This is a genomic window from Streptomyces sp. NPDC017202, from assembly GCF_044331705.1.
Classification (GTDB): Bacteria; Actinomycetota; Actinomycetes; order Streptomycetales; family Streptomycetaceae; genus Streptomyces.
This window is the reverse complement of the sequence record NZ_JBIRNP010000001.1, coordinates 628,322-685,992: the sequence shown is the minus strand read 5'-3', so window position 1 is coordinate 685,992 and position 57,671 is coordinate 628,322. Positions and strand designations below refer to the sequence as shown.

37 protein-coding genes and 4 pseudogenes (2 of these 41 running past the window's edge) are annotated in these 57,671 nt (G+C 70.9%); 29 read left to right on the top strand and 12 right to left on the bottom strand.

Features of this window, described 5'->3' with window-relative positions; all coding sequences use genetic code 11:
- Nucleotides 1–373: the 5' portion of a hypothetical protein gene (locus tag ACH4N1_RS02835; RefSeq protein ID WP_398094010.1), read on the bottom strand. The gene continues 626 nt to the left of window position 1, outside the view; the window shows 373 of its 999 coding nt (coding positions 1–373); the start codon lies at nt 371–373; its stop codon lies off the left edge, out of view.
- Nucleotides 374–509: 136 nt separating this feature from the next.
- On the opposite strand from ACH4N1_RS02835, the gene ACH4N1_RS02830 reads away from it, so the two are divergent.
- The 18 genes from ACH4N1_RS02830 to ACH4N1_RS02745 all read left to right on the top strand — a co-directional run bounded on the left by ACH4N1_RS02830 (nt 510) and on the right by ACH4N1_RS02745 (nt 28,457).
- Nucleotides 510–3,161, top strand: coding sequence for a valine--tRNA ligase (locus ACH4N1_RS02830; RefSeq protein ID WP_398094009.1), 2,652 nt, complete (start codon nt 510–512; stop codon nt 3,159–3,161).
- Nucleotides 3,162–3,265: 104 nt separating this feature from the next.
- Nucleotides 3,266–4,789 (top strand): bifunctional folylpolyglutamate synthase/dihydrofolate synthase, encoded by a 1,524-nt coding sequence (locus tag ACH4N1_RS02825; RefSeq protein ID WP_398094008.1) that lies wholly within the window; start codon nt 3,266–3,268, stop codon nt 4,787–4,789.
- A gap of 11 nt (nt 4,790–4,800) precedes the next feature.
- Nucleotides 4,801–5,166 carry a DUF4233 domain-containing protein gene (locus tag ACH4N1_RS02820; protein ID WP_398094006.1) on the top strand — a complete coding sequence of 122 codons (366 nt, stop codon included), beginning with the start codon at nt 4,801–4,803 and terminating at the stop codon, nt 5,164–5,166.
- 64 nt (nt 5,167–5,230) lie between these two features.
- Complete coding sequence (ndk, locus tag ACH4N1_RS02815; RefSeq protein ID WP_363088256.1) at nt 5,231–5,644, top strand: nucleoside-diphosphate kinase; 414 nt, start codon at nt 5,231–5,233, stop codon at nt 5,642–5,644.
- Between the two features lie 401 nt (nt 5,645–6,045).
- Nucleotides 6,046–7,065 (top strand): rod shape-determining protein, encoded by a 1,020-nt coding sequence (locus ACH4N1_RS02810; RefSeq protein WP_356559757.1) that lies wholly within the window; start codon nt 6,046–6,048, stop codon nt 7,063–7,065.
- A 178-nt stretch (nt 7,066–7,243) separates the two neighbouring features.
- On the top strand, nt 7,244–8,185 hold the full coding sequence (gene mreC / locus ACH4N1_RS02805) for a rod shape-determining protein MreC (protein ID WP_398094004.1): 942 nt from the start codon (nt 7,244–7,246) through the stop codon (nt 8,183–8,185).
- A 14-nt stretch (nt 8,186–8,199) separates the two neighbouring features.
- Entirely contained in the window at nt 8,200–8,871 is a 672-nt protein-coding gene (gene mreD, locus ACH4N1_RS02800; protein ID WP_366057530.1) for a rod shape-determining protein MreD, read from the top strand.
- Nucleotides 8,872–9,134: 263 nt separating this feature from the next.
- Nucleotides 9,135–11,393, top strand: coding sequence for a penicillin-binding protein 2 (mrdA, locus tag ACH4N1_RS02795; RefSeq protein ID WP_398094002.1), 2,259 nt, complete (start codon nt 9,135–9,137; stop codon nt 11,391–11,393).
- Nucleotides 11,390–12,589, top strand: a complete 1,200-nt coding sequence (rodA, locus tag ACH4N1_RS02790) for a rod shape-determining protein RodA (protein ID WP_398094001.1) — start codon at nt 11,390–11,392, stop codon at nt 12,587–12,589. The genes mrdA and rodA overlap by 4 nt, the downstream gene beginning before the upstream one ends.
- A gap of 109 nt (nt 12,590–12,698) precedes the next feature.
- Complete coding sequence (locus ACH4N1_RS02785; RefSeq protein ID WP_398093999.1) at nt 12,699–14,249, top strand: CHAD domain-containing protein; 1,551 nt, start codon at nt 12,699–12,701, stop codon at nt 14,247–14,249.
- 119 nt (nt 14,250–14,368) lie between these two features.
- Nucleotides 14,369–16,294, top strand: coding sequence for a TIGR03960 family B12-binding radical SAM protein (locus ACH4N1_RS02780; protein WP_398093998.1), 1,926 nt, complete (start codon nt 14,369–14,371; stop codon nt 16,292–16,294).
- A gap of 174 nt (nt 16,295–16,468) precedes the next feature.
- Nucleotides 16,469–17,515, top strand: coding sequence for a hypothetical protein (locus ACH4N1_RS02775; RefSeq protein WP_398093996.1), 1,047 nt, complete (start codon nt 16,469–16,471; stop codon nt 17,513–17,515).
- Nucleotides 17,516–17,563: 48 nt separating this feature from the next.
- Nucleotides 17,564–18,328, top strand: a complete 765-nt coding sequence (locus tag ACH4N1_RS02770; RefSeq protein WP_398093995.1) for a TIGR03936 family radical SAM-associated protein — start codon at nt 17,564–17,566, stop codon at nt 18,326–18,328.
- 277 nt (nt 18,329–18,605) lie between these two features.
- Entirely contained in the window at nt 18,606–22,784 is a 4,179-nt protein-coding gene (locus tag ACH4N1_RS02765; RefSeq protein WP_398093993.1) for an Rne/Rng family ribonuclease, read from the top strand.
- A 458-nt stretch (nt 22,785–23,242) separates the two neighbouring features.
- Nucleotides 23,243–24,358 (top strand): DegT/DnrJ/EryC1/StrS family aminotransferase, encoded by a 1,116-nt coding sequence (locus tag ACH4N1_RS02760; protein ID WP_398093992.1) that lies wholly within the window; start codon nt 23,243–23,245, stop codon nt 24,356–24,358.
- A gap of 38 nt (nt 24,359–24,396) precedes the next feature.
- Nucleotides 24,397–25,374, top strand: a complete 978-nt coding sequence (locus ACH4N1_RS02755; RefSeq protein ID WP_398094394.1) for a Gfo/Idh/MocA family protein — start codon at nt 24,397–24,399, stop codon at nt 25,372–25,374.
- 110 nt (nt 25,375–25,484) lie between these two features.
- Nucleotides 25,485–27,164, top strand: a complete 1,680-nt coding sequence (locus ACH4N1_RS02750) for a glycosyltransferase family 2 protein (protein WP_398093991.1) — start codon at nt 25,485–25,487, stop codon at nt 27,162–27,164.
- 9 nt (nt 27,165–27,173) lie between these two features.
- The gene (locus ACH4N1_RS02745) at nt 27,174–28,457 is read left to right on the top strand and encodes a nucleotide sugar dehydrogenase (RefSeq protein WP_398093989.1); all 1,284 of its coding nucleotides are present in this window, start codon (nt 27,174–27,176) and stop codon (nt 28,455–28,457) included.
- Nucleotides 28,458–28,521: 64 nt separating this feature from the next.
- On the opposite strand, the gene ACH4N1_RS02740 is transcribed toward ACH4N1_RS02745, so the two are convergent.
- The 4 genes from ACH4N1_RS02740 to wecB all read right to left on the bottom strand — a co-directional run bounded on the left by ACH4N1_RS02740 (nt 28,522) and on the right by wecB (nt 33,857).
- The gene (locus tag ACH4N1_RS02740) at nt 28,522–29,652 is read right to left on the bottom strand and encodes an acyltransferase family protein (RefSeq protein WP_398093988.1); all 1,131 of its coding nucleotides are present in this window, start codon (nt 29,650–29,652) and stop codon (nt 28,522–28,524) included.
- 11 nt (nt 29,653–29,663) lie between these two features.
- Nucleotides 29,664–31,310, bottom strand: a complete 1,647-nt coding sequence (locus tag ACH4N1_RS02735) for a hypothetical protein (protein ID WP_398093987.1) — start codon at nt 31,308–31,310, stop codon at nt 29,664–29,666.
- On the bottom strand, nt 31,307–32,632 hold the full coding sequence (locus tag ACH4N1_RS02730) for a glycosyltransferase (protein WP_363088357.1): 1,326 nt from the start codon (nt 32,630–32,632) through the stop codon (nt 31,307–31,309). The genes ACH4N1_RS02735 and ACH4N1_RS02730 overlap by 4 nt, the downstream gene beginning before the upstream one ends.
- Nucleotides 32,633–32,780: 148 nt before the next feature.
- The gene (gene wecB / locus ACH4N1_RS02725) at nt 32,781–33,857 is read right to left on the bottom strand and encodes a non-hydrolyzing UDP-N-acetylglucosamine 2-epimerase (RefSeq protein WP_398093985.1); all 1,077 of its coding nucleotides are present in this window, start codon (nt 33,855–33,857) and stop codon (nt 32,781–32,783) included.
- Between the two features lie 343 nt (nt 33,858–34,200).
- Here wecB and ACH4N1_RS02720 point away from each other — a divergent pair, with 343 nt between their 5' ends.
- Both ACH4N1_RS02720 and ACH4N1_RS02715 read left to right on the top strand, forming a co-directional pair.
- Complete coding sequence (locus ACH4N1_RS02720) at nt 34,201–35,790, top strand: glycosyltransferase family 4 protein (RefSeq protein ID WP_398094393.1); 1,590 nt, start codon at nt 34,201–34,203, stop codon at nt 35,788–35,790.
- 135 nt (nt 35,791–35,925) lie between these two features.
- Nucleotides 35,926–38,067: a glycosyltransferase gene (locus ACH4N1_RS02715; protein WP_398093984.1), complete on the top strand. Its 2,142-nt coding sequence runs from the start codon at nt 35,926–35,928 to the stop codon at nt 38,065–38,067.
- A gap of 67 nt (nt 38,068–38,134) precedes the next feature.
- On the opposite strand, the gene ACH4N1_RS02710 is transcribed toward ACH4N1_RS02715, so the two are convergent.
- Together ACH4N1_RS02710 and ACH4N1_RS02705 are read right to left on the bottom strand one after the other, a co-directional pair.
- A complete protein-coding gene (locus tag ACH4N1_RS02710) occupies nt 38,135–38,737 on the bottom strand; it encodes an acyltransferase (RefSeq protein ID WP_398093983.1) in 603 nt (200 codons plus the stop codon).
- A gap of 117 nt (nt 38,738–38,854) precedes the next feature.
- On the bottom strand, nt 38,855–38,983 hold the full coding sequence (locus ACH4N1_RS02705; protein ID WP_398094409.1) for a hypothetical protein: 129 nt from the start codon (nt 38,981–38,983) through the stop codon (nt 38,855–38,857).
- On the opposite strand from ACH4N1_RS02705, the pseudogene ACH4N1_RS02700 reads away from it, so the two are divergent.
- Nucleotides 38,982–40,187 (top strand): annotated as a pseudogene (locus ACH4N1_RS02700) (polymorphic toxin-type HINT domain-containing protein); the annotation flags it as partial. The gene ACH4N1_RS02705 and the pseudogene ACH4N1_RS02700 sit on opposite strands and share 2 nt — an antisense overlap.
- 365 nt (nt 40,188–40,552) lie before the next feature.
- Nucleotides 40,553–40,813: a hypothetical protein gene (locus tag ACH4N1_RS02695; RefSeq protein ID WP_398093982.1), complete on the top strand. Its 261-nt coding sequence runs from the start codon at nt 40,553–40,555 to the stop codon at nt 40,811–40,813.
- A gap of 137 nt (nt 40,814–40,950) precedes the next feature.
- Here ACH4N1_RS02695 and ACH4N1_RS02690 read toward each other — a convergent pair.
- From ACH4N1_RS02690 to ACH4N1_RS02680, 3 genes and pseudogenes are all read right to left on the bottom strand, one after another.
- A pseudogene (locus ACH4N1_RS02690) lies at nt 40,951–41,493 on the bottom strand (tyrosine-type recombinase/integrase); the annotation flags it as partial.
- A gap of 505 nt (nt 41,494–41,998) precedes the next feature.
- Nucleotides 41,999–42,244: a hypothetical protein gene (locus ACH4N1_RS02685; protein ID WP_398093981.1), complete on the bottom strand. Its 246-nt coding sequence runs from the start codon at nt 42,242–42,244 to the stop codon at nt 41,999–42,001.
- A complete protein-coding gene (locus tag ACH4N1_RS02680; RefSeq protein WP_398093979.1) occupies nt 42,232–42,483 on the bottom strand; it encodes a hypothetical protein in 252 nt (83 codons plus the stop codon). The genes ACH4N1_RS02685 and ACH4N1_RS02680 overlap by 13 nt, the downstream gene beginning before the upstream one ends.
- 273 nt (nt 42,484–42,756) lie before the next feature.
- Here ACH4N1_RS02680 and ACH4N1_RS02675 point away from each other — a divergent pair, with 273 nt between their 5' ends.
- The 3 genes from ACH4N1_RS02675 (at nt 42,757) to ACH4N1_RS02665 (ending at nt 44,981) form a co-directional block, all read left to right on the top strand.
- Nucleotides 42,757–43,476: an XRE family transcriptional regulator gene (locus ACH4N1_RS02675; protein ID WP_398094391.1), complete on the top strand. Its 720-nt coding sequence runs from the start codon at nt 42,757–42,759 to the stop codon at nt 43,474–43,476.
- Nucleotides 43,477–43,478: 2 nt separating this feature from the next.
- On the top strand, nt 43,479–43,949 hold the full coding sequence (locus tag ACH4N1_RS02670) for an NUDIX domain-containing protein (RefSeq protein WP_125620739.1): 471 nt from the start codon (nt 43,479–43,481) through the stop codon (nt 43,947–43,949).
- Nucleotides 43,950–44,471: 522 nt separating this feature from the next.
- Complete coding sequence (locus tag ACH4N1_RS02665; protein WP_398093978.1) at nt 44,472–44,981, top strand: SUKH-3 domain-containing protein; 510 nt, start codon at nt 44,472–44,474, stop codon at nt 44,979–44,981.
- Between the two features lie 93 nt (nt 44,982–45,074).
- Here the strand turns inward: ACH4N1_RS02665 and ACH4N1_RS02660 are convergent.
- A pseudogene (locus ACH4N1_RS02660) lies at nt 45,075–46,316 on the bottom strand (tyrosine-type recombinase/integrase).
- Nucleotides 46,316–46,539: pseudogene (locus ACH4N1_RS02655) on the bottom strand (helix-turn-helix domain-containing protein). Before ACH4N1_RS02655 ends, ACH4N1_RS02660 begins: the two co-directional pseudogenes overlap by 1 nt.
- An 871-nt stretch (nt 46,540–47,410) precedes the next feature.
- Here ACH4N1_RS02655 and ACH4N1_RS02650 point away from each other — a divergent pair.
- The 4 genes from ACH4N1_RS02650 to ACH4N1_RS02635 all read left to right on the top strand — a co-directional run.
- Complete coding sequence (locus ACH4N1_RS02650; protein WP_398093976.1) at nt 47,411–48,913, top strand: integrin alpha; 1,503 nt, start codon at nt 47,411–47,413, stop codon at nt 48,911–48,913.
- Between the two features lie 55 nt (nt 48,914–48,968).
- Nucleotides 48,969–50,561 carry a VCBS repeat-containing protein gene (locus ACH4N1_RS02645; RefSeq protein WP_398093974.1) on the top strand — a complete coding sequence of 531 codons (1,593 nt, stop codon included), beginning with the start codon at nt 48,969–48,971 and terminating at the stop codon, nt 50,559–50,561.
- 74 nt (nt 50,562–50,635) lie between these two features.
- Nucleotides 50,636–54,307, top strand: coding sequence for a LamG domain-containing protein (locus tag ACH4N1_RS02640; protein WP_398093972.1), 3,672 nt, complete (start codon nt 50,636–50,638; stop codon nt 54,305–54,307).
- Between the two features lie 135 nt (nt 54,308–54,442).
- A protein-coding gene (locus ACH4N1_RS02635) for a polymorphic toxin-type HINT domain-containing protein (RefSeq protein ID WP_398093970.1) crosses the window boundary here: on the top strand, nt 54,443–57,671 show its start. It continues 3,695 nt past the right edge of the window; the window shows 3,229 of its 6,924 coding nt (coding positions 1–3,229); the start codon lies at nt 54,443–54,445; the stop codon falls past the right edge of the window.

Genomic DNA, 57,671 nt, shown 5'->3' with positions numbered 1-57,671 from the left:
GGACGAGGGCCGCGCCCACGCCGACGACGGCGACCGCCGCGACCGCGCCGATGATGAGGCCGAGCTTCTTCTTGCCGCCGCCCGGGGCCGGCGGCTGGGGGACGCCGTAGGGGGCCTGGCCGTACGGGGCCTGGCCGTACGGGGGCTGCTGGCCGTAGGGCGGGGTGGGCGGCTGCTGGCCGTACGGGCCGGGCTGCTGGGGCTGCTGGCCGTACGGCGGCGTCTGGGGCGGGGTGGCCTGCGGGGGCTGCTGGGGGTACCCGTAGCCGGGCTGGGGAGCCTGCGGCTGCTGGCCGTACGGGCCCGGCTGGCCGTACGGGCCGGGCTGCTGAGGCTGCTGCCCGCCGTACGGGCCCGGCTGGTTGTAGCTCATGACGGGGTTCCCCTCCAGACGCTTATGCGATTTTCACATCCTGACTCAATCCCGGTGCGGTCACGGCGGCGGGGGCCCCACCGTTACAGAACAAAGGCGTTTCGGGACGGCGCGGTGACACCCCTAAACTGGCCCCGTGACCGACAACGCTCAGCAGCAGCCCCCAGCGCCCACGACCGAACTGCCGACCCAGTACGCGCCGGCCGACGTAGAGGCGCCGCTGTACGAGCGCTGGGTCGAGCGGGGCTACTTCGAGGCCGACGCCAAGAGCGACAAGCCGCCGTTCACCGTCGTCATCCCGCCGCCGAACGTCACGGGCAGCCTGCACCTCGGCCACGCCTTCGAGCACACCCTCATCGACGCCCTGACCCGCCGCAAGCGCATGCAGGGCTTCGAGACGCTGTGGCAGCCCGGCATGGACCACGCCGGCATCGCGACCCAGAACGTCGTCGAGCGCGAGCTGGGCAAGGAGGGCAAGTCGCGGCACGACCTGGGCCGCGAGGCCTTCGTCGAGCGCGTCTGGCAGTGGAAGGGCGAGTCCGGCGGGCAGATCAGCGGCCAGATGCGGCGCCTCGGTGACGGTGTCGCGTGGTCGCGTGAGCGGTTCACCATGGACGAGGGCCTCTCCCAGGCAGTCCAGACCATCTTCAAGCGGCTCTTCGACGACGAGCTGATCTACCGCGCCGAGCGCATCATCAACTGGTGCCCGCGCTGCCTCACCGCCATCTCGGACATCGAGGTCGAGTACCAGGACGACGACGGCGAGCTCGTCTCCATGACGTACGGCGAGGGCGACGACACCATCGTCGTCGCGACCACCCGCGCCGAGACGATGCTCGGTGACACGGCCGTCGCCGTCCACCCCGACGACGAGCGCTACAAGCACCTGGTCGGCAAGGAGATCCGTCTCCCGCTGACCGACCGCTCCATCCCCGTCGTCGCCGACGAGCACGTCGACCCCGAGTTCGGCACCGGCGCCGTCAAGGTCACCCCGGCCCACGACCCGAACGACTTCGAGATCGGCCGACGCCACGGCCTGCCGTCCCTCACGATCATGGACGAGCACGCCGTCATCACGGCCCACGGCCCCTTCCAGGGCCTGGACCGCCTGGAGGCCCGCTCCGCCATCGTCGCCGCGCTGCGCGCCGAGGGCCGGATCGTCGCCGAGAAGCGCCCGTACGTCCACAGCGTCGGCCACTGCTCACGCTGCAAGACCACCGTCGAGCCCCGCCTGTCGATGCAGTGGTGGGTCAAGGTCGGACCGCTGGCGAAGGCCGCCGGCGACGCCGTCCGCGACGGCCGCGTCAAGATCCACCCGCAGGAGATGGAGAAGCGGTACTTCGACTGGGTCGACAACCTCCACGACTGGTGCATCTCGCGGCAGTTGTGGTGGGGCCACCGCATCCCCGTCTGGTACGGCCCGAACGGCGAGGTCGTCTGCGTCGGCCCCGACGACGAGGCCCCCACCGGCGAGGGCTGGCACCAGGACACCGACGTCCTCGACACCTGGTTCTCCTCCGGCCTGTGGCCGTTCTCCACCCTCGGCTGGCCCGAACAGACCGAGTCGCTCGCGAAGTTCTACCCGAACTCCGTCCTGGTCACCGGCTACGACATCCTCTTCTTCTGGGTCGCCCGGATGATGATGTTCGGCCTGTACGCGATGGACGGCACCCCGCCGTTCCACACCATCGCCCTGCACGGCATGGTCCGCGACCAGTTCGGCAAGAAGATGTCCAAGTCCTTCGGCAACGCGGTCAACCCGCTGGACTGGATGGACAAGTACGGCTCCGACGCGCTGCGCTTCACCCTCGCCCGCGGCGCCAACCCGGGCGTCGACGTGCCCATCGGCGAGGACTGGGTCCAGGGCTCCCGCAACTTCGCCAACAAGATCTGGAACGCCACCCGCTTCGCGCTGATGAACGGCGCGACGGTCGAGGGCCCGCTGCCGGACGCCTCCAGGATGTCGGCGGCCGACCGCTGGATCCTGTCCCGCCTCAACTCGGTGGTCGCCGAAGTCGACGCGTTCTACGACGACTTCCAGTTCGCCAAGCTCTCCGACGCCCTCTTCCACTTCGCGTGGGACGAGGTCTTCGACTGGTACGTCGAGCTGTCCAAGACGACGTTCCAGGCGGGCAGCGAACCGGCCGAGGTCAGCAAGCGCGTCCTCGGCGAGGTCCTCGACGTCACCCTGAAGCTGCTGCACCCGGTCGTCCCGTTCGTCACGGAGACCCTCTGGACGACGCTGACCGGCGGCGAGTCCGTCGTCATCGCCGACTGGCCGAAGGCCGTGTCCGTTCCCGGCGCCGACACGCCGGGCGGCTTCCGGGACGCCGACGCCGAGCGTGAGATCGAGACGCTCCAGTCGGTCATCACCGAGGTCCGCCGCTTCCGCGCCGACCAGGGCCTCCAGCCCGGCCAGCGGGTCCCGGCCCGCCTGGAGCTGGGCGGCACCGCGCTCGCCCCGCACGAGGCGGCCATCCGCCAGCTGCTGCGGCTCCAGCCGGAGGGCGAGGACTTCTCGGCGACGGCGACCCTGCCGGTCTCGGGTGCCACGGTCGCCCTCGACCTGTCCGGCACGATCGACGTGGCCGCCGAGCGCAAGCGGCTGGCGAAGGACCTGGCCGCCGCCGAGAAGGAGAAGGCCCAGGCCCAGGGCAAGCTCGGCAACGAGGCGTTCCTCGCCAAGGCGCCCGACAAGGTCGTCGACGGCATCCGCGCCCGGCTGGCGAAGGCGGACGAGGACATCGCCCGCATCCAGGCCCAGCTGGACCGGCTTCCGCAGGCGTAGGCACGCCCGCACCCCGTGTCCCGAATGTCGGCGAAGGCCCCCGGAACGTACAGCTCCGGGGGCCTTCGCCTACGTCTGTCGGCGGCCGTCCGTAGACTGGCCCCGTGAGCGAGCTCCCCCCCAACGGCAACGACGACGACCAGCCCGATGCCCTCGACTCCTTCGAGGAGATCATCGCGGCCGAGACCGACCGCGACCCGGACCTGGCGGTGATCGAGGCCGGCAGCCGCACCCTGCGCACCCTGGGCGGTCCGCCCGAGCCCGACGTGCCCGCCCGGCCCGCGGACCCCGAGGTCGACAAGGCCCTGCGCGAGGTCGAGGCGGAGCTCGCCACCCGCTGGGGCGAGACCAAGCTGGAGCCGTCCGTCGCCAGGATCGCCGCCCTGATGGACGTCCTGGGCGAACCGCAGCGGGCGTACCCCGCCATCCACATCACGGGGACGAACGGCAAGACCTCCACCGCCCGCATGATCGAGGCGCTCCTCGGCGCCTTCGACCTGCGCACCGGGCGGTACACCTCCCCGCACGTGCAGTCGATCACCGAGCGCGTCAGCCTCGACGGCGCCCCCGTCTCCGCCGAGCGGTTCATCGAGACCTACCACGACATCAAGCCGTACGTGGAGATGGTCGACGCGGCCCAGGAGTACCGGCTGTCCTTCTTCGAGGTCCTCACCGGCATGGCGTACGCCGCCTTCGCCGACGCCCCCGTGGACGTGGCCGTCGTGGAAGTGGGCATGGGCGGTTCCTGGGACGCCACCAACGTGATCGACGGGGACGTCGCCGTCGTCACCCCCATCGACCTCGACCACACCGACCGGCTCGGCGGGACGCCCGCCGAGATCGCCGCGGAGAAGGGCGGGATCATCAAGCAGGGCGCGACCGTGATCCTCGCCCAGCAGCCCGTCGACGCCGCCCAGGTCCTGCTGAAGAAGGCCGTCGAGGTGGACGCCACGGTGGCCCGCGAGGGCCTGGAGTTCGGGGTCGTCGCCCGGCAGGTCGCCGTCGGCGGACAGCTGCTCACCCTGCGCGGCGTCGGCGGCGAGTACCCCGACGTGTACCTCCCGCTGCACGGCCCCTACCAGGCGCACAACGCGGCCGTGGCCCTCGCCGCCGTCGAGGCGTTCTTCGGCGTGGGCGCCCAGCGGCCCGAGCCCCTGGAGATCGACACCGTCCGCAAGGCCTTCGCGGCCGTGTCGGCGCCGGGCCGCCTGGAGGTCGTCCGGCGCTCCCCGACCGTCGTGCTCGACGCCGCCCACAACCCGGCCGGCGCCCGCGCCACCGCCGAGGCGGTCGGCGAGGCCTTCGACTTCAGCCGGCTGATCGGCGTGGTCGGGGCCAGCGGCGACAAGAACGTGCGAGGGCTGCTCGAGGCCTTCGAGCCGATCTTCGCCGAGGTCGTCGTCACCCGGAACACCAGCCACCGTGCCATGGACGTGGACGAGCTGGCCGCGATCGCCGTCGAGGTGTTCGGCGAGGAGCGCGTCCAGGTCGAGCCGCGGCTGCCCGACGCCCTGGAGGCGGCGATCACGCTCGCCGAGGAGGAGGGCGAGTTCGCCGGCGGCGGCGTCCTGGTCACCGGTTCCGTCATCACCGTCGGGGAAGCCCGGCTGCTCCTGGGGAAGGGCTGAGGTCCCACACCATGCGTACGCTCTGTTCCTCCACCCTGATCGGCGAGTTCTTCATCATCGGCTTCGCCGGTCTGGTCGCCATGAAGGACGCCGACCTCACCACGTCCACGGTGTGGACGGTGTGCGGCATCGCCATGTTCCTCTGCGTGCTGCTGTGCGGCGTGGTCACCCGGCCCGGGGGAGTCGCCCTCGGCTGGGCCCTCCAGGTCGCCCTCGTCCTCAGCGGCTTCGTCGTGCCGATGATGTTCATCCTCGGCGTGCTCTTCGGGGCCCTGTGGTGGGCGTCGGTGCACTACGGACGCAAGATCGACGAGGCGAAGGCGAGGTTCGCCGCACAGGCCGCCGCCTCCCCCTCGGGCACCGCTGACGCTGTGTGACAGGGGCTCGGACACGCCCTGTAATCTCGTCCCACCGCACACCGGCAGCAGAAGGAGCCACCCCGTGAGCCAGCGCACCCTCGTCCTCCTCAAGCCCGACGCCGTCCGTCGTGGCCTGACCGGCGAGATCATCAGCCGTATCGAGCGCAAGGCCGGCTGGCAGATCACCGCGCTGGAACTGCGCACCCTGGACCAGGACACCCTGGAGCAGCACTACGGCGAGCACAAGGGCAAGCCCTTCTACGAGCCGCTGGTGGAGTTCATGTCCTCCGGACCGGTCGTCGCCCTGATCGTCGAGGGCGAGCGGGTCATCGAGGGCGTGCGCGCCCTGGCCGGCCCGACCGACCCGATCGCCGCCGCGCCGGGCTCCATCCGGGGCGACTTCGGCGTGATCGTCCGCGAGAACCTGATCCACGCCTCCGACTCCGAGGAGTCCGCCGAGCGCGAGGTGAAGATCTTCTTCCCCGGACGCGCCTGACCCAGACGCGCCTGACCCCGACGCGCCTGCCCCGGAGACGCCTGGGCCGGGAGCGGCGGGACGAAACCAGCGAACCGGGCGCTTCCGAGCCGTCCCGTCGCGGAGGTTTCGGAAATTTTTCTGAGGGACCGTCACCTCGCCCCGTCGCCTGACCAGGGACGGCCGTACGATTTCGGCCGTCCCTCGGCATATGCGTGCCGATCGGGGGAACGCGTGCCCCCGATGGCCCGTCTCCACAAGCGAGGCGCCGCGGCATCTGCTGACAATGGCGAAGACCCTCGCGCAGTGTTCGTGCAGGCGCGTCTACGATGTAAGCCTTCACGTCACAGCGCCCACCTCGCCGACCTGAAAAGCCCTCACGAGCTCATGGGAAGGCCAGCCGAATCCTGATGGGGAACTCAATGTCGTTCATCGGCCGTGACATGGCTGTCGACCTCGGGACCGCCAACACGCTGGTGTACGTCAGGGGTCGCGGGATCGTACTCAACGAGCCGTCCGTCGTCGCGATCAACACCAACACCGGTGGCATCCTCGCGGTCGGCTCCGAAGCGAAGAAGATGATCGGACGGACCCCCGGCAACATCGTCGCCGTGCGTCCGCTGAAGGACGGCGTCATCGCCGACTTCGAGATCACCGAGCGGATGCTCCGCTACTTCATCCTGAAGATCCACAAGCGGCGGTATCTGGCCAGGCCGCGGGTCGTCGTCTGCGTGCCCTCGGGCATCACGGGCGTCGAGCGCCGCGCCGTCATCGAGGCGTCGACCCAGGCCGGTGCCCGGCAGGTGCACATCATCGAGGAGCCCATGGCCGCGGCCATCGGCTCGGGCCTGCCGGTCCACGAGGCCACGGGCAACATGGTGGTGGACATCGGCGGCGGCACCACGGAGGTCGCGGTCATCTCGCTCGGCGGCATCGTCACCGCCCAGTCCATCCGCGTCGCGGGCGACGAGCTGGACAACGCGATCATCCAGCACATCAAGAAGGAGTACAGCCTCCTCCTCGGTGAGCGGACGGCCGAGCAGATCAAGATCACGATCGGTTCGGCGTACGACCTCGACTCCGACGAGCACACCGAAATCCGTGGCCGGGACCTCGTCTCCGGGCTGCCCAAGACCGTCGTCATCTCGGCCGCCGAGGTGCGCAAGGCGATCGAGGAACCCGTCAACGCGATCGTCGACGCCGTGAAGACCACCCTCGACAAGTGCCCGCCGGAGCTGTCCGGCGACATCATGGACCGCGGAATCGTCCTGACCGGTGGCGGAGCCCTGTTGCGCGGGCTGGACGAGCGGCTGCGCCGGGAGACCGGCATGCCCATCCACATCGCCGAGGACCCGCTGGACAGCGTGGCGCTCGGATCCGGCAAGTGCGTCGAGGAGTTCGAGGCGCTCCAGCAGGTTCTGGACGCGGCGCCGCGCAGATGACGTAACGCTTCGATTCCGCCGTACGGGGCGACCGCCTCTCGTGCGGCGGATCGTCGATATCGAGGCATAAGATCCTCAAGAACCTCCAAGCACCCCATACCGCACCCCCGGATCATGCCGGGGGCGAGCGACATCCCGCATTCCCGCATTCCTATGAGGAAGGGCATGGCCGCCGCACGTGAGGGACACACGAGAGAGCCGGCTGCTCCTGGTGCTGCTGATCGCCGTCGCGTTCGCGCTGATCACGGTGGACATCCGTGGCGGGGAGGACTCCCCGGTCGACGGCGCCCGGCAGGCCGCGGCCGCGGCCTTCGGCCCGGTCGAGGACGGGGTGGCGTCGGCGGTGGACCCCGTCGGCGACGCCGTCTCCGCCGTACGCGACTCCGGCGAGCGCCACGACCGGCTCGCCGCGCTGGAGAAGGAGAACGCCGCCCTCAAGGCGAAACTCGGCAGCGACGACCGCAACCGCAGCCGGCTGGCGCAGCTCGACAAGATCCTCAAGACCGCCGGCGCCGGCCAGTACGGCATCAAGGGCGCCGAGGTCATCGCGATCGGAGCGGCCCAGGGCTTCTCCTGGACCGTCACCATCGACGTCGGCGCACGCGACGGCATCCGACGCGACATGACGGTCCTGAACGGCGACGGACTGGTCGGGCGGGTCACCACCGTCGGGCCGAACACCGCCACCGTCCTGCTCGCCAGCGACCCCGACTTCACCGTCGGCACGCGCATGGAGGCCTCCGACGAACTGGGCTTCGCCTCCGGGCAGGGCGACCGCCCGCTGCGCGTCGAACTCCTCAACGGCAAGGCCGAGGTGAAGAAGGGCGACCGTCTGGTCACCTTCGGCTCGCAGGCCGACAAGCCGTTCGTACCCGGCGTGCCGGTCGGCGTGGTCTCCCGCGTCGACCCGTCCGGCGGCGACCTCACCCGCACCCTCTACGTCACGCCGTACGTCAGCTTCACCAAGCTCGACATCGTCGGCGTCGTCGTCGAGGCCCCGAAGAAGGACCCGCGCGACACCGTGCTGCCCACCAAGCCCAAGCCGGTCCCCACGCCGACGGTGACCGTCACGGTCACCCCGAACGCGAACGCACCCGTCGAAGGCCGGGAAGAGCAGTAGGAGCTGACTACCCCATGCGCGTCAACCGGATCCTGCTCTCCGTCCCGCTGATCGTCGTCGCCCTGGTGATCCAGGTGAGCGTCCTCGCCCGCCTGCACCTCCCCGGCGCGGTCCCCGACCTGCTCCTCCTCACCGTCCTGGGCCTCGCCCTGGTCTACGGCCATGTCGGCGGCGCCCTCATCGGCTTCGGCGCCGGACTGCTGGCCGACCTCGCCCCGCCCGCCGACCACGCCGCCGGCCGCTACGCCCTCGTGCTGTGCGTCATCGGCTACCTGGCCGGGCTCGTCAAGCCGGAGAACGGCCGCATCAAGTCGGCCACCGGACCGATGCTCGTCGTGGTCGCCGCCGCGATCGGCTCCACCCTGCTCTACGCCGGTGTCGGCGCCCTCGTCGGCGACACCGCCGCCCGCCACGTCGGTCTCACCGGCCTGCTGTTCTCGGCGGCCCTGTACGACCTGCTGCTCGCCCCCTTCGTCGTGCCGGGCGTGATGTTCCTGGCCCGGCGCGCGGACAACGACCCGCTCGCCGAGACCAACGCCGCCGCCAAGACGCCCGACATCTCCTCCGGGTGGCTCTCCTCCGGCACCGGCCTGCGGATCGGCGGCCAGCGCGGCGGCCTGAAGATGAAGGCGGCCCGCTCCCGGACGGCCCGTGCCGGGCGCATCAAGGGGGTCAAGAGGCTGTGATCGCGGGGGAGCCGAGGACGGGTGACGCGGAAGACGGTGCCGGCCGCGTCCCGTGCGCGGAGGACGCCCGCGGGTTCACCCGAACGGGGCCGCCGCGGTGGAACGGGGCCTCACAGGCGGATCGTTCATCATGCGTACGCACACCCACCGGCACACGCACACGCACATCCACCGGCACACCCACATCCACCGGCACACGCACACCCACAGGCACTCGCATCCGGGCACACACGTCCGCGCACTGAGAGGGGGAGACCGCCGCAGTGACCAACATTCCCGAGACCGGGAGGACCCCACGGGTCCAGATCCGGCTCGTCGTGATCCAGATCCTCGTCCTCTCCCTCCTCGGCACCCTCGGCGGCCGGCTGTGGTACCTCCAGATCCGTGAGGGCGCCGAGTACGCCAAGGAGGCCTCCGGCAACCACGTCCAGCAGGTCGTCGAGCCCGCCGTGCGCGGCTCCATCCTGGACGCGCGAGGAGTCCCCCTCGCGGACAACGAGACACGGCTCGTCGTCTCCGCCTCCCGTACCGAACTGCTGAAGCAGAAGGACGACGGCAAGGCCGTCCTGGCCAAGCTCGCCGACGTCCTCGGCATGACCGCCGAGGACGTCACGCTGAAGGTCCGGCTGTGCGACGCGGAGACCCCCCAGCCCTGCTGGAACGGCTCGCCCTACCAGCCCATCCCCATCACCGACGAGGCCACGCCCAAGCAGGCCCTCCAGATCCGCGAGCGCGCCGAGGACTTCCCCGGCATCACCGCCGAACCCGAGGCCGTGCGCCGCTACGCGAGCCCCGGCGCGGCCAACACCGCCCAGGTCCTCGGCTACCTCTCCCCGGTCACCGACGAGGAGATCACCAAGGCCCAGGACACCGACTCGCCCTTCCTGCGCTCCGACCAGGTCGGCCGGTCCGGCCTGGAGCGTCAGTACGACAAGGAACTGCGCGGCAAGGCCGGCGTCACCCGCTACGAGGTCGACAACCTCGGCCGGGTCATCGGCGAGGCCGAGGCCGACCCGGCCCAGCCCGGCTCCAACCTCGTCACCAGCATCGACGCCCGCGTCCAGCGAGTCGCCGAGTACGAGCTGAACGAGGCGATGAAGGAAGCCCGCAAGCAGTTCGACAAGAACACCAGCGAGAACTACAAGGCCGACGCGGGCGCGGTCGTGGTGATGGAGGCCAAGACCGGCCGCGTGGTCGCCATGGCGTCCAACCCGAACTACGACCCGAACGCCTGGGTGGGCGGGATCTCCGCCAAGGACTACAAGAAGCTCACCGGGAAGTCCTCCAACTACCCGCTGCTCAACCGGGCCATACAGGGTCAGGCGGCCCCCGGCTCGATCTTCAAGGTGGTCTCCACGGCCGCCGCGGTCCAGGCGGGCTACGAGTTCGACGGACGGTACAACTGCTCCAGCTCGTACTCGGTCGGCGGCCAGGTCTTCAAGAACTTCGAGTCCCAGAACCACGGCCCGATCACCCTCGGCCGCGCCCTGGAGGTCTCCTGCGACACCGTCTTCTACTCCCTCGCCCACCAGCAGTGGCAGAAGGACGGCGGCATCGACCCCAAGGGCAAGCCGAAGGACTACTTCTACAAGACCGCCCACCAGTTCGGCCTCGGCAAGGAGACCGGCATCGACCTCCCCAACGAGGTCAGCGGCCGCGTCCCCGACCGCGAGTGGAAGCAGTCCTACTGGGACGCCAACAAGGCCGGCTGGTGCAAGACCGGCAAGAAGGACGGCAGTTACGTCGAGAAGATCGCGTACGAGAACTGCCTCGAGGGCAACAAGATGCGCGCCGGTGACGAGATCAACTACTCCATCGGCCAGGGCGACACCCTGGTGACCCCCATTCAGATGGCCACCATCTACGCGGCCATCGCCAACGGCGGCACCCTGTACGACCCGACGGTCGGCAAGGCCGTCGTCAGCCCCGACGGCAAGACGGTCCAGGAGATCGAGCCGCAGGCGCACGGCAAGCTGCCCGTCAGCAAGCAGACCCTGGCCCAGATGGACGAGGCCCTCGCCGGCGTGGCCACCCGCGGTACGGCGGCCTGGCGCTTCGGCGGCTGGCCCCAGGACAAGATCGAGATGCACGCCAAGACCGGTACCGCCGAGGTCTACGGCAAGCAGACGACGTCCTGGTTCGCCACGTACACCAAGGACTACTCGATCGTGATGACGATCTCCCAGGGCGGTACGGGTTCCGGTGCCTCCGGCCCGGCCGTGCGGAACATATACGACGCCCTGTACGGCGTCTCCGACGACGGCGTGATCAACAAGAAGAACGCGCTGCTGCCCACCCCGCAGAAGACCCTGCCGAAGATCAAGACGGACGGCACGATCGCGTCCCCGAAGATCTCCAAGGACCCGGCGAAGGAGCAGCAGACCTACCAGAAGGCCACCGGGACCGGCACCCCCGCCCCGGACGCCACGCAGCAGGGGGCGACCACCGCCTCACCCGAGGCCACCAACCGTGACACGCGGCGGCGAGGACGCCGGCGAGGAAGCCGGAGGAAGTGCACATGACCGGCGCGAACGGCTTCTCCGTCTCCGGGTACGGGCCCGAACGGGCCGGCTGGACGCGGCTCTTCGCCCGCGACTCGCTGGCGCGGCGCCTGGACTGGCCGATACTGCTGGCGGCGATCGCGCTGTCGCTGATCGGCTCCCTCCTGGTGTACTCGGCGACCCGCAACCGCACCGAGATCAACCAGGGCGACCCGTACTTCTTCCTGCTGCGGCACCTGCTGAACACCGGCATCGGGCTCGCCCTGATGATCGCCACGGTCTGGCTCGGCCACCGCACACTGCGCAACGCCGTACCGGTCCTGTACGGCCTGTCGGTCCTGCTGATCCTGCTGGTGCTCACCCCGCTCGGCTCCACCGTCAACGGCGCGCACTCCTGGATCCAGCTCGGCGGCGGCTTCTCGCTCCAGCCCTCGGAGTTCGTGAAGATCACGATCATCCTGGGCATGGCCATGCTGCTGGCGGCCCGGGTCGACGCCGGCGACAAGCTCTACCCCGACCACCGCACGGTGCTCCAGGCCCTCGGCCTGGCCGCCGTACCGATGCTGATCGTCATGCTGATGCCCGACCTCGGGTCGGTCATGGTCATGGTCATCATCGTGCTGGGCGTGCTGCTGGCCTCCGGCGCCTCCAACCGGTGGGTCTTCGGGCTGCTCGGCGCGGGCGTGGCCGGCGCGCTCGCCGTCTGGCAGCTGCACATCCTGGACGAGTACCAGATCGCCCGCTTCGCGGCCTTCGCCAACCCCAGCCTCGACCCCGCGGGTGTCGGCTACAACACCAACCAGGCGCGCATCGCCATCGGTTCGGGCGGCCTGACCGGGTCCGGACTGTTCGAGGGCTCGCAGACGACCGGCCAGTTCGTGCCCGAACAGCAGACGGACTTCGTGTTCACGGTCGCCGGCGAGGAACTGGGCTTCGTCGGCGGCGGCCTCATCATCGTGCTGCTCGGCGTCGTCCTGTGGCGGGCCTGCCGCATCGCCCGCGAGACGACCGAGCTGTACGGCACGATCGTCGCCGCCGGGATAGTCGCCTGGTTCGCCTTCCAGTCCTTCGAGAACATCGGCATGACCCTAGGCATCATGCCGGTCACCGGCCTGCCCCTGCCGTTCGTGTCCTACGGCGGCACGTCGATGTTCGCGGTGTGGGTGGCGGTCGGACTGCTGCAGTCGATCCGGGTCCAGCGACCCATGTCGGCCTGAGCGCCCCGCACACCACGGCACTCACCGCGCCCCGCGTGCGGAGGAAGCGGAGCAAGTCGAGCCCGGTCGGCCCTGCCGTCCCGGGCTCGACCCCCACTAGATTCGGGTCATGACGGAGACGAAACGCGAGGTCGAGCGCAAGTACGAATCCGATGACGACGGGCTGCCCGATCTGACGGGCGTCGCCGGGGTCGCCGCCGTCCTCGACAAGGGCGTCACCGAACTGGACGCCACCTACTACGACACCGCCGACGCGCGGCTCTCCGCCGCCTCCCTCACCCTGCGGCGCCGCACCGGCGGCTCCGACGCGGGCTGGCACCTGAAGTTCCCCGTCGCCCCCGGCGTCCGCGACGAGATCCGGGCACCGCTGTCCGACACCCTCCCGCGCGCCCTCGCCGGCCTGGTCCGCTCCCGCGTGCGGGACGCCGGGCTGGCACCGGTCGTCCGGCTCCGCTCCGCCCGCGACGTCCGCGAGCTGGTCGACGCCGAGGGCCGGCTGCTCGCCGAGGTCAGCGCGGACGCGGTGCGCGCCGACCGGCTGACCGGGGACGGCGGCTCCGCCCGGTGGACCGAGATCGAGGTGGAACTCGCCGACGACGGCGACCCCGACTTCCTCGACGAGGTGGAGGAACGGCTCCGCGCGGCGGGCGTACGGCCCTCCGGGTCGGCGTCGAAGCTGGCACGCGCACTGGCGGAGACGGAACCGCGACGGAAGAAGGACGGGAAACCCAGGCGGAAGCCGCAGGCCGGCGGGAGGCGCGCCCCCCAGAAGACCGCTTCCGGCGCCACGGCGACCGCCGGGGACCACGTCCTGGCGTACCTGCGCACCCAGCGGGACGCGATCGTCGCACTGGATCCGGCCGTCCGCCGGGAACTGCCCGACTCCGTGCACGGCATGCGCGTCGCCACCCGACGGATGCGCAGCGCCTTCCGCTCCTACATCAAGGTCCTCGACCGCACCGTCACCGACCCGGCAGGCGAGGAACTGAAGTGGCTCGCCGGGGAACTGGGCGTGGACCGCGACCAGGAGGTGCTCACCGACCGGCTGACGGCCGCCCTGGACGCACTGCCGCGCCCCCTGGTCGTCGGCCCCGTCCGCAAACGGCTCCGCACCTGGGCGCGGGCCGGCAGCAACGGCTCACGCCGGCGCCTGATCGCCGTACTGGACGGCGCACGGTATCTGACGCTGCTGGACACCCTGGACCGGCTGCTCGACGAGCCGCCCCTGCTGCCCGCCGCCGCGGGCACCCCGGAGAAGGTGCTCGCCAAGGCCGTGCGCAAGGACCTCGCACGGGTCGCCACCCTGGTCCAGGAGGCACTCGCCCAGCCGCCGGGGACCGGCCGGGACCTGGCCCTGCACGAGGCCCGCAAGAAGGCCAAGCGGACCCGCTACTGCGCCGAGACCGCCGCGCCCGCGCTCGGCGGACCCGCCGCCGACCTGGTCCGTCACATGAAGTCCCTCCAGGGCCTGCTCGGCGACCACCAGGACAGCGTGATGGCCCGGGAGGCCCTGCGCGGCCTCGCCGCCCAGGCACACGCGGCGGGGGAGAGCGCCTTCACCTACGGACTGCTCCACGGCCGGGAGGAACGACGCGCGGAACTGGCGGAGGCGGCGCTGCCCCAGGCGTGGGAGACGACCGGCGCGGCGACGGCGGTCTGAGGCACCGGGCCCTTCCGGCGTTCGGCGACACCTCGTGAGCGGGTTAGGCTAGATGGTCACCCTCCCCCAGCCCCTCCGGCCGGGGGTGCCCCCAGCCAGCTCACGAAGGTAACCTCGCGATGTCTGTCGAGTCGGTCTTCCCGCAGCTCGAAGCTCTGCTCCCGCACGTGCAGAAGCCGATCCAGTACGTCGGCGGCGAACTCAACTCCACGGTCAAGCCCTGGGAGTCCTGCGACGTCCGCTGGGCGCTGATGTACCCGGACGCCTACGAGGTCGGGCTCCCCAACCAGGGCGTCATGATCCTCTACGAGGTCCTCAACGAGCAGCAGGGCGTCCTCGCCGAGCGCACGTACAGCGTGTGGCCGGACCTGGAGGCCCTGATGCGCGAGCACCGCGTCCCCCAGTTCACCGTGGACAGCCACCGCCCGGTGAAGGCCTTCGACGTGTTCGGTCTGTCCTTCTCCACCGAGCTGGGCTACACGAACATGCTGACCGCCCTGGACCTGGCGGGCATCCCGCTGGAGGCCCGGGACCGCGGTCTCGACGACCCGATCGTGCTGGCCGGCGGCCACGCGGCCTTCAACCCCGAGCCGATCGCCGACTTCATCGACGCGGCGGTCATCGGCGACGGCGAGCAGGCCGTGCTCGACATGACGAGGATCATCCGGGAGTGGAAGGCCGAGGGCCGGCCGGGCGGCCGCGAGGAGGTGCTCCTGCGCCTGGCGAAGACCGGCGGCGTGTACATCCCGCGCTTCTACGACGTCGAGTACCTGCCGGACGGCCGCATCGCCCGCGTCGTGCCCAACCGGTCCGGTGTTCCGTGGCGGGTGTCGAAGCACACGGTCATGGACCTCGACGAGTGGCCGTACCCGAAGCAGCCCCTCGTCCCGCTCGCCGAGACGGTGCACGAGCGGATGTCGGTGGAGATCTTCCGCGGCTGCACCCGCGGCTGCCGCTTCTGCCAGGCCGGCATGATCACCCGCCCGGTCCGTGAGCGCTCCATCACCGGCATCGGCGAGATGGTGGAGAAGGGCCTGAAGGCGACCGGCTTCGAGGAGGTCGGCCTGCTGTCGCTGTCCTCCGCGGACCACAGCGAGATCGGCGACGTCGCCAAGGGCCTCGCCGACCGCTACGAAGAGGACAAGATCGGCCTCTCCCTGCCCTCGACCCGCGTGGACGCCTTCAACGTCGACCTGGCCAACGAGCTGACGCGCAACGGCCGCCGGTCCGGCCTCACCTTCGCCCCCGAGGGCGGCTCCGAACGCATGCGCAAGGTCATCAACAAGATGGTCTCGGAAGAGGACCTGATCCGCACCGTCGCCACCGCGTACGGCAACGGCTGGCGCCAGGTGAAGCTGTACTTCATGTGCGGTCTGCCGACGGAGACCGACGAGGACGTCCTGCAGATCGCCGACATGGCGACCCGCGTCATCCAGAAGGGCCGCGAGGTCTCCGGCGCCAACGACATCCGCTGCACGGTCTCCATCGGCGGCTTCGTGCCCAAGCCGCACACCCCCTTCCAGTGGGCGCCGCAGCTCTCCGCCGAGGAGACGGACGCCCGCCTGGAGAAGCTCCGCGACAAGATCCGCGGCGACAAGAAGTACGGCCGCTCGATCGGCTTCCGCTACCACGACGGCAAGCCCGGCATCGTCGAGGGCCTGCTGTCCCGCGGCGACCGCCGCATCGGCGCCGTCATCCGCGCCGTCTACGAGGACGGCGGCCGCTTCGACGGCTGGCGCGAACACTTCTCCTACGACCGCTGGATGAGCTGCGCCGACAAGGCCCTGGCCCCCTTCGGCGTGGACGTCGACTGGTACACCACCCGTGAGCGCGGCTACGAGGAGGTCCTGCCCTGGGACCACCTGGACTCCGGCCTCGACAAGGACTGGCTCTGGGAGGACTGGCAGGACGCCCTCGACGAGACCGAGGTCGAGGACTGCCGCTGGACACCGTGCTTCGACTGCGGCGTGTGTCCTGCCATGGACACTTCCATCCAGATCGGTCCCACGGGGAAGAAGCTGCTGCCGCTGACGGTCGTGAAGTAGCGCCGCCGCGCGCGGGAGGGCCCGGCCGCACCGAACGGTGCGGCCGGGCCCTCGTGCGTGGGCGGGGTCCCGGGCGGCCGATGGCGCCGGTCTTCCGGGCGGCGGCGCGAAGCCGGGGACGCGCGAGGCGGGAACCACGGGATCCGTACGGGCCGCCGTGGCGTCCTGGTGGGTATGGACCTCGACAAACCGTCCGGCGAACCGTCCGTCCGCCGGCCCGCGCCGCAGCAGCCCGAGGGGTGTCTCGTCGTCGCGATCCGGCTGCCCGTGCGGATCGTCGCGCTCGTCCTGGTCCTGCCGGTGCGCATGGCGTGGGACGCGCTCGTCGTCGCCGGCCGCTTCCTGAACCGCATCCTGCTGCGCCCGCTCGGCCGGGCCCTGCTGTGGCTGGGCAGGGTCCTCGTGGTCCTGCCCCTGACGGGCCTGTGGCGGTACGTCGTCGTCCCCGTCGGCAAGGCCCTGGCCCGGCTGGCGAAGGTGCTGGTCGTCGCCCCGCTGGTGTGGTGCCACCGCTACCTCCTCACCCCCGTCGGCCACGCCCTGGCCTGGCTGTACGCGCACGTCCTCACCCCCGCGGCCGTCGGCCTGGGAGCCGCCCTGGCCTGGCTGGCGCGGTGCCTGGTCGCCGTACCCGCCCGTTGGCTGTACGGCTGGCTGCTCGTCCCCGCCGGACGGGCGATCGCCTGGTGCGCGCTGGGTCTGTGGCGGCTGCTGGCCCTGCTCGTCGCGGGAATCGGCCGGGTCCTGTACTGGGTCACCCGCATCCTCGTCGTGCTGCCCGCCCTGACCCTGTGGCGCTGGGTCCTCGTGCCGGTCGGCCGGGTCCTCGCCGTCGTCGGACGGGAGGCGGGGGACGCCCTCCGGCACGCCTGGCGGATCGCCGGACACCTCTCGCTCGCCGTCGGGCGGATCCTCGGGACCCTCCTGCGGTGGATCTTCGTGGAGCCGGTGCGCCGGCTGTACCGCAGCGTGCTGACGCCGGTCGGGCACCTCGTCCGCGACGCCGTGCTGCGGCCCGCCGCCGAGGCCGCGCGCGCCGTGGGCCGCACCGGACGGCAGGCCCTGGCCGCCGCCCGCGCGTCCGTGCGGCAGGCGCGCGCCGACGTGCGACGGCTGCTGTTCGGCGAGCCCCGGCGGCCCGAGCCCGTGGCCCGGAGGGAACCTTCCAGGCGCGGGGCACGTACTCTTGATAGCAGTACGACCGCTCTCACGAAGGACTGAACGACACTGGGCAAGCGACAGCCCGAAGGCCCGCCGCCCGCACCCGCGGTGCAGCGCATCCGCCTGCGCTACACCAAGCGCGGCCGCCTCCGGTTCACCAGCCACCGTGACTTCCAGCGTGCCTTCGAGCGCGCGTTGCGCCGTGCCGAGGTGCCGATGGCGTACTCGGCGGGGTTCACGCCGCACCCGAAGGTGTCGTACGCCAATGCCGCACCCACCGGCACGGGCAGCGAGGCGGAGTATCTGGAGATCGCGCTCACCGCGGTGCGGGACCCGCAGAAGCTGCGTGAGCTGCTCGACGAGTCGTTGCCCACCGGGCTCGACATCGTCGACGCGGTCGAGGCCCGTACGTCGGGGCTCGCCGACCGGCTCACGGCCTCCGTGTGGGAGATGCGCCTGCCGGGCGTGGACCCCGCGGAAGCCGACCGCGCGGTGGCCGCGTTCGTCGCGGCCGACACCGTCGAGGTGCAGCGACTGATGAAGAACGGCGTCCGCACCTTCGACGCCCGCTCCGCCGTCGCCCACCTCGAAACACTGGATCCACAGGCCGATAGGCCGACGGACCAGCCCTGTGCGATACTGCGGCTGGTTGTTCGGCACGTGACGCCTGCCGTTCGACCCGACGACGTCCTGTCCGGTCTTCGCGCCGTGGCCGACCTGGCGCCGCCGGTCCCCGCAGGGGTGACCAGGCTGGCGCAGGGGCTGTTCGATGAAGAGACCGGCGCGGTGACCGACCCGCTCGCGCCCGACCGCGAGGCAGCCGAGGCCCTGACAACGGCCGATGCGACTGCCGCCGCGAAGGCGCCGGCGTAAGGAAGGTTCCGCACAGGGACGCACGTCGTAGCGCAGCCCTCGCACTCGGGAGCCACCTGGGTCGGGCAGCGCACCGACCACAAGACTTTCGCCAGGCCGTGCACATTCGGTGTACGGAACCGGCGAGACAGGACACTAGAGAGCTCCCGTGCGGCGCCCGCGCCCCGGACGGCGGCACCGCGCACAGCGCGAGCCGCGGACGTCAACGGCGACCGATCCACCGTGATCGGCACCGGACCAGCGCGGCGCCCGGGAGCCTGACGGGAGATACGCCCGCATGCTCGAACCGACCGAATCCACCGAGTCCGTTCCGGACTCCGCATCGAACACCCCGAGCGACACCCTGCCGCCGCGTCGTCGGCGCCGTGCCGCCTCCCGGCCGGCGGGCCCGCCGGCCGGAGCCGCCGAGGCCTCCGCCGAGACCGTCGAGCCGACCGCAGCGGCCGCCGAGACCGCCGCCGACCTGGCCGCGGAGGACACCGGGGAAGAGACGACGGCCGACACCGCCGTCGAGGCCGCGAAGGCCCCCGAGGAAGCCGCGCCCGCCGCCCGTCCGCGCCGTCGCGCCAGCCGCCGGGCGTCCGCGCCCGCCGGTGCTCCGGCCGGTGCCTCCGCCGCGGCCGAGGCCGCCGAGACCGTGGTGCCCGCGACCGCCGCCGCGCCGGCGGAGCCGGCCGAGGTCGTTGCCGCCGTGGAGCAGGCCCCCGCCGAGGAACCCGCACCGCGCCGTACCCGCCGCCGGGCCACCCGCACCGTGACGGCACCCGCTGCCGTGGAGCAGACCGAGACCCCGGAGACCACCACGGTGGCCCCCGAGAGCGAGACCCCCGAGGCCGCCGTGACGGCGGAGCCCGCCGAGGCCGCGCCCGCCGAGGCCGCGCCCGCCGGGCGGACCCGCCGCAGGGCCACGCGCCGGGCGACGGCACCCACCGGTGCGCCGCAGGCGGCCGAGGCCACCGAGGTCACCGAGACCGCCGACCGGGCAGCCGAGGTGCCCGCCGTGGCCGAGCAGGCCGAGCCCGCCGAGGCGCCCGCCGCCGAGGAGGCGGCGCCCAAGGGCCGTACGCGCCGTCGGGCCGCCCGCGCCGCCGCCGCCCCCGCCGAGGCGCCGGAGCAGCCGGAGCAGGCCGAGGCTCCCGCCGAGCCCGCCGCAGTGGAGGCGAAGGCGCCCGAGGCGCCCGCGCCGCAGGCCGAGGAGGAGGCGGGCCCCCGCCGTGGGCGTCGGCGCGTCACCCGCAAGGCCGCCGTCGGGTTCTCCGCGCCGCCGCCTGCGGCCGCCGAGGAGGACGCCCCGCGTCGTCCCGCCCGTCCCGCGGTCGCCGTGTTCCAGGCGCCCGTGTTCACCGAGCCGCGCTTCCAGACGCCCGAGCGCGCCGCCGCCGAGGCCGCTGCCGCCGGGACCGAGGTGGAGGAGCCCGTCGAGGAGCCCGTGGCGCCGGTCGAGGTCGTCGAGGAGCTTCCGGAGGAGCAGACCGGACCGCGGCGCCGCCGCAGGCGCCGGGCCGCCGCTCCCGCCGAGGAGCCCACCGAGCCGGCCGTGGCCGCCGAGCCCGCCGCCGACGACGAGGCGGAGCCGGAGGAGGCCGAGGAGGCCGCCGACGACACCGCCGACGGTGACGACGACACCGACGAGGGCGCGTCGCGCCGCCGTCGCCGCCGGGGTGGCCGTCGCCGCCGTCGCGGTGACAGCGCCGAGGGCGACTCCGGTGACGTCGACGCCGACGACCTGGCCGCCGAGCAGGCCGCGCAGGACGCCGAGGACACCGCCGAGCAGGACGACGAGGACGCCGAGGAGGGCTCCGCCGACGACGAGGCGGGCTCCACCGCGGGCAGCCGACGCCGCCGCCGGCGTCGTCGCCGTGCCGGGGACTCCTCGACCGACGTCGAGCCGGACGCCGGCGACCCGGAGCGCACCGTCGTCAAGGTCCGCGAGCCGCGCAAGGCCGGCGAGCCGTCCGACGAGGTCCAGTCCATCAAGGGCTCGACCCGTCTGGAGGCGAAGAAGCAGCGCCGCCGCGAGGGCCGTGAGCAGGGCCGCCGCCGCGTCCCGATCATCACCGAGGCCGAGTTCCTGGCCCGCCGCGAGGCCGTCGAGCGCGTGATGGTCGTCCGCCAGCACGGCGACCGCACGCAGATCGGCGTCCTGGAGGACGGCGTGCTCGTCGAGCACTACGTCAACAAGGAGCAGGCCACCTCCTACGTCGGCAACGTCTACCTGGGCAAGGTCCAGAACGTGCTGCCGTCGATGGAGGCCGCCTTCATCGACATCGGCAAGGGCCGCAACGCCGTCCTGTACGCCGGCGAGGTCAACTTCGAGGCGCTGGGCATGGCCAACGGGCCGCGCCGCATCGAGTCCGCCCTGAAGTCCGGCCAGCCGGTCCTCACCCAGGTCACCAAGGACCCGATCGGGCACAAGGGCGCCCGTCTGACCAGCCAGGTCTCCCTGCCGGGCCGCTACCTCGTGTACGTGCCCGAGGGTTCGATGACCGGCATCAGCCGCAAGCTGCCCGACACCGAGCGGGCCCGGCTGAAGAGCATCCTCAAGAAGATCGTCCCCGAGGACGCGGGCGTCATCGTGCGCACCGCCGCCGAGGGCGCGAGCGAGGACGAGCTGCGCCGTGACGTCGAGCGGCTCCAGTCGCAGTGGGAGGACATCCAGAAGAAGGCCAAGAGCGGCAACGCCCCGACGCTGCTGTACGGCGAGCCGGACATGACCGTCCGCGTCGTCCGCGACATCTTCAACGAGGACTTCACCAAGGTCGTCGTCAGCGGCGACGAGGCCTGGTCGACCATCCACGGCTACGTCTCCCACGTCGCCCCGGACCTGGCCGACCGGCTGTCGAAGTGGACCTCCGAGGTCGACGTCTTCGCCACCTACCGGATCGACGAGCAGCTCGCCAAGGCACTGGACCGCAAGGTCTGGCTGCCCAGCGGCGGTTCGCTGGTGATCGACCGGACCGAGGCGATGGTCGTCGTCGACGTCAACACCGGCAAGTTCACCGGTCAGGGCGGCAACCTCGAGGAGACGGTCACCAGGAACAACCTGGAGGCGGCCGAGGAGATCGTGCGCCAGCTCAGGCTGCGCGACCTCGGCGGCATCATCGTCATCGACTTCATCGACATGGTGCTGGAGTCCAACCGGGACCTGGTGCTGCGGCGCCTGCTGGAGTGCCTGGGCCGGGACCGCACCAAGCACCAGGTCGCCGAGGTGACCTCGCTGGGTCTGGTGCAGATGACCCGCAAGCGGGTCGGCCAGGGCCTGCTGGAGTCGTTCTCCGAGACCTGCGTCCACTGCAACGGCCGCGGTGTCATCGTCCACCTCGACCAGCCGACCGCCGTCGGTGGCGGCGGCAAGCGCGGCAAGAAGCGCGGTCGGGGCGGCGACGCCCACGAGCACGAGCACGAGACCGCCGCCGAGACCGTGGTGAGCGCCGGCGAGGAGACCGAGAGCGTGGCCGAGGTCGCCGCCGAGGCGGCCGAGCCGATCGCCCTGGAGGCGCCCGACTTCGAGCCCGACGAGGAGCTGTACAGCAGCGTCGCCGAGGCGGAGGCCGCCGCCGGCCGCGGCCGTGGCCGCCGCCGGTCGAGCCGCCGGGCCTCGGCCCCCGCGGGTGCGCCGAGGGGCGGTGCGCCGAAGCGGGAGGCCGTGTCCGAGCCGGTCGCGGAGGCGCCCACGGCGCAGGACGTGACCGCCGAGGCGGAGGCCGGGCGTCCGGTGCAGCCCGCCGAGGCCGCCGTTGCGCACGCCGCGCCGACGGCCGTCGAGGACCCGGTCGTCGAGGCCGCCGCGGCCGAGGCCCCCGCCGTCGAGGAGGCGGCGCCCAAGGGCCGTACGCGTCGGCGGGCCACGCGCAAGGTGTCCGCGCCGGCCGGTTCGCCCGCCGGAGCGGAAGCCGCCGTGGTGACGGTCGCCGAGTCGGCGCCCGCGCAGGTTCCGGCGGAGCAGCCCGAGGCGCGGGCCGAGTCCGTCGCCGAGCCGGCCGCGGAGCCCGTGGCCGGGCCGGTCGTCGAGAGCGCGGCCCCGGCTCGTCCGCGGCGCCGCGCCGTGCGCAAGGCCACCGCGCCCACCGCACCCGAGGAGACGGCCGTCGTGGTCGTCCCGTCGGTCGCGGCGGAGGCCACGGCGGACGCCTCCACGGAGGTCCCGGCCGAGGTTCCGGCGGATGCTTCGGTCGAGGTCGAGGTCGAGGTCGAGGTCGCGGCGGAGGCCGCGGCCACCGCCGAGGAGCCGGAGGAGGGCGCCCCGGTCAAGAAGACGGCCGCCCGCAAGACGGCGAAGAAGGCCACGGCCAAGAAGGCCGCCACCAAGAAGACCGTCGCGAAGAAGACGGCCGCGAAGAAGACGGTGGCCAAGAAGACGACGGCCAAGAAGGCCGCGAAGTCGACGGCGTCGAAGACGACGACCGCGGCGGCGCAGCAGGCCGTGCCGTCCGTCTCGGCCGGCACGGAGGACTGACCGTCCCGTCGGCCCTGCGGCCGGCCGGACGACGGCGGCGGGTGCCGCCCGGTGGCAACCGGGTGGCCCTCGCCGCCGCTCCTGCCGTGCCGCGCGCCCGGCGTTCATGTGCGGGTTAGCCTGTCTCTCGCTTGTGATGAAGTGGACCTCAAGAACAGGTTTCTCTGTGGTAACCCTGGGGAAAATCGCCGTCTCCGTGCTGGTAACGTGAACCGTGGTCTCGGTGCCGACAGTCATGCCCGCCGGGACCGCAGCCGACCAGCACCTCCGGCCCTCCGGCTCGGATACGGCTGTCTTCCCGCAAGGAACCCTCGGGGGGCGGGGTCCTGTGTACAAGCCGTTCGCCCGCCCACAGGCAGCGGTGAACACCCAGGGATGCGGCCGTGCTGATCTCGACGCGGCCCCTTCCCGACGAAGCACGACGCGCCTTTGAGGTCGCCGTAGAGGAGGGGATGTCGATGACCGACGCCCATGAGTTCATACCGGCCGCCAAGCCTGTGATCGGCGAGGACGAGATCGAGGCCGCGGTCCGCGTGCTGCGCAGCGGCCTGGTCGTCCAGGGGCCCGAGGTGGCCGCCTTCGAGGAGGAGTTCTCGGAGCTGGTCGACGGGCGCCACTGCGTCGCCGTCAACTCCGGCACCTCGGCGCTGCACCTGGCGCTGCTGGCCCTCGGCATCGGTCCGGGCGACGAGGTCGTCGTCCCCTCGTTCTCGTTCGCCGCCTCCGCCAACGCGGTGCGTCTGGTGGGCGCTGACGTGGTCTTCGCCGACATCGAGGCCGACACCTTCTGCCTGGACCCGGCCGCCCTCGAGGCCGCGATCACCCCGCGCACCGCCGCCGTCATGCCCGTCCACCTCTACGGCCACCCGGCCGCGATGGACCGCATCATGGCGATCGCGCAGGCGCACGGGCTCGCCGTCGTCGAGGACGCCTGCCAGGCCCACTCGGCCGCGCTGCACGGCACGCCGGTCGGCGCGTTCGGCTCCGCGGGCACCTTCAGCTTCTACCCGACCAAGAACATGCACAGCCTCGAGGGCGGCATGATCTCCACGGGTGACGCGGAGACCGCGCGGACCCTGCGCCTGCTGCGCAACCAGGGCATGGAGAAGCGGTACGCCAACGAGATCGTCGGCGCCAACGTGCGGATGACGGACGTGTCCGCCGCGATCGGCCGCGTGCAGCGCGCCAAGCTCGGCGGCTGGACCGAGCAGCGCATCGCCAACGCCGCCTACCTCACCGAGCACATCACCGCGCCGAACGTGGTGGCTCCGAAGGTCGCCGAGGGCGCGCGCCACGTGTACCACCAGTACACGGTGCGCATCCAGGGTGACCGCGAGGCCGCCATGGCCAAGCTGACCGAGGCCGGCATCGGCAACGCGGTCTACTACCCGACCCCGATCCACCGGCTCAAGCCGTACTGGGAGCCGGACCAGAAGGCGGGCCGTTCCTGGGACCTGCCGGAGACGGAGCGCGCGGCCGCCGAGGTCGTCTCGCTGCCCGTCCACCCCGCGCTGTCGGCGCAGGACCTGGAGCGCATCGTGACCGCCGTGAACGCGCTGGGAGAGCAGCTGTGACCAAGCCTCTGCGGGCCGGACTCGTCGGCCTGGGCTCGATGGGGCGTCACCACGCCCGCGTCCTGGCGGGCCTGGACGGCGTCGACTTCGTCGGCGTCGTCGACCCGATGGGCGACAAGTTCGGTGCCGCGCAGGGTGCGCCGGTCCTGAACACGGTCGAAGAACTGATCGCGCTCGGGGTGGACTACACGGTCGTGGCCTGCCCCACCCACCTGCACGAGGAGGTCGGTCTGGCGCTCGCCGGCGCCGGCGTCTGCGCGCTGATCGAGAAGCCGGTCGCCGACACCGTCGAGGGCGCCCGCCGGCTCGTCCAGGCCTTCGAGTCGCGCGGCCTGGTGGCCGGCGTGGGCCACATCGAGCGGTGCAACCCGGCACTGCGCTCGCTGCGCGCCCGCCTGGAGGCCGGCGAACTGGGCGACGTCTACCAGGTCGTCACCCGTCGCCAGGGGCCGTTCCCGCACCGCATCGCCGACGTCGGCGTGGTCAAGGACCTGGCCACGCACGACATCGACCTCACCGGCTGGGTGACGGGCCGTCAGTACGTGTCCATCGCCGCGCACACCGTCTCCAAGAGCGGCCGTGAGCACGAGGACATGGTCTCCGCGGTCGGCCGCCTGGACGACGGCACCATGGTCAACCACCTGGTCAACTGGCTGAGCCCGCTCAAGGAGCGGTTCACCTCGGTCACCGGCGAGCGCGGCTGCTTCATCGCCGACACCCTCACCGCCGACCTGACCTTCCACTCCAACGCCGCGGTGACCACCGAGTGGGAGGCCCTCCAGGCCTTCCGCGGCGTCTCCGAGGGCGACATGATCCGCTACGCCATCCCGAAGCGCGAGCCGCTGCAGGTGGAGCACGAGCTGTTCCGGGACGCGGTGCTCGGCGAGCCCGCCGACATCTGCACCCTGCGGCAGGGCATGCGTACCGTGGAGGTCGCGGCGGCGGTCCTGCGCTCCGCGACGGAGAACGCCAGTGTTTCCCTTCAGCCGGAGGACCTGGCGCTCCATGGCAGCTGAGCGTCACTCATCGGGGGAACGGTGTGTGCTCGGCGGGACTCCTATGTTCTGTGAGACCTTCCCCGCAGGACCCAGCCGACCACCGGCTGTCGGAGACCAGGAGCCGGAGAATGAGTACTGCGCCTGACGTCAGCGTCGTCGTCGCGGTCTACAACACCATGCCCTATCTGACGGAGTGCCTGAACTCGCTCCTGGGGCAGAGCATCGGGCGGGACCGGCTGGAGATCGTCGCCGTCGACGACGGCTCCACCGATGACAGCGGCCGCGAACTCGACCGGTTCGCGGCGCTGTACCCGGACACCGTCAAGGTGATCCACCAGCCGAACTCCGGTGGTCCTGCCGCGCCCAGCAACAGGGCACTGGAGGTGGCCACGGGCCGGTACGTGTACTTCATAGGCTCCGACGACTACCTCGGCGAGGAAGCCCTGGAGCGCATGGTGAAGTGCGCCGACCGCAACGACTCGGACGTCGTGGTCGGCAAGATGGTCGGCACCAACGGCCGGTACGTCCATCAGGCGCTGTACAAGGAGAACGACCCGGACATCAGCCTGTACGACTCCGCGCTGCCGTTCACTCTGGCCAACACCAAACTGTTCCGCCGGGACCTGGTGGAGAAGCACAAGCTGCGCTTCCCCGAACACCTTCCGGTCGGCAGCGACCAGCCGTTCACCATCGAGGCGTGCGTACGTGCCCGGAAGATCTCGGTGGTGGCCGACTACATCTGCTACTTCGCGGTCAAGCGGGGCGACGCCAGCAACATCACCTACCGCGCCGACCACCTGGCGCGGCTGCGGGCCACCGCGGAGATCATGGACTTCACCGCCGGGCTCATCGAGGCCGGTCCGAAGCGTGACGCCGTACTGCGCCGGCACTTCACCTGGGAGCTGGCCAAGCTCGTCCAGGACGACTTCCCCGGCCTGGACCGCGAGGTGCAGCGGCAGATCTGTGCGGGCATCGCGAGCCTCGCCGACGTCTACTTCACCGACGGCATCCGCGACGCGATGGACGTCAAGCGCCGGGTGCGCATCGCCCTGGCACAGGTGGGGGCGATCGACGAGCTCTGCGAGGCGATCACCTCCGAGCAGGACCGCCAGGTGTCGTTCCTCCTCGAGGGCGGCCGTGCCTTCGCCCGCTACCCGGGCTTCCGCGACCCGCTCATCGGCTTGTCCGACCGTACCTACGAGCTGCTCGGGGAGTCCGTCCCCGGTCCGCTGGCACAGGGCACCGAACTGCTCGGCAGCGGCTGGGAACAGCAGGGCGACGGGCTCGTCTACACCGCGTCCGTGCGGCTGCCCGTCGTCGGTGACGTCGGCGGCGCCGTACTGCGGCTCGCCAAGGGCGCCATGCCCAAGTCGGCGGACAAGCCGGGAGCACGCCGGCTGAAGGAGGGCCACAGCCTTCCGGCGCCGGTGGGTGAGATGACGACCGAGCCTGCCGAGAACGGCGCCGCGACCGTGTTGCGCGCCGCGGTCCCGCTGGAGCGGGTCACCGCCAAACGGGGGGTCCGGGTCTACCTGGACCTCGCGGGGCGGACGTACGAGATCCCCGTGCGCGGCAAGGGGCTGCCCATGCCGCTGGCCCGTCGGTGGGGCCGGGACGCGGATCCGTACCGTGCGTCGGCCCTGGTGAACGACAAGGGCCGTGTGGTGATCGACACGGCCCGGATGCACCCACCGAAGAGGGACTTGGCCCGCGAGGCGCTGCTGCGTTTCGCCCGGAGGCTGAAGTCCCGTGCCGTCGGCTTGAAGTCGATCGGTTCCAAGAAGCCGAACGGTTCCAGAAGGAAGTAGCCACCGTCCATGAACATCTGTGTAGTAGCGCTCGGCAAGATCGGTCTTCCGCTGGCCGTGCAGTTCGCGTCCAAGGGCCACCGGGTCATCGGCGCGGACGTCAACGAGAAGGTCGTCGAGCTGGTCAATGCCGGTGTCGAGCCCTTCCCGGGTGAGCACGACCTCGACGTCAAGCTGAAGCAGGCCGTCGACGCCGGGCTGCTGAGCGCGACGACGGACACCGCGTCCGCGGTCGCCGAGTCCGAGGCCGTCGTCGTGGTCGTGCCGCTGTTCGTCGACGCCGAGGGCGTGCCGGACTTCGGCTGGATGGACTCCGCGACCAAGGCGATCGCCAGGGGTCTGAAGCCGGGCACGCTCGTCTCGTACGAGACCACGCTGCCGGTCGGCACCACGCGCACCCGCTGGGCGCCGATGCTGGCCGAGGGCTCCGGCCTGACCGCCGGTGAGGACTTCCACCTGGTGTTCTCCCCGGAGCGCGTCCTGACCGGCCGAGTCTTCGCCGACCTGCGCCGCTACCCGAAGCTGGTCGGCGGCATCGACGAGGCGTCGACGGCCCGCGGTGTGGAGTTCTACGAGCAGGTTCTCGACTTCGACGAGCGTGCCGACCTGCCGCAGGCCAACGGCGTGTGGGACCTGGGCACCGCGGAGGCCTCCGAGCTGGCCAAGCTCGCCGAGACCACCTACCGGGACGTCAACATCGGCCTGGCGAACCAGTTCGCGCGCTTCGCCGACAGCAACGGCATCGACGTCAAGAAGGTCATCGAGGCCTGCAACTCGCAGCCGTACAGCCACATCCACCAGCCCGGCATCGCCGTCGGCGGTCACTGCATCCCGATCTACCCGCGGATGTACCTGTGGAACGACCCGGCGGCGACCGTCGTGCGTTCCGCGCGTGAGGCGAACGCCGCGATGCCGGAGTACGCCGTGGACCTGCTGGCCGCCGCCTACGGCGACCTGACCGGGGTGAACGTGCTCGTGCTGGGCGCCGCCTACCGCGGTGGCGTCAAGGAGACCGCGTTCTCGGGTGTGTTCCCGACCGTCGAGGCGCTGAAGGCGCGCGGCGCCGTCCCGTTCGTCTCGGACCCGATGTACACGGACGAGGAACTCACGGCGCACGGTCTCACCCCGCACGCGGGCGAGAAGGTCACCGCCGCGATCCTGCAGGCCGACCACGCCGAGTACCGCTCCCTGACCCCGGCCGACCTGCCGGACGTCACGGTCCTCGTCGACGGTCGCCGTACGACCGACCCGGAGGCCTGGAAGGGCGTCCGGCGGGTCGTCATCGGCGGCTGAGCAGCCCCGTCGCAGACGCCTTTGGCCCTGTCCCGTATCCGTACGGGACAGGGCCAAAGGCGTTTCAGCGGGCGGTCACCGGCGAGGTGGCCTCAGGGCGGCCGGGGCGGCGGACGCCGGGGCCGATCCGGCGCAGTCGGCGTTCGGCGGGGTGTTCCACCCAGTGGTGGGCGGCGGCCGCGGCGGCCTGGCTGGTCAGGAGGACGCCGGCCCAGAAGAGGAGGGTGGCGGCGCCGGGGGCGGGCTTGCCCCAGTGGAAGACGGCTGCGCGGATGACGATCTCGTGGAGGAGGTACCAGGCGAACGACCAGTGGCCGAGCCGGATCATCCAGGGTCCGCCCAGTCCGGTGCGGCGGCCGTCGAGGTCGGCCCGGGCGGCGGCGCAGATGAGGGCGGCGAAGACCGGTGCGGAGAGCCACTGGGAGGCCGTGTAGGGGCTGTACCAGAGGGCGTCGGGCACGGCGTGGTGCCAGGGGATCAGCGCGAGGTGCCAGGCGACGACGAGTCCGGCGGCCACGGGCAGGGACACGGGAGGACGCCAGCCGCGTTTCAGCGCGAGCCCCGCCACCACACCCAGCACGAACTGGAGCGAGCGGGTCAGCGGCAGGTAGTCCAGGGCCCAGCTGCGGGTGGTGGGTTCCAGGCCCGACAGGGCGGGCCACAGGACGAGGGCGGCACAGGTGACGGCGAGCGCGGTCCACGCCCAGGTCCTGGCGCGCCGGCCGGCCAGCAGGGCCAGGAGGGCGGGGAAGACGACGTAGAAGAAGGCTTCGTCGGTGAGTGACCAGGCGGCCGGGTTGCCGCCGGTGAACATGACCGGCTCGGGGAACCAGGCGTGCACCACGAGCAGGGTCGCGGCGACCGCCTTCAGCGACACGGCACGGTCCATGACGGCCCATACGGCGACCGACAGGGCGGTGCTGACGGCGAGGAGCGGCCAGATCCGGGCGAAACGGCGCCACAGGAAGACCTTGGAGGGCACCCGCGCGCCGTCATAGGTCCAGGCGAGCACGACACCGGACAGCACGAAGAAGAACGTCACGCCACTTCGGCCGTACCAGACCGCCTCGCTGAGCACCGGGACGGTGCCGACCTGCCGGGACAGGTGGTACAGGACGACGAGGAGCGCCGCCCAGAAGCGGAGCCCGGTCAGTGAGGGCAGCCGATCGCGACCGGGCGCCGGTATCGAGGTCACGGAGGGGTCCTTCAGCGGTCGGGGATCAGCAGCCGGTCGAACTCCGCGCGCACGACCGGCCAGTCCCAGGACTCCAGCGCGTGCGTGGACGCCGACCGCGCGGCCTTCCGCCAGCCCTCGGCGGTGGAGGTGACGTCGAGGATCCGGTCGGCGGCCTCCTGGGCCGAGCCCACGACCCAGTCGGCGGGGAACAGCGTGCGGGCGCCGTTGGCCTTGCCCGCGAAGAACGGCCAGTCCCGCCCCACCGGCACGGCCCCGCTCGCGGCACCCTCGACGAACCCGCAGTGGAAGCTCTCCCGCACGGAGGAGCTGAGGATCACACCGACCTCGGTCAGCGCGGCGGGCACGTCGTCCAGCTGCCCGAGCCGGCGCACGGCACCCGAGGGCTCCAGCTCGGCCACCTCACGGCGGTAGTGCCGGGCGTACGCGCGGGACGCGGCGCTGAGCTTGGCGTCCACGTCCTCACCGAGCAGGAACAGCCGGTAGCGGGAGTCCTGCGCGCGCAGGATCCGCAGCACCTCGATCGCCCACCGGGGGTCCTTGGCCACCGAGGAGATGCCGGTCAGACCGAGGGTGAAGCGGGCGTCGTCGGCCTTGGGGCGGACATGGGAGGCCAGGTCCATGGCGTTGGCGATGACGTGCGGCCGGGGCGCGTGGTCGCAGGACAGCTGCGGCACGGTCGCCACCGTCAGGTCCCGCAGATGGGCGCCGACGAACACCAGGTCGTCCACCCGCGAGAAGTCGACCAGATACGGCCACGGACTGAAGGTCTCGGCGCTGTGCAGGCGTACGACGATCCGGGTGGTGCCGGGGTCGACGGAGGTGATCAGCGCCGCGGGACCGACGCACCAGTCGACGAACACGGTGTCGGCCCAGTCCAGGTGCGGGCGCAGGAGTTCCTCGGCCCGTCGGCCGAACTCCTCGTCGCCGCCCAGGCGGTGGGCCGCGATCCGGTTCAGCGAGGTGGCCAGCTTGTCGAGTTCCGGCACGTCCCGCAGGTCCAGTGAGCGGACCTCGACATCGGGGTGGTTCTCGTAGTGATCCCGGATCGGGTGCAGGAAGTTGGTGTTGCCGCGGGTGACGAACAGCAGGCGCAGCGGCCGTTCCGTGGGGGCGGTGGGCGGGGTGGCACGGCCGGCCGCCCTCGTCAGCGCACGGACGGTCGTACTGGCGCGCAGGGGCGCGGTGTAGGCCCGCGGGTCGTCGGCGAGAGGCGAACTGGTGCGGTCGAAATGCAGCACCCGGTGGAAGGCGAGCTGAAGCGCCGTGACCGCGGAGGCGGCGGCCGCCCGGGCGTCTCCGTCGGCCCACCGGGCGTCGGCCCAGGCGAGTTCGGCGGAGACGGCGGCGGTCAGTGCGCGCGGGGCCCGGCCCCGCGCCAGTTCGACCCGCGCTGCCTCGCCGAGCAGGTCGGCCCGGTGGCGGGCACCGGTCGTACGGTGGGCCGCGGAACTGAGGGTGAGGACCGCGCCCTCGGGGCGGTTGACCTGGTCGAGGCCGCCGCCCACGCGGCGGGCGAGCCGGGAACGCACCGTGTCGGACAGCCCGGGCGCGGTCACCACGAGCCGCCATGCACGAGCCCCCGCACCCGTGCGCAGCACCCGCGGGTGCAGCGCCCCGCGGGCCACCGCGCGGATCCCCCGTCGGACCTTCGTCATGCTCCCGCGCCCCCGGCGAGGAGCGCGGGCCGCACGGCGCGGGAGAGCTGCTCGGCGGCCGGGGCCATCAGCAGGCCGCGGGTGAACCTGTTGGCGTGCGCACGGGCCTCGGCCCGCTGCTCGGGGGTGGCCTCCACCGCCATCCGGGCCGCCTTCACGAACGAGTCCGCGATGCCCTCCGCGTCCAGACCGACGGCGCCGGTCCACAGCGGGTGGCCCGCCAGCACGTGGGAGGCGTCGTGGTCCACCTCATGGCAGGAGACCACGGGCAGCCCCGAGGCCATGAACTCGTACACCTTGCCGGAGGTGACGAACCGGCCGCCGACCAGCATCAGGACGAGTGCGTCCCAGCGGCCGTAGGTCGCGGCGACCTCCGCCTTGGCCACCGGGCCGCCGAACAGCACCCCGTCGGCCTCGGCCTGCCGGATCAGCGTCATGTGGGCGTTGGCCTCACGGCTGGCGCCCGCGCCGATGTGACCGCGGATCTCGAACCGGGAGCGGGCCACCAGCGGGTCGCGCTCGCGCGCGGCACGCCAGCCGTCCAGGACGGTGGCCAGGAACGCGGGCTTGAAGTTCACGGAACCCAGGTAACCGAACGTCAGGCCCTGATCGGCGGCAGGCTCGCCGTGCACCTCCGGAACGCTGTCCGGGTCGAAGCCGTTGCGCACGACGTGGACCCGCTCGGCCAGCTCGGGATAGCGCTCCCGGTAGAAGTCCGCGATCGGGTCGTTGACGCACCAGATCGCGGTCGCGTCCGACAGGACGCGCTGCTCCCACTGACCGGCCTCCGAGTCCCGAGTGAAGGCCTCGCCGCCGCCGATGACGTCGATCGACCAGCCGTCCCGGAAGTCGATCGCGTACGGGACCTTGTGGGTGTCCCACAGCTTCCGGGCGGCGGCCAGGTTCACGTACGGGGCGCAGCTCGCCAGCAGCATGTCGGCCGGGAACTCGCGGTGGATGTCCAGGACACCCTGCTCCAGCGCCGACCGCCAGCCGCCGAACACCGGCTCCGGGAAGTGCTCCAGGTGCCGCTCCCGCTCCCGCTGCATCCAGCGGATCGGGTTCAGCGCCCGGTCCTCGGTGAACAGCCGGATGTCGGTCTCCAGGTCCTCACGGGCCAGCGGGAGTTCGACGATCCGTACCCGCGGGTCCACCGGGTCCGACAGCGTGTGGTCCAGGCCGTACTCCCGCTCCCAGGACTCCTCCGCGATGGTGAGGACGGTGACGTCCCAGCCGAGTTCGACGAACTTGTTGGCCGTCTCGCGCATCCGGTACGCACAGCTCTTCGCCGCCGGCGGGAATCCGATGGCGAGGTAGATCATGTGCGGCCGGACGCCGTCGGGACGCGGCCCCGTGGTCCTGGTGCCGGACGGGACCGCGCCCGGAGCCGGCGGGCTGAGGCGCTTGATCACGTTTCGCAAGGGGGTGCTCCGAGAGACTGATGGAACGGTGACGGGACGGGCGGCCGGATCAGCTCTCGACGATCGCCCGCACGGCGCGCACCGCGGCGTTCCCGTCACCGTACGGCGTGCCGCGCTCGGTGTCGGGAGCGGGGCGGGTGGCCAACTGCGTGAAGTCCGGCGTCTCGTGGGGGTTCGGCACGAGCACGTTCCAGCCGCCCTCGAGGGTCTCGACCCACTCGGTCTCCGGACGGATGGTGGTGCAGGCGCGCTCCAGCAGGAACGCCTCCTTCTGCAGACCGCCCGAGTCGGTGACGACGCCGGCGGAGCCGAGGACCGCGCCCACGAGGCCGGCGTAGGGGAGCGGACGGCCGACGTGCACCGAGCCCTGGTCCAGCTTCAGGCCGTGCTCCTCGGCGCGGGCCACCAGACGCGGGTGCGCCAGCAGCGCCACCGGCACGGGCAGCGCGGCCAGCGATCCGATGATGGCGGCGAGGCGCTCGGGGTCGTCGGTGTTGTCCGGCCGGTGCAGCGTCGCCACCAGGTACGGGGCGTCGGCGTCGATGCCCTCGGGCAGCGCCGGGCGCGGGTGCTCACCGGCGAGCACGGCGTCGCGGATGCGCAGGCAGACGTCCACCATGACGTCGCCGACGAGCGTGGAACGCCCGGCCAGGCCCTCGTTCGCGAGGTGGCGCATGGCCTCCTCGGTCGGGGCGAGCAGCAGGTCGGCGGCGTGGTCGGTGAGGACGCGGTTGTGCTCCTCGGGCATCCGCCGGTTGAAGGAGCGCAGGCCGGCTTCCAGGTGGGCGACGCGGTAGTGCAGCTTCACCGCCGAGAGCGCGCCGGCGACGGTCGAGTTCGTGTCGCCGTACACCAGCACCCAGTCGGGCTTCTCCGTCTCCAGTACCTTGTCCATCGCGGCGAGCACCGCGCCGGTCTGGGCGCCGTGGCCGCCCGAGCCGACACCCAGGTGGACGTCGGGGTCCGGGATGCCCAGGCCGGAGAAGAAGACATCGGACAGGTCCGCGTCGTAGTGCTGGCCGGTGTGCACGATGACGTGCTCGTGGGGCGTGTCGGCGAAAGCGGCCGCGATGGGGGCGAGCTTGACCAGCTGAGGGCGGGCCCCCACGACACTGATGACCTTCACGTGTACTGCTCCTGCCGAATAAGCGACTGACGACCGAACCCCGATCATACGGGCGTGTCGGCGATTGACCGCGCGTGCCCGGGGGCGGTAGCGGGCCAGGCGGAGGGGTGCGGCTCACTGACGGTATGCTTTGATGCGGGCCGGGTTATGTGGCCGTGCCGTCTGCGCGCAAGTGCGATGCACGAGACGCCCGCTTCGAACGGAACTGGTGTGCGAGCTCGATCCTCCGTGCGGGCTCCTGCAACGTGCCAGAAGCTTCAGATCACGAAAGGCACACGTATATATGGAGCTCGACAGCGCTGACGGGCAGCGCCGGCCCAAGGGATCCCGAGGCCGAATCGTGATGCTCGTGGACAACGGCGTCAGGAACGACTCCCGCGTCCAGAAGTCGGCCCGGTCCGCCGCGGAAGCGGGATGGGACGTGATCCTCTTCGGCATCTCGAACACCCGTGAGATCCAGTCCTGGAACATCGGCGACGCCGAGGTCCGGCTGGTACCGAAGCCGAGCCCGCTGTCGCACCGCAGGCAGGAGCTGAAGGGACTGCGCTACCGCAGCCCGCTCGCCTACCGCTCGTCCGACGTCGCCTCGTTCCGCAAGCAGCAGGTGAAGGCCTGGCGCGCCGACCTCCGCTTCCGCGCGGCCGCGGCCAAGGCCGACGGACCCGGCAAGCCGAGCGCCGGCGGTTCGCCCGCCCGCCTGGTGGTGCCCAAGGCCGCCGCCAAGGCCACCAGCAAGTGGGTCGGGCTGCGTTCCCGGGCCACGCGCCGCGCCAAGCGCAAGCGCACGAAGTTCGACACGCCGCTCGACAAGGCGATCATCAAGTTCTGGCAGGTCTCCATGGGAGAGCGCGCCTGGCGCAAGCTCCTGCCCTACCTGTGGGACTACGAACTCGCCTTCGCCAAGCACATCGACGAGCTCCAGCCCGACCTGATCCACGCCCACGACTTCCGCATGCTCGGCGTCGGCGCCCGTGCCGCCGTCCGGCTCCGGGCCGCCGGACACCCGGTCAAGCTGGTGTGGGACGCGCACGAGTTCGTCCCCGGCCTGCACTCCCACCACGAGCGCTGGCTCCCGGGCCACGTGGCCTGGGAGAAGGAGCACGCGGTGTTCTCCGACGCCGTGATCACCGTCTCCCCCTCGCTCGCCGAGCTGCTGGTCAAGGGCCACAAGCTCAAGGAGACGCCGTACGTCGTCCTCAACGCCCCGGTCATGCAGCCGGCGCCGGACGAGGTGGCCGACGTCGAGCCCACGCCGAACCTGCGCGAGCTGTGCGGGGTCGGCGAGGACACCCCGCTGCTGGCCTACTGCGGCGGCATCAACCCGGTGCGTGGCGTCGAGACCATGATCGAGGGTCTCGTCAAGATGCCCGACGTGCACGTCGCGCTGGTCTCGCTGCCGCCCTCGGGCAAGCCGTTCCCCGCCACCGCCAAGATCATCGAGCTGATCGAGGAGCTGGGCGTCGGCGACCGTGTCCACGTCCTGCCGTTCGTGCCGCACTGGCAGGTGCCCGAGTTCCTGTCCACGGCGGACGCGGCGGTCAGCCCGCTGCACCACCTGCCGAACCACGAACTGGCCCTGAGCAACAAGTTCTTCGAGTACTCCCAGGCCCGGCTCCCGCTGGTGGTCAGCGACATCAAGACCATGGCCGAGATGGTCGAGAGGACCGGCCAGGGCGAGGTCTTCAAGGCCCAGGACGTCGAGGACTACGTCCGCGCCGTCAAGGCCGTGCTCGCCAACCCGGACCGCTACCGCAAGGCCTACGAGGACCCGGAGCTGCTGCGCAAGTGGACCTGGGAGGCGCAGGCCGTCGTCCTGGACGAGATCTACAGCCGGCTGCTGCCCGGCACCGAGGCGCCGGCGGCGTCGAAGGACCGGCGCCGGCCGGTCCCGATGACGGAGCCGGAGGGCTCCGGGCACGAGAGCACCGTCTGACGGGACGGCTGTGACCGGCCCGTCGGCCCGGTGAGGAGCATCGGTGGGGCCCGCCCCCCGAACCTCCTCACCGGGCCGACGGGCCCACGGCACATCCCCGGAACGGAACGCAGAACAGGTGGAGGACCTCCTCGCATGACCCATGTACTCCTGATCGCCGGCACGGCGCCGACGCTCTCGATGCTCAAAGCCGCCGTCGACCAGTTCCGGGCTGCGGGAGCGACCGTGCACCTCGCCGGACTCTTCGACCGGGAGGCGGTGGACGGCGTCCTCGACGCGGCCGACGTGTGCTCCCTGACCGAGGTGACCGCCGAGCGGGGCAACGCGTTCGTCAAGCGCATCGCCAAGCTCCCGCCGTCCCGCAGGACCTGGGCGGGCGCGGAACGCAGCCGGTGGGTGCGCGGCCACGCGCGCAGGGCACAGGTCCTCGTCGCCCTGGACGCCAACGCCGTCTACACCGTCTGGCGGCTCGCCGAGCGCAACCGACGGGCCGACGCGGTCTTCGGTGTCGCCCCCGGTCTGCGCGCCCTCCAGGCACGCGGCGAGCACCGGATGGCCTACGCGCTGCGTGACGCCGTGCGCACCGTCCCCTCCCCGACGGTGACGCTGCGCACGACGAAGCGCTCCGTGCGGCACGGAGCCGGGGCGGTGCTGCGCCGGGCCTCGTCGCCCGCCGTGATGCGCACCTCGATCGGCGCCAAGGCCTGGCGGACCGCGGTCGTCGCCCCGAAGGTGCCCGACGGCATGCGCGCCAAGCTGGCCCGCCGCGTGAGCCTGAGCATGGCGAAGGGCGGCCGCAGGACCGGCGCGACGATCGTGCTGAACCAGGCCGCCGACCGGATCGCCAACCGCAAGCTCAGCGCCGCCCTGCTCGCCGACGCCGCGCGCGCCGACCTGGCCCGCGGCCACGACGACCCCCGGGTCAGGGCCAAGGCCATCGAGGCCGCGCTGAGCCTCGCCGACCAGCGGTTCAAGAAGAAGGACTTCTCGGGGGCGGCCGACCAGCTCTCCACCGCCTTCTCCCTCGCCTTCAACCGGGGCCTGCACTTCGACGGCACGTCCTCGCCGATGGCGAAGGACCCGGAGGGCTACCTCGCGGTCTTCCGCAGGAGCGTCGCCTTCAAGGCGTTGTCCGCGCCGCGCGGGCGGGCTCTGCCCGCCGCCCCCGCGCCGACCGGCCGCCCGCTGCGGCTGCTGGTCACGACGTACGCGAACCCCAGCTTCCTGCGGGCGATCCGGGAGCGCTACGAGCACCACCCCGAGGTCGAGATCCGCTACCTCGACGTCAACGAGGACGACGCGATCCGCCCGTTGGCCAAGGGCCTCAAGCGGATCACGGAGCACGCGCTGGGGGGCCAGCCCGCGTTCCACGACAAGGTCGAGGAGGCCCTGCGGCCCCATCTCGACTGGGCGGACACCGTCTTCGTCGACTGGTGCACCAACGCGGCGGGCCTCTTCACGGTCGTCGACCCCGGCACCACGCGCGTCATCGTGCGGCTGCACAGCTACGAGGTGTTCGCCTGGTGGCCGCACGTCGTGGACTTCACCCGGGTGGACGACCTGATCCTGGTCAGCGACCACCTGCGCGAGCTGACGGAGAAGGTGCTGCCGCAGCTGGCGGGGTCCGACACGGCCACGCCGCGCGTGATCGCCAACGCGATGGACCTGGCGCCGTTCCAGCGGGAGAAGGCCGACGCGGACGTCCGCTTCGTCCTCGGGCTGGTCGGCGTGAGCGCGGTGGCCAAGGACCCGCGCTGGACGCTCCAGGTGCTGCGGCTGTTGCGCGAGAAGGACGAGCGCTACCGCCTGGTGATCATCGGCGAGGGCCTCAACCGCAAGGCGAGTGCCGCGGTCCGGGCCTACGACGACCTGCTGGAGCCGGAGTTGCGGGAGCTGGAGGCGGTCGGCGCCGTGCACCGGGTGGGACAGACGGACGACGTGCCGGCGGCACTCACCGGCGTCGGTGTCATCCTCAGCAGTTCGGTCCGCGAGAGCTTCCACTGCGGTCTGGTCGAGGGCGTGGTCAGCGGGGCGCTCCCGGTGGTCCGTGACTGGCCGTTCTTCGCGTCGCTGGAGAGCGGACCGCGGACGCTGTTCCCGGCCGACTGGGTCGTCTCGACGCCAGAGGAGGCCGCGCAGCGGATCCTGGCGCTGACCCAGACCGAGGAGAACTGGCGCGCCGCCACCGAGCCCGCCGCCAAGCACGCGCTGGCCACGTGGGACTGGTCCGTGGTGGGCCTGGAGTTCGACCGGCTGCTGCTGGGGGAGAAGGCGTAACCTCCGGCGAAGGAGAGGGGGACCGGACGCTGTGCGTCCGGTCCCCCTCTCCTTCGCCTCGGTGCTGTCAGACGGCCCGCTCGACGAGGACGCCGTCCTTCTCGTCGTACAGTTCGCCGGACTGCGGGCACTCCCAGACGCCGTTCTCCCCGGCGCGTTCGACCAGCCGGACGCCGGCCCGGCCGACCCAGCCGACCTGACGGGCGGGCACGCCGACGACCAGCGCGAAGTCCGGCACGTCCTTGGTGACGACGGCACCGGCGGCGACCATGGCCCAGCGACCGATGGTGATCGGTGCGACGCAGACGCTGCGCGCCCCGATGGACGCGCCGTCGGCGATCTTGACGCCGACGGCCTCCCAGTCGCCGCCCCGCTTCTGCTTGCCCTCGGGGTCCACGGAACGGGGGTTGTGGTCGTTGGTGAGGACCACGGCGGGGCCGATGAAGACACCGTCGCCCAGCTCGGCCGGCTCGTACACCAGCGCGTAGTTCTGCAGCTTGCAGTTGTCGCCCATGCGCACACCTGTGCCGACGTAGGCGCCACGGCCGATCACACAGCCCTCGCCGAGGCGGGCGCCCTCGCGGACCTGTGCCAGGTCCCAGACGCTGCTGCCGGCGCCGATCTCGGCGGTGTCGTCGACCTGGGCGCTGGGCTGGACCCTGTAGTTCACTTCGTCTTCTCGCTTCCGGGGTGGCTGTTACGCCCGGTGAGCATACGCGGCCGGTGCCGGGGGTGCGGGGCAGGGCCCGGCGTCCGGACCGGCCCGGTCCGGTCCGGACGCCGGGCCTCAGTGTCCGTCGGTGAGGACCGGTCCCGCCGGCGCCCAGTAGCCGGTCAGCCCGCCCGCGGTGATGTGGATCATGGGCCGGCCGTTGACGATGGCACGCCGGTCGAAGGGGGCGGTCGAGGCGCTCACCCGCCGCCGTATGGACCCGTACGGCAGTGAGCGCGGTAACAGCAGCACGGCCTGGGTCAACGACAAGGGGTTCCTGGGCAAAACGGTCGACGAGTCGACAGGGCTGGTGAACGTCGGGGCCCGGGAGTACGACCGCTCCATCGGCCGCTTCATCTCGGTCGACCCGATCATCGACTACAGCGACCCGCAGCAGATGAACGGGTACGTCTACGCCAACAGCAACCCCGTGACGAGCAGCGATGCGAGCGGCCTGTTCTGCGACGGCTGCAGCGTGGACAACCCCGACACGGCGTGGACTCCGGACAACGGTCCCGGTTGCACGACCCAGGCCTGCTACGACACGAGTGGGAACGTCCTCTACCCCACCAACGGTCAGACCACTGCCGAGTACAAGGCGGACGGGGAACGCAGGAAGGCGAACGCCGCCAAGAAGCGCGTCATGGACGCCGGCAAGGAGCTCGCCAAGATCGCGATGGACGAGCTCGGTATCACCGACGCGTTGGACTGCTTCACCACGGGCAACCTGGGAGCGTGCGGAGCCACGCTGATCAACGTGGCGACGAGCTTCGCCGGTGGTCTGGTCGGCAAACTGGCGACGAAGTACGGGGCGCCATGGAGGTGGAACAAGGCGGTCGCCCTCGCCAAGCGGATCTGGGGCTTGGTGGCGAAACTCGTCAAGGGCGCGGGTGACTGGTTCAAGCTCGAGAAGCGGGCGAAGAAGGCCGAGGCAGCCGCGGAAGCAGCCGCAGAGTCCTGCAACAGTTTCGTTCCGGAGACAAAGGTCCTGATGGCTGACGGGAGTCAGAAATCCATCGAGGACATCGACATCGGTGACAAGGTGCTCGCGACCGACCCTGAGACCGGCAAGACCAAGGTCCAGACGGTAACGGCGGAGATCAACGGCTCGGGAACGAAGCACCTGGTCAAGGTCACCCTCGACACCGACGGCGACAAGGGCACCAAGACCGCGTCCGTGACGGCGACCGACGGCCACCCGTTCTGGGTCCCCGAGCTGCGGGAGTGGCTCGACGCCACCGACCTCGAGCCGGGGCAGTGGCTCCGCACTTCGGCCGGCACCCTTGTCCAGATCAGCGCGGTCCAGCGCTGGACTCAGCAATCCACTGTTCACAATCTCACCGTCAGTGACCTGCACACGTACTATGTGCTGGCGGGTGGGACTCCAGTCCTCGTTCACAACTGTGATGGCAGCGTCGATTGGGTCAACGAGAACGCAAATATGAGTTCCGCCGCGCGAGCTTATGATGCTGGGGCGGCGGGTTCCAGGGCTGGCGTGGCTCCGGCGTTGCAGTACTACAAGGCTGGCGGGAATCGCCTGTCGCAGATCAAATTCGATGGGTTTGATGCGGCCAACGGCGTGATGATCGACCGAAAGGTGAGCGTCACAACCTTCAACAAGATCTACCGACAAGCCATGAATCAATCTCTGGCGCTTGAGCAGAACGGTTACAGTGGCCGGTGGGAAGTCCCCACTGCGGCTGAGGCCGCGCGGGCTCGAAAAGTCCTCGGCGGCCTCCTGATCACCAACATTCGAGTGAGGGTCGTGCCCTGATGGATGTCAACAAGGTCCTGGTTCGCGCATTCGTAAGCCTCGTCGTCTCGATCGACTTGACGGACGATGAAGATATTGATCCAGATATCGCGACGGACATTCTCGAACCTGCTGCCGCCCTGTTTCGCGATCTCTCGGAAGAGGGGCGACGGGAAATTACTTCCCTGGTTCTTGAGTGCGCCGAACTGGACGAGAACCCGGAGCGCAGGAGGGTAATTCTGGGGCTTCCGGAAGCCATTGGTCTTCTCGATGAAGACTGATCAGCGGGAAGTGAGGCGTAACCTCTGCGCTCGATCCCGCAACCGTCTCACTGGTTACCGGTAGCAAAGTTGGAGCCCCGTCAGGCGAGTCCTGGCGGGGCTTCTGCGTGGGGTGACGGCAGTAGTTGACGGCAACGTCAGCGGACGGGGGCGGCGCAGGGCGGCGGTTCGTCGCCGTCGGCGTTGCCTGTCCCGGTGTTCGTCGGGCCGTCGAGCGCGCTACAGAGGGCGTCGATAGCGTCTCGCTGGAGGCGGAGCCTCACGTGGGCATAGACGGTGGCGGTGACGCCGATGTGGGCGTGGCCGAGGAGTTCCTTGATCACGACGAGTTCGACGCCCTGCTCCAGAAGCAGGGTCGCGGTCGAATGGCGGAGGTCGTGGAAGCGGATGCGACGGAGGCCGGCCTTGCGGAGGAGCGTGGTGAAGGCGCGGGTGAGGTTGGTCGGGTCGATCGGCCTGCCCTGTGGCGTGGTGAACACGTACCCGTTGTGCTGCCACTCAGTTCCTGCCGCGTGCCGTTCGCGCTGCTGCTGCTCGTGGTGGTGCTTCAGCGAGTGGCGGCAGCGGGTGGGGAGGGCGATGCGGCGTTCGGAGGCACGAGTCTTGGTGGGCAACGTGGTGAGTCCGCCGGTGCTGGTGCGCTGCAATGTGCGGCGGACGGCAGCGGTGCCCCGATCAAGGGCGCCCCGCTGACGCGGGCCGCCGCGCGCCGGCGGTCGGTGACCGCCGCCCGCTCCTGTCTGCCGCCCCGCTGGCGACGGCCGCCGACCACTCGGCGCGCAGAGCCCGGGAACGTAGGCCGGATTACCAATCGGAAGCCCGGTCCGACCGCTCAGCAGCAGACTGGCCGGGCACCTGAGAGGCCGCCCGGCGGGCTCGCGCCGTCCCGGACGCCCATGCTTGCTGCCTGGCTGGAACCGTGACGATGGAGATAACTGGGCTGATGTCGGTGCGGGGTTGAGCGAGACACACGTGGCGGGTGGTCGGTCGGCGCGCCCGACGTCGTGGCTGACTTTCTGGGGCATAGGCCAGAACTCGAACCCCCACAGTCATGGGCACGGCATGCACGTGAGGGCCCGGCCCCGCCGGGGCTGACGAGTGCGGGGGAGCCTCGATCGGCTACGCCCGGCAGGGACGGGAGTCGGGTGGGTCAGCGCGGTGCGGCGCCTGGGCGAGCGGGGTGGGTCACGTCTGGCGCCAGGTTCGCCAGGGGCGGGTGATGATCTCCCGATAGGTGTGGTGGGACGGGTTCTGGCCGCAGTGCCGCAGCACCCAGTTCTGCGGTTCGGCGAAGTCCTCGCTCGTCGGTGACGTCTCTCCGTCCACGGCGCATTGCATCGCGTACCGGACCGGTTCCGCGTCCGGCTCGCGGTCGGGCTGAAGCGTCCAGGTCTCGTAGCGCAGGACCGAGCGAGGGGTCACCGTCCCCACCTCCGGTTGGCCACAGCCACCTTGGCGCTCAACTCCTCCGTCGGAGTGGGCGCACGTACGTCCTTGGGAGGCACGTCCCACTCCCGGCCACCGCGCGGTGGCCGAAGCTGCACGTACGGCCCCACATGCCCCATCACCACGCCCACCTTGCCGTTCCGTCGGTCGACCACCAGGGCGCCGACATCGGGCGAGACGGTGGGCCCGCCGGTATCAGGGGTAGGGGCCGTCATCGTGACCACCCCGGCGAGACGGTGCGCGACCGGGCGTCCAGTCGCAGGGCGGGAACACATGGGGTGGTGCTCTTTCGCACGGTGACGCTCCTCGGCGGCGTTGATGCGTGCCCCTGGGCCCGTCGGTGCCGCAGGGTCGGCACCGATCCTCACGCCGGTCACCGGGACGGAGGAACCTCCGCCAAACCCCACTCCGGGACGTCCCGCACCGTGTAGAACGTCCCTGGTGCCGTCCTGAGACGAAGGGGGAGACTCGTGCCGAACGAGAGACTGCGAGCCGTCATGGCGGCGGGAGGCTGGACGTACGCCGCACTCGCTCAGCAGGTCGAGGTCGACCCCAAGTCGGTCGAGCGCTGGGTGAACCTCGGGCGTATCCCACGTCGTGCCACCGCCCTGCTGGCGGCCAAGGCCCTGGGAGAAGATGTGCACGCACTCTGGCCGGCGCTCCGCCAGGCCCGCCCCGCCCGCGCCATCAGCCCCGAACTGGTGGCGCTCTACGAACAGCGGGCCGACATCCCCGTCTCGGCGTTCACCGACCTGATGGCCCAGGCCCGGGAACGGATCGACATCCTCGTCTACGCGGCCGTCTTCCTTCACGAGGCGTACCCGCGGCTGAACGAACTCCTTACCGAACGCGCTACCGAAGGCTGCACTGTTCGCATCGCGATCGGGGACCCCGACAGCGACAACGTCCAAGCCCGCGGCCAGGAGGAGCGGTTCGGCCACGGCATCGAATCCCGCTGCCGCCTCGCTCTCATGCACTACCGGCCACTCGCCGCCACCCCAGGCATCGAAGTCCGCACCCACGGCACCACGCTCTACAACTCCCTCTACCGCGCCGACGACCAGCAACTCGTCAACGCACACGTCTGGGGCGTCAACGCCTACGCCGCCCCCGTATGGCATCTTCGCCGACACCAGGAGAGCGGCATGTTCGACACCTACGCCGACAGCTTCGACGCCGTGTGGGCGACGGCAACCCCCGTACGAGAGGAAGGCTGACCGTGGCCCGCACCGAGTACTACGACGACCCGAACGCCCCCAAGCCGAACAGCATGGTCGTCGCTGCATCCGCCGTCGTCACCGACGACCACGGGCGCATCCTCCTCCAGCGCCGCCGCGACAACGACCTGTGGGCCCTGCCCGGCGGAGGCATGGACCTCACCGACTCCCTGCCCGGCACGGCCGTCCGCGAGGTCAAGGAAGAGACTGGCCTCGATGTCGAGATCACCGGCCTGGTCGGCACCTACACCGACCCGAAACACATCATCGCCTACACCGACGGCGAGGTCCGCCGCCAGTTCAACGTCTGCTTCACCGCCCGCATCACCAGTGGCCAGCTGGAGATCTCCGACGAGTCCACCGAACTCCGGTTCGTGCCGCCCGAAGAGATCGAGCAGTTGCCGATGCACCACACCCAACGGCTCCGGCTCCAGCACTTCCTGGAACAGCGCGAGAAGCCGTACTTGGGCTGAACCGCCTGACGGCAGTAGCGACGGCAACAACCCCGCACAACCACGGACACCCACGCACCTCACCGGACCAGCAAACCGTACTTGACCTGCGAAAAAGCAGGTCGAAGGCTTCGCGTAGCACACGTATTATGTGCTGGCGGGGGCCACACCAGTACTCGTTCACAACTGCAACCTTGGTGACTACGCTGACAGTATTCGCAACGAACCCGGGGTGAAGTTTGCCTCCGAGTACACATCCCCTTCAGGTGCGAAGTACTACGGCCGCAATAAGCACGGCCAGCAGGCAGAAGGCCCGTTGGCGGATGCAATCGAACGGACAGGTCACCATGGAGGGTGCGCGGAGGTGCACTGTCTAATTCAGGCGCAGGCGGCAGAGGGGCCCGAAGCCATCAGGGGTGGAACCATGCGAACGGTAAAGTCGCGAAATAACTCCATGCCGACATCGAATCCGGTTGGGCATGGTGAACCGGCTCATCCTTGTGGCCTTTGTAAGGGGCTGCTGAAAGACCTGGAGATCAACTGATGTCCCTGATTCGCTTCGATTCGCTCGGCGAGGATCTGCTTGGGGCGCTTGTTGCGTCCGGATGGAGCATGGGCAGGAAGGTTGACACTGGTCAATGGGTGAAGCCATTGGAGGGTGAAGGGTACCGGGCTCACCCATTGGCTGAAGAAATCCTCGCTGCGGTGGGAGGGCTCTCGATCGAGCCGGTCAATCGAGTCGGCCCGAACTTCAGTAATGACGAGCCTTACAATTTCGACCCCTTCGCCGCTGGATCAGGGCAGCGTGGTCTAGCGGAAGAGATAGAGAGTGTTCTTGGTGGGGACTATTTCCCAATCGGTGAATGGCTCAGTTATTCAAGCGTATTCGTCGAGGCTGAGGGAAGGGTGGTTGCTGCTGGTATGGGCTGGATTTGGGGGCTCGGGTCCACCTTTGAAGATTCCCTGGAGTTGGCATTCTGCGCGAATCGCCCGCTGGTCTGCCTGTACTCCGATCCAGGACTCGATCCCTGGCCGAAGCCTGATTCCCGTTAGTGAATATTGGCCGCGTCGGGCATCGTCTGACGGGGCTTCTGGTCGGGCTGACGGCAACGGCGGCGGACACAGCGGTGTCCGCCGCCGTTGCCGTCAGGGGCGGTCGAGCGCGTGACCGAGCAGGTCGATGGCTTCGCGCTGAAGGCGGATGCGTACGTGGGCGTAGACGCCGGCGGTGACGCCGATGTGGGTGTAGCCGAGGAGTTCCTTGATCACGACGAATTCAACGTCTTGCTCCAGGAGGAGGATGGCGGTCGAGTGGCGCAGGTCGTGGAAGCGGATGTGGCGGAAGCTGGCCTTGCGGAGGAATGTGATGAAGGCGCGGGTGAGGTTGGTCAGGTTGATCGGTCGGCCTTGCGCGCTGGTGAACACGTGCCCGTCGTGCTGCCATGTGGTGCCTGCGGCCTCACGCTCGCGCTTCTGCTGCTCGTGGTGGAGCTTCAGCGACTGGACGCAGCGGGTGGGAAGCGCGATGCGGCGCTCGGAGGTCCGCGTCTTGGTGGGCAGTGTGGTGAGACTGCCCGGGTTGGTGCGCTGAAGTGTGCGGCGGATGGCGGCGGTGCCCGCGCCGAGGTCGAGGTCTTCCCAGTGTAGGCCGAGGAGTTCGTCCTTGCGGAGTCCGGTATGGAGGGCGAGTTCGAGCAACGCGTGCAGCCGATGACCCCGGGGCGCGGTGAGGAGTTGGCGGGCTTCATCGGTGGTGAGGGGTTCGAAGCATCGGGGCCGGGGCGTGCCGGTGCGGACGTTGCGAGTGACGTTGCGCGGGAACTTTTCTTCGCGCACGGCGTGCTCCAAGGCGGACTTGAGCACGGAATGAACGTAGGCCAGCGTCAGTGGGGAGAGCACCTTCTGGCAGCACGATCCGACGGCGCAGCAGCGGGGCTGGTCGCGCCGGGCATCGATACCGCGCGTGCGGCACTGGCAGGTGGTGCGGAGCTGGTTGAGCCAGGTACGGACGTCCTTGGCGGTGAGCTTGTTGAGCTTCTCCTTGCCGAGGTCGGGGACGAGGTAGTGGTTGACACAGGTGGTGTAGCGGATGTGGGTGGTTCCGCGGAGGTGGTGGAGGGCGACGTTCTCCAGCCAGTACGCCAGGTACGCGGCCACGCTGCCCTGCGCGGATGGGACGAGAGGCCGCGGTTGCTGACGGCGATCTTCTCGGTGAGCTTGGCGAGGGCTTCCTTGCGGGTGGTGCCGTAAACGCGGACGCGCTTGCGGATGTTGCCGGAGGCCAGCACGTATCCGGCGGTTTCCCAACGGCCGTCCTTGCGCTGGTAGACGGTCCCGTCGCCGTTGGCGCGGAAGTGGGTGCGACGGGACGAGGCGGGGCGTGGCCATCAGGCGGCTTCCTGTTCCAGGCGGGTGCGAATGAAGTCCGTGAGGGCTTGGGTGGGGATGCGGCGGGCGCGGCCGAGGGTGAGCGAGGCGAGCGTCGGGTGCGGAGCAGGTCGTAGACGGCGGAGCGGCCGAGCTGAATACGGACCATCACCTGGGGCACCGTGAGCAGGTCCGGCACCGGTGCCGCCTCCGCACGGAGGACGTTGGGCGGGGACATGGCCATCAGAAGCCCCCTTCGGCCGTGAACTGCCTTTCCGGTTCCTTGCGGTGCCAGACGTGGGCGGCCAGAAGTGCGCCGCCGGAGCTATAGCCCGAGCCCGGGTAGTCCCAGTGGCCGACGCGAGAGTGGGCTTCGGGGCTAGCTCGGGCAGGTCGGAGTGGTGTTGCCGGCCGTGAGTGGTCGAGAGGCGCTGACTGACACGTTCCGGCCGGAGGGTGGCCGGTGGGAGTGCTTCGGGTGGTGACGAGAGGTCCGGTCGGCAAGCGCGGTGACGGACTGTGGGCTTTGGCTGGGAACAGACCTTGTCATGGCGTCAACGAGATCCAGAACTGTTCCCAGTTCGCGAAAGAGAAACGGGCAAAACTACCTCCGAAGGCGCTCCTCAAGCGCATGAGGGCCGAATTTGCACGTCTGTTTTTGGCCGCACGTGGCTCCGATGTGCCTTGATGGCTGACGGAGTCTTGGTCGTGAACGCGTCCAGGGGCGGGAGTGCGCCTTCGACGCCGGACTTGTGCGGACCCGCCCAACTTCACTCTCGGTGCGGGCAATTCGGGCGTGTAGTCAAAAGAGCGGGCGAGCGGTAGGGGGTTTTTGACGTTCCGTCACCTATGCATGTCTGGTTGAATCTCTCGATGTCGGACTTGCGTTCCGACCGTCCGGGGCGGCCTGAAGGTGGACTGTGTCGACTCCGTGTGTGACTGCTGGAGCCCGTGTGTGCATCCTGTGATTCATGTCATGTTCGCGAAAGTTCAGTCAGGTGTTGCATGAACGCTTCACGCGAAGTGATGATCCCCTGACGTTTCTTTAGTTTCTCTTTATCTACGGGGCGCCTGTGTCAAGGGTGGGGAAAGTGTGGCGGCGGAGCTCTGTCGCCGTGGTCGCGGGAGCATTGCTGACGTTCGGGGTGGGAACCGGAGGCACGCCCGCCGCGGCTGCCGTCGCGTGCCCCTCCGGGGTCGAATCGGACTTCAACGGGGACGGCATCCGGGACACGGCGGTCGCCGACCCGGAGGCGACCGTCGACGGGGTGCCGAAAGCGGGGGTCGTCCACGTCGTCTACGGCGGTGGCAAGGGCACGCTCACGCTTTCGCAGGCGCCCGACAACGTGCCCGGCGCACCCGAGGCCGGTGACCGGTACGGATACGCGCTGGCCGTCTACGACGCCGACCTGGACGGGTGCAGCGACCTCGCGGTCGGCTCGCCGTACGAGGACATCGGCACGGCGGCCGACTCCGGTGCCGTGCACGTGATCTACGGCTCCACCAGTGGGCTCAACGGCGGCACCAAGGCCGTCAAGGAGTTCTACCAGGGCACCGACAAGCCGCTCGGCGGCGGTGCCGAGGCCGACGACTGGGTCGGTTACGCGGTCGCCGCCGGAAAGACCTCGGCCGGCCAGCCGTACCTGCTGATCGGCTCCCCGGGCGAGTCCATCGGCACCATCGAGGACGCCGGCGGCTTCTACTACGTCAGCGGCACCGCGCAGACGGTCACCTTCACCCACCAGGACACCGAGGCCGGTGGCGTCGTGGCGGGCGCGGCGGAGCAGGACGACCGTTTCGGAACCACCCTGGCCGCGACCCCGACGCACTTCGCGGTCGGCACCCCGGGCGAGGCCCTCGGCACCGTGACCTTCGCCGGCGGGGTGGGCCTGTTCACCCACACCCTCACCTCCGGCTACCCGAAGCCGACCGGTGGACTGGGACAGGACCAGGACGCCATCGGCGGGAGCGAGGAGGTCGGCGACCAGTTCGGCGCCGCGCTCGCGATGGTCCCCTACCGGGCGTCCGGTGCCACCTCCACCACCGAGTCCCTGCTCGCGGTCGGTGTTCCGGGCGAGGACCTGTCCACCACCGTCGACGCGGGCGCGGTCCAGGTCTTCCGTCTGACGGCGAGCGGTGCCTACTCCGAGACGATGTGGATCGACCAGAACACCGCCGACGTGGACCAGGAGTCCGAGGCCGGCGACTTCTTCGGCAAGCGGCTCGCCGCCGTCAACACCTCCCCGAACGCCACCTCCACGGCCACCACCACCCGCCTCGCCATCGGCGTACCGGGCGAGGAGTCGTCCGAGGAGCACATGGAGAAGGGCGGCGTCCAGATCGTCCCGCTGGTCGGCGAGCCCGGCGCCTCCGACCAGTGGATCGACCCCGGCTACGGCGTTCCGGGCATCCCCGCCCCGCGTCAGCTCGCCGGACTCTCCCTGGCGGCGACCCCCTCGCTGCTCTACGTCGGCATGCCCTACGGCCCCGTCGAGGCCCGCGCGGTCCACGGTTTCCCGTGGAACGTGGCCTCCGGCGGCGCACCGACGGTGACGATCAAGCCCGGCGAAGGCGGGATACCGGCCGACGGCGTCGCCTTCGGCGCGACCGTCCGCTGACGACGCTCCGGACGTAGCTCCGGAGACACGACAAGAGCTATGGGGGAGTACACCCATGTCCACTGACAGACACGCGGGGACACGGCAGCGTGCCCTGCCCGACGGCACGCATCCGCCGAGAACGAACCCCCGCCGCCGGCGGGGCACCGCCGCCGCGGCGGTGGTGGCACTCATGAGCCTGGGGCTCGCTGCCGGTGGCACCCCCGCCGCGGCCGCGGGCACCTGCGCGGGCGTCCAGTCCGACTTCAACGGCGACGGCATACGCGACACGGCCATCGCCGACCCCGATGCCACCGTGGCGGGTCAGGCGAAGGCAGGCGTGGTCCACGTGGTGCTCGGCGGCGGCAAGGGGGTCGTCGAGATCTCCCAGGACACGCCCAACGTGGCCGACGGCCCCGAGGCCGGAGACCGCTTCGGCTTCTCCCTGGCGGTGTACGACGCCAACAAGGACGGCTGCTCCGACCTGGCGGTCGGCATTCCGTACGAGGACGTCGGCACCGTCAAGGACGCGGGATACGTCCAGGTGATCTACGGTTCGACCACCGCGGTCGGCTCGGAGTTCAACAGCAGGGGCTTCGTCCAGGGCGAGACCCAGCCGCTGGGCGGCGGTCCCGAGCCCGAGGACTGGCTCGGTTACGCGGTCGCGGCGGGCACCTCGCCGACCGGCTTCCCGTTCCTGGTCATCGGCGTGCCGGGCGAGGACGGCGCGGCCGGCGCGGACATCGGCCTGTTCGGCTACGTCTACGGAACCGACTACCAGGCGGCGTCCGTGGGGCAGAACACCACCGGCGTCTGGGAGGACGCCGAGCCCTACGACCGCTTCGGTGCCTCGATCACCGCCACGGACCGGCACTTCGTGGTCGGCGCCCCCGGCGAGAGCATCGGCACGGTCGCCTTCGCCGGCGGCGTCGCGGCCTTCCGGCCGTCGATCAACGCCGACGGCATCCCCGAACCGCTCTTCGGCATGGGACAGGGGCGCACCCCGGGCCCGGACGCCGCCGCCCAGACGGACGACCGCTACGGCAGCGCGCTCGCCATGGCCCCCTACCGACCCTCGGGCGCGGCCACCATCACCGACTCGATCCTCGCGGTGGGCGTCCCCGGCGAGGATCTCGGCACCACCGTCGACGCCGGGGCGGTGCACGTCTACCACCTCAAGGCGGACGGCACGGTCGCCCTCCTCAACTGGATCGACCAGAACGTCGACGGGGTCGAGGGCGACGCGGAGGCCGGCGACTTCTTCGGCCAGCGGGTCACCGCGGTCAACACCACGACCAACGTGGTGAGTACGGCGGCCACGATGCGGCTCGCCGTGGGTGTGCCCGGTGAGGAGTCGACGGAGGACGCCCCGGAGGCCGGCGGCGTCCAGATCCTGCCGGCGATCGGGGCGCCCGGCGCCTCGGACGCGTGGCTGGAGCCCGGCGCCGGCATCCCCTCGGGACCGGCGGCCCGCACCTACGCGGGCATCAGCGTCGGCGCCGGCCCGTCGCTGCTGTACGTGGGCGTCCCCTACGGCCCCGCCGACGGACGCGCCGTGCACGGCTACCCGTGGAACGCCACCACGGGCAGCGCGCCGACCCAGACCTGGAAGCCCGGAGAGGGCGGCATCCCCGCGGACGGTACCGCGTTCGGGGCGACCGTCCGGTGACCGCCCCCCGACCGAGCGATGCGGCTGACGGCCGCGCTGATCAGACAGACATGAACCGACGGGAGAGTGGACGCGTGTCCGCAGCAAGACCCAGACCGATACGGCGCGGCCTCGTACTGCGCGCCGCCGTCGCGGCGGCCGTCACCGGCGCCGTGGTGGCCGGCGCCGCGGCGCTCCCGAACGGCGGCGGAACGGACCGGGGCCCCGCCCCCGTCTCGGCCGACCAGCCGCTGATTACCGAGCAGCAGGCCATGGCCTCCGCGAAGGACAGCGGCAAGCGGGCCGAGGTCGTCGGGATGCGCACCGAGCGCAGGGAGATCTTCGCCGAGCCCGACGGCACCTTCACCGCCCGCGAGTACACCGAGCCCGTCCGCACCGTCCAGGGCGGCAAGTGGGTCTCCGTCGACCCGACGCTCGTCAGGCGCGCCGACGGCACCTGGGGCCCGAAGGCCGCCACCGTCGACCTGGCCTTCTCCGCCGGACAGCCGGGCAAGCCCTTCGTCACGATGCGGCGCGCCGGCCGCGAGTTCGCCCTGACCTGGCCGTACGGCAAGCTGCCCGCGCCCAGCGTCGACGGCGACACCGCCACCTACGCCGAGGTGCTGCCCGGCGTCGACCTGACGGTACGGGCGGAGTCGGACGGCTTCGGCCACCTGATCGTCGTCAAGACGCCCGAGGCCGCGGCCGACGCCCGGCTGGCCCGGCTCGACCTCGGCATGACCACCGACGGCCTGAAGGTCGCGGAGGACGCCGACGGCGCCATCCTCGCGAAGGACGCCGTCGTCGGCGGCACCGTCTTCCAGGCCGGGAAGCCCGCCATGTGGGACTCGGCGGCGGTCAAGGAGACGGCTGTCCGGAAGCAGGGCCCCAAGGCGGTCGCCAAGGCGCTGAAGTCGGCGGCGGCGGGCACGGCGGCGGCCGCTTCGGCAGCCTCCTCCACCGCTGCCGCGACTCCCACCGCCACCCCCGGACCGCAGGCCGCCCCCGAGCCCGCCCTCGAAGGCCCCGGCGGCGGTGGCCGCGTCGCCCCGCTGGGCGTCGAGGTCGGCAAGGACAAGCTGAGCCTGGTCCCCGACCAGAAGCTCCTCAAGGGCGAGGACACCGTCTTCCCCGTGGTGATCGACCCGATCCAGCGCACCACCTCGCGCACCTCCTGGACCGGCGTCATGTCCGGGATGCCCAGTGAGCAGGACTGGAAGTACTCGGGCAGCGCGGGCGTCGGCAAGTGCCCCACCGACTACAACCCGGTCTCCTGCAACGGGGTCGGCTCCCGGCGCGTCATGTTCACGATGCCGCTGTCCTTCTACAAGGGGAAGCAGATCCTGGGCGCGACCTTCTCCGCCCGCGTCGAGCACATCTACAGCGCCTCCCCGACCGCCGAGCCCATCCAGCTCTACCGGATCGGCGGTGCCAACTACAGCCTCACCTCGTCGAGCAGCTGGTCCAACACCTCGGACGACTGGGACGACTACCTCCAGACCGTCGACAAGGCGATCTCCCCGACCTCCTGCTCCAGCCAGGCCAACCTGCACTTCGAGAGCGGTGCGACCGGCGAGCTGACCACCGAGGTCAAGACGGCCGCCGCGGGCGGCTGGAACGCGATGACGCTGGGCCTGCGCGCGGCCGACGAGTCCCGTTTCGCGGAGTGGAAGCGGATCTGCGGCAACGCCTACCTGTCGATCAAGTACAACAACCTGCCCCGGCAGATCAAGACCTCGGACATGTCCACGGACCCGGGCGGGGTGTGCAAGTGGGGCACGAGCCGTCCCACCACCGACGTGCCGCCCAAGCTCCAGGCCATCGCCAGCGACCCGGACCACGGCAACGGCCAGACCGACAAGGTGAAGGTCCAGTTCAAGGTGGAGTGGGGCGGGACCACGCCCGGCTCCTACACGTACACCACCCCGGACTGGCTCTCCCCGACGACCAGCACCAAGTTCGTGCACACCGTCAAGTCGACGATCCCGCAGAACACTCCCATCTACTGGAGCGCGCGCGCCTACGACGGTGACGGGTACGGCCCGTGGAGCTCGGACGGCGACCCCGCGCAGCGCTGCGAGTTCACCTACGACAAGACCTGGCCCGGCAAGCCGCTCGTGCTGTCCAAGCAGTACCCGTCCGACACCGTCTACCACGACGGCGTGGGCACCTACGGCACCTTCACCTTCTCGCCGAACCCGAACGACGCCATCCCGGACAACGACGTCGTCAAGTACCAGTACTCCTTCAACGGCGCGGCGATGACCACCCTCACCCCGGCCTCGCCGGGCGGTGCGGTCTCCCTCCAGTGGATGCCGACCCGTTCCGGACGCCACGTGCTGGAGGTGGTCGCCATCGACAAGGCGGCGCACGCCAGCAGCACGCCGTACGACTTCCTGGTGAGCGAGGGCAAGCCGGTCGTCGCCCAGTGGAACCTCGCCGACCAGGCTGGTGACACCGAGGCGCACGACGAGAGCGGCGAGTTCTCGGCGACCGCCGGCACCGCCGTCACCTTCGGTGCGGACGGCCCCGGCGGCAAGGTCGACAAGGCGGCCCGCTTCGACGGCGGCGCCGAGTCCTACCTCGACGCCGGCGAGACGGTGCTGGACACCGCCAAGAGCTTCAGCGTCAGCGCCTGGGTGCGGCCCACCGCCCTGGACAAGGACATGACGGTCGTCAGCCAGGACGGCACCGGCGAGCCCGGCTTCACCCTCGGCTACGACGCCACCGCGAAGACCTGGAAGTTCTCCGTCCCGGTCAACGACGTGGACTCGCTCGGCGAGTGGAAGGCCGTCTCCACCGGCATCACCGTGGTCAAGGACCAGTGGGTCCTCCTCACCGGCGTGTACGACGCGCAGAAGAGCGGCGGCCCGCAGCTCCAGCTCTACATCAACAAGGACCTGAAGGGATCGGCCACCCGGCGCTCCACCTGGAAGTCGTACGGACCGCTGCAGATCGGCCGCTCGACGGCCAAGAGCGGCTACCGCGACCACTTCACCGGTGACCTCGCCGAGATCCGCGTCTTCGACCGTGTCCTGCCGGCGGCCCAGGTCGCCGAGCTGATGACGATCATGCCGGTGCGCAAGGCCTACTGGCAGCTGGACCAGGCCACCAACGGCTCGGTGGCCGAGACCGGCGGCGGCCAGGCGCTGACCCTCGCGGGCAACGCCTCCATCTACCGCCCGGCCGACCCGCTGTTCGACACCGCCGCCCTGGTCGGCGACGGCAACCTCGTCCTGGACGGCGACGGCGACTACGCGTCCACCGCCACCGCCCCGGTCACCGGCACCAGCAGCTTCACCGTGACCGCCCGCGCCCAGCTCACCTCGCTGGACCCGGAGAAGTCGCAGACGGTGCTGTCCCTGCCGGGCGCCAACGCCAACCGGGTGCAGGTCCGCTACCAGGCGGCGACCGGCCAGTGGGAGCTGGCCGTGGCGAAGACCGACGTGGCCGCCCCCTCGGTCGTCACCTTCACCGACGACCAGGAACTCCCCGACACCGGCGGCTCCGGCCAGCACCTGGCGGTCGTCTACGACGCCTTCGCCAACGCGATCCGCCTGTACGTCGAGGGTCAGCTCGTCGCCGGTGCCTACGGCACGGACGACACCCTGTGGTCCGCCACCGGCGGTCTCCAGGTGGGCCGTTCGCTGCGCGGGGCGAGCGAGTACTTCGCCGGTGCGATCGACGAGGTGCGGGTCTACAGCGGCGCGGCCGACCCGGTCGCGGTGCAGCAGATGGCCGCGCTGACGGCCGTGACCGACATGTGACGCGTCGTCACGACTGAGGTGTGCCGGGCCCCCCGAGGCCCGGCACACCTGTCCTGCGCACCATTTCTCCTTCTCTCGTTCCTACGATCAGGAAGTTGGCAGATGTTCTTCCGTGGCCGCTCACTGAGCCGCCGCATGCCCAGACAGACGCTGGTCGCGACAGTGATGGGGCTCTCCCTCGCGCTGTCGGCGTCGTCGGTCCAGGCTGTGGTGCTCGACGACGGAGACCGGGGCCGCACCAGCCGCCCCGGTGTCCAGGACGACGGCGATCCCGCCGAGGGATCCGACGCCAAAGCGAAGAAGCGTCCCTCCGACCCGGCGCGCAAGGCCGCGGTCAAGGGCCTCGACAAGGCGGTGTGGCCGAAGCAGGGTGGCGCCGAGATGGCCGTCGGCGCGGCCGCCGCGACCGAGGCCGGCGGTCTGCCGGTCAAGGTCGGCAAGGCGAAGGCGCAGGCCAAGGCGGCGACGGCAGCGGACAAGGTCCGCGTCGACGTCCTCGACCCGAAGCGGGCCGGGCAGCTCGGCGCCGGTGTCCTCCTCGGCGTCGAACGCGCCGACGGTGCGGACAAGGCCGCCAAGGTCCGCCTGACCGTCGACTACTCGGAGTTCGCCGAGGGCTTCGGCGGCTCCTACGGCTCCCGCCTGCAGCTCGTGCAGCTCCCCTCCTGCGCCACGGTCGCCGTGCCCGGCAGCAAGGAGTGCCCGGAGCAGCCCAGGGTGCTGCCCACGGTCAACGACGTGGAGGCGGGCACCGTCTCCGCCGACGTGACCGCCGCGCCGGCCCCGGCCGAGGGTGTGTCCACGATGGCCGGGACCGCGACGTCCCTCGTGGCCGTCGCGGCGGGCCCCTCCAGCGCCCAGGGCACCTACAAGGCCACGGCCCTCGCGCCGTCGTCGAGCTGGAGCGTCGCCACCTCCTCCGGCTCGTTCAACTGGAACTATCCCTTCCGTTCGGTGCCGACCCCGGGCGGTCTGACGCCGACCGTCGGCCTCGGCTACTCCTCCCAGTCGGCCGACGGCCGCACCTCGGCCACCAACAACCAGGGCTCGTGGATCGGCGAGGGCTTCTCCTACGACCCCGGCTACATCGAGCGCCGCTACAAGCCGTGTTCCGACGACGGCCACGACAACTCCGGTGAGCAGTGCTGGGCGTTCGAGAACGCCACGGTCATGCTCAACGGCTCCGCCGGCGAGCTGGTCAAGGACGACACCACCGGCAAGTGGCACATGTCGTCCGACGACGGCAGCAAGGTCGAGAAGCTGACCGGCGCCACCAACGGCGACAACGACGGCGAGTACTGGCGCATCACCACCTCGGACGGTACGGAGTACTACTTCGGCCAGAACCGGCTGCCGGGCTGGGCCACGGGCAACGAGGAGACCAACTCCACCTGGACCGCGCCGGTCTTCGGCGACGACTCCGGCGAGCCCTGCTACAACGCCACCTTCACCAGCGCGCACTGCCAGCAGGCCTGGCGCTGGAGCCTGGACTACGTCAAGGACACCCACGGCAACGTGATGTCCTACTTCTACGACCGCGAGACCAACTACTACGCGCTGAACGGCAAGACCGACGTCAACGGCACCGCGTACCACCGCGGCGGCTGGCTGAAGCGCATCGACTACGGCCAGCGCGACGGCCAGGTCTACGCGGCCAAGGCCCCGGCCCGGATCGTGTTCAACACCGCCGAACGCTGCCTGCCCACCGCCGACTTCGACTGCGCGGAGAGCAAGCGCACCAAGGCGAACGCGGCCAACTGGCCGGACGTCCCGGTCGACCAGGAGTGCAAGGCGAGCACGAAGTGCACCTCGCCGGTTCAGACCTTCTTCACCACCAAGCGGCTGACCTCGGTCGTCACCCAGATGCGCAAGGACGCCACGAGCTACGACGACGTGGACGCCTGGACGCTGACGCACCTGTTCACCGACAACGGTGACGACTCCAAGACGCTGTGGCTGTCGAAGATCGAGCACGAGGGCCGCGCCGGCACGACCGCGATCAAGCTGCCCTCCGTCGACCTGTTCGGCGAGCAGCTCGCCAACCGCGTCGACGCGATCGGCGACAACATCGCGCCGTTCCACCGCTTCCGGCTCTCCATGGTCCTCAGCGAGACCGGCGCCCAGCTCGACGTCAACTACGCGCCCACCGACTGCACCAAGGCCACACTGCCCGCGCCGGGCGAGTCCACCAAGCGCTGCTACCCCGTGAAGTGGGCCCCGCCGGGCTACCTGGAGCCGATCACCGACTGGTTCCACAAGTACGTCGTCTCCGCGGTCATCGAGACCGACCGCACCGGCGGCAGCGACGGCATGGTCACCCGTTACAGCTACCAGGGCGACGCGGCCTGGCGGAAGGCGAAGCCGGACGGCATCACCGACGCCAAGTACCTCACCTGGGGCGGCTGGCAGGGCTACGGCAAGGTCAAGGTCACCTCCGGCACCGCCGACGTGCAGAAGTCGCGCGTCGACTACACGTTCATGCAGGGCATGGACGGCGACAAGGACGCGGCGGGCAACGCCCGTTCGGTGACCGTGAAGGACTCCACGGGCGCGTCGTACTCCGACGACGAGGAGTTCACCGGCCACCAGCTGGAGGTCGCCACGTACGACGGCGCCAAGCTGATCTCCAAGTCGATCCAGACCCCGTGGAAGCACTACACGGCCACGCAGACCCAGAGCTGGGGCACCAGCCGCGCGGTGATCGTGCGCTCGCAGACCGGTCGCGGCTTCAACCTCCGGTCCGACGGCACCTGGCTGGAGACGAAGTCCACCACGACGTACGACACGTCCAACGGCACCGGCCGGGTGCTGGCGGTCGACGACCAGGGGGACGTCTCCACCACCAAGGACGACACCTGCACCCGCACCACGTACGCGGACAACACGGCGAAGAACATCCTGTCGCTGCCCGCACGCAGCGAGTCCGTGTCCGTGAAGTGCGCGACCACGCCCGACCGCAAGACGCAGGTCCTGGCCGACGAGCGCACCTCCTACGACAACCTCGCCTTCGGAGCGGCACCCACCAAGGGTGACGCCACCAAGACCGAGCGGATGACGTCGCACAACGGCACCACGGCGACGTACCAGGTCACCGGCACCACCACCTACGACGACTTCGGCCGCCCGCTGTCCCAGAAGGACGCCAAGCAGCAGGGGACGACGGAGCAGACGAAGACCGTCTACACCGAGACCAACGGCCTGCTGACGAAGACGACCGTCACCAACGCCGCCGGTCACGTCACCACCACCGACTACAGCCCCGCCTGGGGCATGTCCAAGGGCCAGACCGACCCGAACGGCAAGCGGACGGACCTCGCGTACGACGCCATGGGCCGGCTGACCTCCGTCTGGCTGGCGGACCGCA

Coding starts and splice junctions, on each gene's coding strand:
- ACH4N1_RS02820 (WP_398094006.1), top strand. CDS start 4,801: ATGCGTACGCTCTGTTCCTCCACCCTGATCGGCGAGTTCTTCATCATC.
- ACH4N1_RS02810 (WP_356559757.1), top strand. CDS start 6,046: ATGTCGTTCATCGGCCGTGACATGGCTGTCGACCTCGGGACCGCCAAC.
- mreD (WP_366057530.1), top strand. CDS start 8,200: ATGCGCGTCAACCGGATCCTGCTCTCCGTCCCGCTGATCGTCGTCGCC.
- rodA (WP_398094001.1), top strand. CDS start 11,390: ATGACCGGCGCGAACGGCTTCTCCGTCTCCGGGTACGGGCCCGAACGG.
- ACH4N1_RS02785 (WP_398093999.1), top strand. CDS start 12,699: ATGACGGAGACGAAACGCGAGGTCGAGCGCAAGTACGAATCCGATGAC.
- ACH4N1_RS02780 (WP_398093998.1), top strand. CDS start 14,369: ATGTCTGTCGAGTCGGTCTTCCCGCAGCTCGAAGCTCTGCTCCCGCAC.
- ACH4N1_RS02775 (WP_398093996.1), top strand. CDS start 16,469: ATGGACCTCGACAAACCGTCCGGCGAACCGTCCGTCCGCCGGCCCGCG.
- ACH4N1_RS02765 (WP_398093993.1), top strand. CDS start 18,606: ATGCTCGAACCGACCGAATCCACCGAGTCCGTTCCGGACTCCGCATCG.
- ACH4N1_RS02760 (WP_398093992.1), top strand. CDS start 23,243: ATGACCGACGCCCATGAGTTCATACCGGCCGCCAAGCCTGTGATCGGC.
- ACH4N1_RS02755 (WP_398094394.1), top strand. CDS start 24,397: ATGGGGCGTCACCACGCCCGCGTCCTGGCGGGCCTGGACGGCGTCGAC.
- ACH4N1_RS02750 (WP_398093991.1), top strand. CDS start 25,485: ATGAGTACTGCGCCTGACGTCAGCGTCGTCGTCGCGGTCTACAACACC.
- ACH4N1_RS02745 (WP_398093989.1), top strand. CDS start 27,174: ATGAACATCTGTGTAGTAGCGCTCGGCAAGATCGGTCTTCCGCTGGCC.
- ACH4N1_RS02735 (WP_398093987.1), bottom strand. CDS start 31,310: ATGACGAAGGTCCGACGGGGGATCCGCGCGGTGGCCCGCGGGGCGCTG.
- ACH4N1_RS02730 (WP_363088357.1), bottom strand. CDS start 32,632: ATGATCTACCTCGCCATCGGATTCCCGCCGGCGGCGAAGAGCTGTGCG.
- ACH4N1_RS02720 (WP_398094393.1), top strand. CDS start 34,201: ATGCTCGTGGACAACGGCGTCAGGAACGACTCCCGCGTCCAGAAGTCG.
- ACH4N1_RS02715 (WP_398093984.1), top strand. CDS start 35,926: ATGACCCATGTACTCCTGATCGCCGGCACGGCGCCGACGCTCTCGATG.
- ACH4N1_RS02695 (WP_398093982.1), top strand. CDS start 40,553: ATGGATGTCAACAAGGTCCTGGTTCGCGCATTCGTAAGCCTCGTCGTC.
- ACH4N1_RS02675 (WP_398094391.1), top strand. CDS start 42,757: ATGGCGGCGGGAGGCTGGACGTACGCCGCACTCGCTCAGCAGGTCGAG.
- ACH4N1_RS02665 (WP_398093978.1), top strand. CDS start 44,472: ATGTCCCTGATTCGCTTCGATTCGCTCGGCGAGGATCTGCTTGGGGCG.
- ACH4N1_RS02645 (WP_398093974.1), top strand. CDS start 48,969: ATGTCCACTGACAGACACGCGGGGACACGGCAGCGTGCCCTGCCCGAC.